Origin of the sequence: Pseudomaricurvus alkylphenolicus (assembly GCF_011683955.1) — a bacterium.
Classification (GTDB): domain Bacteria; phylum Pseudomonadota; class Gammaproteobacteria; order Pseudomonadales; family Cellvibrionaceae; genus Pseudomaricurvus; species Pseudomaricurvus alkylphenolicus.
This window is the reverse complement of record NZ_JAAQPI010000010.1, coordinates 57,672-115,342: the sequence shown is the minus strand read 5'-3', so window position 1 is coordinate 115,342 and position 57,671 is coordinate 57,672. Positions and strand designations below refer to the sequence as shown.

Annotated in this window: 51 protein-coding genes (2 of these 51 cut by a window edge); 15 read left to right on the top strand and 36 right to left on the bottom strand. The window is 54.9% G+C overall.

Annotated features, from left to right (window positions below; all coding sequences use genetic code 11):
• The 5 genes in view from HBA55_RS23060 to purU are tightly spaced (at most 47 nt apart) and all read right to left on the bottom strand, a layout consistent with a single transcriptional unit that may run on beyond the window.
• Positions 1–507, bottom strand: the beginning of a protein-coding gene (locus tag HBA55_RS23060) for a 2Fe-2S iron-sulfur cluster-binding protein (protein ID WP_166996212.1). Its footprint begins 2,430 nt before the window's first position; 507 of the gene's 2,937 nt are visible here — the first part of the coding sequence; it begins with the start codon at positions 505–507; its stop codon lies beyond the left edge, outside the window.
• Positions 504–839, bottom strand: a complete 336-nt coding sequence (locus HBA55_RS23055; RefSeq protein WP_166996210.1) for a sarcosine oxidase subunit delta — start codon at positions 837–839, stop codon at positions 504–506. Before HBA55_RS23055 ends, HBA55_RS23060 begins: the two co-directional genes overlap by 4 nt.
• Before the next feature lie 47 nt (positions 840–886).
• Entirely contained in the window at positions 887–2,134 is a 1,248-nt protein-coding gene (locus HBA55_RS23050; RefSeq protein WP_166996208.1) for an FAD-dependent oxidoreductase, read from the bottom strand.
• A gap of 10 nt (positions 2,135–2,144) precedes the next feature.
• On the bottom strand, positions 2,145–3,014 hold the full coding sequence (gene folD, locus HBA55_RS23045) for a bifunctional methylenetetrahydrofolate dehydrogenase/methenyltetrahydrofolate cyclohydrolase FolD (protein WP_166996206.1): 870 nt from the start codon (positions 3,012–3,014) through the stop codon (positions 2,145–2,147).
• A gap of 10 nt (positions 3,015–3,024) precedes the next feature.
• Positions 3,025–3,897: a formyltetrahydrofolate deformylase gene (gene purU / locus HBA55_RS23040; RefSeq protein ID WP_166996204.1), complete on the bottom strand. Its 873-nt coding sequence runs from the start codon at positions 3,895–3,897 to the stop codon at positions 3,025–3,027.
• Positions 3,898–4,173: 276 nt separating this feature from the next.
• Here purU and HBA55_RS23035 point away from each other — a divergent pair, with 276 nt between their 5' ends.
• A complete protein-coding gene (locus tag HBA55_RS23035; protein WP_166996202.1) occupies positions 4,174–4,947 on the top strand; it encodes an IclR family transcriptional regulator in 774 nt (257 codons plus the stop codon).
• Positions 4,948–4,972: 25 nt separating this feature from the next.
• On the opposite strand, the gene HBA55_RS23030 is transcribed toward HBA55_RS23035, so the two are convergent.
• From HBA55_RS23030 to aceE, 10 genes are read right to left on the bottom strand one after another with little or no spacing between them, the layout of a single operon-like run.
• Positions 4,973–6,121, bottom strand: a complete 1,149-nt coding sequence (locus HBA55_RS23030; protein ID WP_166996200.1) for an acyl-CoA dehydrogenase family protein — start codon at positions 6,119–6,121, stop codon at positions 4,973–4,975.
• 28 nt (positions 6,122–6,149) lie between these two features.
• Positions 6,150–7,196: an SGNH/GDSL hydrolase family protein gene (locus tag HBA55_RS23025; protein ID WP_166996199.1), complete on the bottom strand. Its 1,047-nt coding sequence runs from the start codon at positions 7,194–7,196 to the stop codon at positions 6,150–6,152.
• A 9-nt stretch (positions 7,197–7,205) separates the two neighbouring features.
• Entirely contained in the window at positions 7,206–8,603 is a 1,398-nt protein-coding gene (locus HBA55_RS23020; RefSeq protein ID WP_166996197.1) for an L-serine ammonia-lyase, read from the bottom strand.
• Positions 8,600–9,280, bottom strand: a complete 681-nt coding sequence (locus HBA55_RS23015; protein ID WP_166996195.1) for a type 2 periplasmic-binding domain-containing protein — start codon at positions 9,278–9,280, stop codon at positions 8,600–8,602. The genes HBA55_RS23020 and HBA55_RS23015 overlap by 4 nt, the downstream gene beginning before the upstream one ends.
• 54 nt (positions 9,281–9,334) lie before the next feature.
• The gene (locus HBA55_RS23010) at positions 9,335–10,375 is read right to left on the bottom strand and encodes a CPBP family intramembrane glutamic endopeptidase (RefSeq protein WP_166996193.1); all 1,041 of its coding nucleotides are present in this window, start codon (positions 10,373–10,375) and stop codon (positions 9,335–9,337) included.
• A gap of 17 nt (positions 10,376–10,392) precedes the next feature.
• On the bottom strand, positions 10,393–11,505 hold the full coding sequence (locus HBA55_RS23005; RefSeq protein ID WP_166996191.1) for a C45 family autoproteolytic acyltransferase/hydrolase: 1,113 nt from the start codon (positions 11,503–11,505) through the stop codon (positions 10,393–10,395).
• A gap of 55 nt (positions 11,506–11,560) precedes the next feature.
• Positions 11,561–13,768: a CehA/McbA family metallohydrolase gene (locus tag HBA55_RS23000; protein ID WP_166996189.1), complete on the bottom strand. Its 2,208-nt coding sequence runs from the start codon at positions 13,766–13,768 to the stop codon at positions 11,561–11,563.
• Positions 13,765–15,621, bottom strand: a complete 1,857-nt coding sequence (gene ilvD / locus HBA55_RS22995; RefSeq protein WP_166996187.1) for a dihydroxy-acid dehydratase — start codon at positions 15,619–15,621, stop codon at positions 13,765–13,767. The genes HBA55_RS23000 and ilvD overlap by 4 nt, the downstream gene beginning before the upstream one ends.
• A 38-nt stretch (positions 15,622–15,659) precedes the next feature.
• Complete coding sequence (locus HBA55_RS22990; protein ID WP_166996185.1) at positions 15,660–16,937, bottom strand: dihydrolipoamide acetyltransferase family protein; 1,278 nt, start codon at positions 16,935–16,937, stop codon at positions 15,660–15,662.
• A 15-nt stretch (positions 16,938–16,952) separates the two neighbouring features.
• Complete coding sequence (gene aceE / locus HBA55_RS22985; protein WP_166996183.1) at positions 16,953–19,637, bottom strand: pyruvate dehydrogenase (acetyl-transferring), homodimeric type; 2,685 nt, start codon at positions 19,635–19,637, stop codon at positions 16,953–16,955.
• Between the two features lie 529 nt (positions 19,638–20,166).
• Here aceE and HBA55_RS22980 point away from each other — a divergent pair.
• Positions 20,167–22,551, top strand: coding sequence for a TonB-dependent receptor (locus HBA55_RS22980; protein WP_166996181.1), 2,385 nt, complete (start codon positions 20,167–20,169; stop codon positions 22,549–22,551).
• A 121-nt stretch (positions 22,552–22,672) separates the two neighbouring features.
• A complete protein-coding gene (locus tag HBA55_RS22975) occupies positions 22,673–23,662 on the top strand; it encodes a CPBP family intramembrane glutamic endopeptidase (protein WP_166996179.1) in 990 nt (329 codons plus the stop codon).
• A 942-nt stretch (positions 23,663–24,604) separates the two neighbouring features.
• Here HBA55_RS22975 and HBA55_RS22970 read toward each other — a convergent pair.
• The 10 genes from HBA55_RS22970 to HBA55_RS22925 all read right to left on the bottom strand — a co-directional run bounded on the left by HBA55_RS22970 (position 24,605) and on the right by HBA55_RS22925 (position 34,322).
• Entirely contained in the window at positions 24,605–25,510 is a 906-nt protein-coding gene (locus HBA55_RS22970; protein WP_166996177.1) for a D-2-hydroxyacid dehydrogenase, read from the bottom strand.
• Between the two features lie 54 nt (positions 25,511–25,564).
• Positions 25,565–26,350: an enoyl-CoA hydratase/isomerase family protein gene (locus HBA55_RS22965; protein WP_166996175.1), complete on the bottom strand. Its 786-nt coding sequence runs from the start codon at positions 26,348–26,350 to the stop codon at positions 25,565–25,567.
• A 117-nt stretch (positions 26,351–26,467) separates the two neighbouring features.
• The gene (locus tag HBA55_RS22960; RefSeq protein ID WP_166996173.1) at positions 26,468–26,881 is read right to left on the bottom strand and encodes a nuclear transport factor 2 family protein; all 414 of its coding nucleotides are present in this window, start codon (positions 26,879–26,881) and stop codon (positions 26,468–26,470) included.
• Between the two features lie 28 nt (positions 26,882–26,909).
• Positions 26,910–27,725, bottom strand: coding sequence for an SDR family oxidoreductase (locus HBA55_RS22955; protein WP_166996172.1), 816 nt, complete (start codon positions 27,723–27,725; stop codon positions 26,910–26,912).
• Positions 27,726–27,944: 219 nt separating this feature from the next.
• Positions 27,945–29,051, bottom strand: coding sequence for an aminotransferase class I/II-fold pyridoxal phosphate-dependent enzyme (locus HBA55_RS22950; RefSeq protein ID WP_166996170.1), 1,107 nt, complete (start codon positions 29,049–29,051; stop codon positions 27,945–27,947).
• Positions 29,052–29,070: 19 nt separating this feature from the next.
• Positions 29,071–29,955: an NAD(P)-dependent oxidoreductase gene (locus HBA55_RS22945; protein ID WP_166996168.1), complete on the bottom strand. Its 885-nt coding sequence runs from the start codon at positions 29,953–29,955 to the stop codon at positions 29,071–29,073.
• 8 nt (positions 29,956–29,963) lie between these two features.
• A complete protein-coding gene (locus tag HBA55_RS22940) occupies positions 29,964–31,364 on the bottom strand; it encodes an MFS transporter (RefSeq protein ID WP_166996167.1) in 1,401 nt (466 codons plus the stop codon).
• Between the two features lie 9 nt (positions 31,365–31,373).
• Positions 31,374–32,270: a bile acid:sodium symporter family protein gene (locus HBA55_RS22935; protein ID WP_166996166.1), complete on the bottom strand. Its 897-nt coding sequence runs from the start codon at positions 32,268–32,270 to the stop codon at positions 31,374–31,376.
• Entirely contained in the window at positions 32,260–33,216 is a 957-nt protein-coding gene (pip, locus tag HBA55_RS22930) for a prolyl aminopeptidase (RefSeq protein WP_166996165.1), read from the bottom strand. The genes HBA55_RS22935 and pip overlap by 11 nt, the downstream gene beginning before the upstream one ends.
• Positions 33,217–33,263: 47 nt before the next feature.
• Complete coding sequence (locus HBA55_RS22925) at positions 33,264–34,322, bottom strand: C45 family autoproteolytic acyltransferase/hydrolase (protein WP_166996164.1); 1,059 nt, start codon at positions 34,320–34,322, stop codon at positions 33,264–33,266.
• A 283-nt stretch (positions 34,323–34,605) separates the two neighbouring features.
• Here HBA55_RS22925 and HBA55_RS22920 point away from each other — a divergent pair, with 283 nt between their 5' ends.
• From HBA55_RS22920 to HBA55_RS22870, 11 genes are read left to right on the top strand one after another with little or no spacing between them, the layout of a single operon-like run.
• Entirely contained in the window at positions 34,606–35,907 is a 1,302-nt protein-coding gene (locus HBA55_RS22920) for an aspartate aminotransferase family protein (protein ID WP_166996163.1), read from the top strand.
• Positions 35,908–35,923: 16 nt separating this feature from the next.
• On the top strand, positions 35,924–37,069 hold the full coding sequence (locus HBA55_RS22915) for a mandelate racemase/muconate lactonizing enzyme family protein (protein ID WP_166996162.1): 1,146 nt from the start codon (positions 35,924–35,926) through the stop codon (positions 37,067–37,069).
• Positions 37,070–37,085: 16 nt separating this feature from the next.
• A complete protein-coding gene (locus tag HBA55_RS22910) occupies positions 37,086–37,844 on the top strand; it encodes an SDR family NAD(P)-dependent oxidoreductase (RefSeq protein WP_166996161.1) in 759 nt (252 codons plus the stop codon).
• A gap of 25 nt (positions 37,845–37,869) precedes the next feature.
• Positions 37,870–38,736 (top strand): beta-keto acid cleavage family enzyme, encoded by an 867-nt coding sequence (locus tag HBA55_RS22905; protein WP_166996160.1) that lies wholly within the window; start codon positions 37,870–37,872, stop codon positions 38,734–38,736.
• Between the two features lie 20 nt (positions 38,737–38,756).
• Positions 38,757–39,707, top strand: coding sequence for a threonine ammonia-lyase (locus HBA55_RS22900; protein ID WP_166996159.1), 951 nt, complete (start codon positions 38,757–38,759; stop codon positions 39,705–39,707).
• A gap of 4 nt (positions 39,708–39,711) precedes the next feature.
• A complete protein-coding gene (locus HBA55_RS22895; protein WP_166996158.1) occupies positions 39,712–40,680 on the top strand; it encodes an ornithine cyclodeaminase family protein in 969 nt (322 codons plus the stop codon).
• A 19-nt stretch (positions 40,681–40,699) separates the two neighbouring features.
• The gene (locus tag HBA55_RS22890; protein ID WP_166996157.1) at positions 40,700–41,134 is read left to right on the top strand and encodes a VOC family protein; all 435 of its coding nucleotides are present in this window, start codon (positions 40,700–40,702) and stop codon (positions 41,132–41,134) included.
• A gap of 15 nt (positions 41,135–41,149) precedes the next feature.
• Positions 41,150–42,694 (top strand): M17 family metallopeptidase, encoded by a 1,545-nt coding sequence (locus HBA55_RS22885; RefSeq protein WP_166996156.1) that lies wholly within the window; start codon positions 41,150–41,152, stop codon positions 42,692–42,694.
• 10 nt (positions 42,695–42,704) lie between these two features.
• The gene (locus HBA55_RS22880) at positions 42,705–42,905 is read left to right on the top strand and encodes a TSUP family transporter (protein WP_166996096.1); all 201 of its coding nucleotides are present in this window, start codon (positions 42,705–42,707) and stop codon (positions 42,903–42,905) included.
• Positions 42,906–42,932: 27 nt separating this feature from the next.
• Positions 42,933–43,928: a threonine/serine dehydratase family protein gene (locus HBA55_RS22875; RefSeq protein ID WP_166996155.1), complete on the top strand. Its 996-nt coding sequence runs from the start codon at positions 42,933–42,935 to the stop codon at positions 43,926–43,928.
• Positions 43,929–43,946: 18 nt separating this feature from the next.
• Positions 43,947–44,450 (top strand): RidA family protein, encoded by a 504-nt coding sequence (locus tag HBA55_RS22870; RefSeq protein WP_206019935.1) that lies wholly within the window; start codon positions 43,947–43,949, stop codon positions 44,448–44,450.
• A gap of 170 nt (positions 44,451–44,620) precedes the next feature.
• On the opposite strand, the gene HBA55_RS22865 is transcribed toward HBA55_RS22870, so the two are convergent.
• The 11 genes from HBA55_RS22865 to HBA55_RS22815 all read right to left on the bottom strand — a co-directional run bounded on the left by HBA55_RS22865 (position 44,621) and on the right by HBA55_RS22815 (position 56,593).
• Positions 44,621–45,580 carry an SMP-30/gluconolactonase/LRE family protein gene (locus HBA55_RS22865; protein ID WP_166996154.1) on the bottom strand — a complete coding sequence of 320 codons (960 nt, stop codon included), beginning with the start codon at positions 45,578–45,580 and terminating at the stop codon, positions 44,621–44,623.
• A gap of 2 nt (positions 45,581–45,582) precedes the next feature.
• Positions 45,583–47,745, bottom strand: coding sequence for a 3-hydroxyacyl-CoA dehydrogenase NAD-binding domain-containing protein (locus HBA55_RS22860; protein ID WP_166996153.1), 2,163 nt, complete (start codon positions 47,743–47,745; stop codon positions 45,583–45,585).
• Between the two features lie 40 nt (positions 47,746–47,785).
• On the bottom strand, positions 47,786–48,994 hold the full coding sequence (locus HBA55_RS22855) for an acetyl-CoA C-acetyltransferase (RefSeq protein ID WP_166996152.1): 1,209 nt from the start codon (positions 48,992–48,994) through the stop codon (positions 47,786–47,788).
• A 225-nt stretch (positions 48,995–49,219) separates the two neighbouring features.
• Positions 49,220–49,942: a TetR/AcrR family transcriptional regulator gene (locus HBA55_RS22850; protein ID WP_166996151.1), complete on the bottom strand. Its 723-nt coding sequence runs from the start codon at positions 49,940–49,942 to the stop codon at positions 49,220–49,222.
• Between the two features lie 85 nt (positions 49,943–50,027).
• The gene (locus HBA55_RS22845; RefSeq protein WP_166996150.1) at positions 50,028–51,212 is read right to left on the bottom strand and encodes a serine hydrolase domain-containing protein; all 1,185 of its coding nucleotides are present in this window, start codon (positions 51,210–51,212) and stop codon (positions 50,028–50,030) included.
• Positions 51,213–51,246: 34 nt separating this feature from the next.
• Positions 51,247–52,026 (bottom strand): TIM barrel protein, encoded by a 780-nt coding sequence (locus HBA55_RS22840; RefSeq protein WP_206019934.1) that lies wholly within the window; start codon positions 52,024–52,026, stop codon positions 51,247–51,249.
• Positions 52,027–52,057: 31 nt separating this feature from the next.
• On the bottom strand, positions 52,058–53,386 hold the full coding sequence (locus HBA55_RS22835; protein ID WP_166996149.1) for an aspartate aminotransferase family protein: 1,329 nt from the start codon (positions 53,384–53,386) through the stop codon (positions 52,058–52,060).
• 14 nt (positions 53,387–53,400) lie between these two features.
• Entirely contained in the window at positions 53,401–54,354 is a 954-nt protein-coding gene (locus HBA55_RS22830; protein ID WP_166996148.1) for a beta-keto acid cleavage family enzyme, read from the bottom strand.
• Positions 54,355–54,542: 188 nt separating this feature from the next.
• A complete protein-coding gene (locus tag HBA55_RS38065; protein ID WP_166996147.1) occupies positions 54,543–55,493 on the bottom strand; it encodes a CPBP family glutamic-type intramembrane protease in 951 nt (316 codons plus the stop codon).
• A 26-nt stretch (positions 55,494–55,519) separates the two neighbouring features.
• Positions 55,520–55,939: a nuclear transport factor 2 family protein gene (locus HBA55_RS22820; protein ID WP_166996146.1), complete on the bottom strand. Its 420-nt coding sequence runs from the start codon at positions 55,937–55,939 to the stop codon at positions 55,520–55,522.
• Between the two features lie 27 nt (positions 55,940–55,966).
• The gene (locus HBA55_RS22815) at positions 55,967–56,593 is read right to left on the bottom strand and encodes a TetR/AcrR family transcriptional regulator (RefSeq protein ID WP_166996145.1); all 627 of its coding nucleotides are present in this window, start codon (positions 56,591–56,593) and stop codon (positions 55,967–55,969) included.
• Positions 56,594–56,779: 186 nt separating this feature from the next.
• Here HBA55_RS22815 and HBA55_RS22810 point away from each other — a divergent pair, with 186 nt between their 5' ends.
• On the top strand, positions 56,780–57,671 hold the 5' portion of the coding sequence (locus HBA55_RS22810; RefSeq protein WP_166996144.1) for a phytoene desaturase family protein. 638 nt of this gene lie beyond the right edge of the window; only the first 892 of its 1,530 coding nucleotides appear in the window; its start codon is at positions 56,780–56,782; its stop codon lies beyond the right edge, outside the window.

The following is a 57,671-nucleotide window of genomic DNA, read 5'->3' as shown; positions in this document are numbered from 1 at the left end:
GTATTGCGGTTGAAAGTCCAGATCCAACACCCCTAACCCGGCCTTCTTCCGAATAGTGGGCTCCCACATTGGCCAAGAGTCAGAACGTTTGGAAAACAGCGACGCCAGCGGCAACGGTTTAAAGAAGGAACGATAGTAGAAACCAACCGGCATAAATCGAGAAAAATGCCCCAACACGGCATCGCGGTCATTTTCCAAACTACCGTTATAGTTCTGACCGTTGACCTTGATGTTGTTTTCCACCAGGGCTCTGTCCGCCAACACGTTGGCTTCCTTGTCCAGTTGAACTAACGTATTGGCGTCCTGCCCAGCCATGGTTAAGGGACCACGGGGGCGGTGGTATTTAAACGAGCGTGACAGCAGCCAACGGCCGTTGGCGGCGAGCGCGCTGGCGATGGAATCGCCGCGGAAACCTTGATACTTCTTGCCATCGAAGGAGAAACTGACCTGCGTATTGCGATCAATCATCAGGCCCATCGGGCTCTCTAAACGCGCGTGCTCGCTCATGCCCCTACTCCTTTCAGTTTCATTTGACCGGCCTCGGTTGAGACATCACTTTCTGTGGAGAACTCTACTCGCTGTTTGAAGACTTCCGACGGATCATAGGTGCGAATAATATCGTCGGTCACCGTATGACGTTCAGCAATAAACCAGTAGCTGGAAGGCGCGTGCAGCCACCATTCCACGACGACGCCGGCCTTATTATCTGTGTAGAAAACATAATCTGCCCAATCATGGTCCGTACAATTTGCCGGATCGGGCATGGCTTTGACCTCGCCACCGTGAACGAACTCACTGATATTGCGGGGTCCGTTCAGTGGACAGTGCATGATTTTCATGGGATCTGCTCCTCGCTGATTTGTTCGGGCCATCGGCCGCATTTACATCAATGGCTGGCCGCCGTCGCACCCATCTCATTGACCTGACGGAAGGCGTCGAATCGATCCATAGAAAATGGCGCAATCAGCGCGGGAACCTTGCCGCCACTGGCCACCAACTCGGCCATGGTTTTTCCGCAAATGGGTGTCGATTTGAAGCCCCAGGTTCCCCAGCCCGCGTCCAGATAGTAATTTTCCACCGGGCTCAGCCCCATGATCGGGCTGTAGTCGGAGGTCATATCCGTAATACCGGCCCATTGACGCATCAAGCGAAGATCCGCCATAAACGGAAACATCTCGATTGCATGAGCCAACAAACTTTCTTTAAGCTCCAGAGTTGAACGGGTGTTATAAAGCGGATAAGGATCGGACCCGCCCCCAAACACAATCTCACCTCGGCTTGTCTGCTGTACATAGCAATGCAGCGCGGAGGAGCTGACCAGTGGGTCCAGGAAAGGTTTCACCGGCTGAGTCACCATCGCCTGTAAGGGATAGGTGGTAATGGGCATGCGAAAACCAGCTTTGGCCGCCATCAACGAACTGTGGCCGGCCACGGCTTGAATGGCGCAACCACACTTGACCGTACCGCGGTTGGTCTTGATGGCTGTGACTCGGCCATTGTCCACGACAACATCGGTGACCTCCGTCAACTGATGGAGCTCCACTCCCCGCTGGGTCGCACCTTTGGCATAGCCCCAGGCAACAGCATCGTGACGAGCCGTAGCGCCGTCCTTGTGCCAGAGGCCTGCCAATACCGGCAAATGTGCCGGATTCATATTTAAAGTCGGCACCAGCTCCCGGATCTCATCCGGACCGATAAGCTCGGTGCGGCCACCGAAATGTTTGTTCACTTCCGCACGTTGCCGAAACGCCCGTACCGTGGCATCCGTATGAGCCAGGGTTAATTGACCCCGTTCTGAGTACATGATGTTAAAGTCAAACTCATTGGAGAGATCCTTAAACATCTCCACGGACTGGCTGTAAAATCGAACACCTTCAGGCGTTAAATAGTTAGAACGGATAACAGCCGTGTTGCGCGCAGTATTTCCACCCCCCAAATACCCTTTTTCCAATACTGCAACGTTAGTGATGCCATGATACTTTGCGAGGTAGTAGGCGGTTGCAACACCATGGCCCCCACCACCGATGATCACCACGTCATAGCTGGATTTAAGATCCGTCGGTCGCGGCAAATCGGCGTCGAGTTCAAATGGGTAGTCTTTATTAAGGCCGTATTTCAGTAGTGAAAAAGGCATAGCCCCTCCTTTAATCAGGAATCGACAGCTGCATCCGCGCAGCAGACAGTGTGTTTTTCATCAGACAGGCAATGGTCATCGGGCCGACACCTCCGGGCACGGGAGTGATAGCACCTGCAATGGGCTCGACCGAATTGAAGTCCACATCGCCGACCAGCTTGCGACGACCGTCTAGCTCAATAGCATTTATGCCCACGTCGATCACCGTGGCGCCAGGCATGATCCAATCTTCGGTTACCAGCTGCGCTCGCCCCACCGCGGCGATCACGATATCGGCCTGACGACAAACATCGGCCAGATCTCGGGTGCGGGAATGGGCTATGGTCACTGTACAGTTTGCCTGTAACAACAATGCCGCCATGGGTTTCCCCACGATGTTTGATCGCCCGATCACCACTGCAGTCATGCCACTCAAATCGCCGTGGGTTTGTTGCAGCATGATCATGCAACCCAGAGGCGTACATGGCACCAGACCGCTTTGACCCGCCGCGAGCGCGCCAGAATTGAGCGGGTGAAAACCATCGACATCTTTAAGGGGATCGATGGCGGCAATGACATCATCTTCATTTAAGTGAGCCGGTAGAGGCAATTGAACCAAAATACCGTGTATCTCCGAATCTCGATTGAGTTTGTCGATAAGCTCGTCCAGTGCTGCCTGAGAGGTGTCAGCGCTGAGACGATGCTCTACCGAGCGGATGCCCGCCTCTGCCGCCGAATGAATTTTATTGCGCACATAAACCTGGCTGGCTGGATCCTCCCCCACCAACACAACGGCAAGCCCCGGTGTGACACCGTGATTATCCTTGAGCTGCTGCACTTGCACAGATACCTGCTCCAACAGCTGTGCCGATATTTGTTTACCATTGATCAACTTGGCCACGAGAGTCTCCTTACTTGAAGATCACGGTCTTATTGCCATCGAGAAAGACACGTTGCTCTACGTGTAATTTGACCGCCCTGGCCAAGGCAACCGTTTCGGTATCACGCCCTACCGCCACCAGTGCATCCGGGCCATAGGTATGATCTACAGGCTGTACGGATTGTTCGATGATTGGCCCCTCATCAAGGTCTGACGTTACATAGTGAGCCGTCGCGCCAATAAGTTTGACCCCGCGCTCGTGAGCCTGATGGTAGGGCTTGGCGCCCTTAAAGCCGGGCAAAAAGGAGTGATGGATGTTGATGGCCCGACCGGTGAGTTCTTTACATAGGGAATCCGACAGTATCTGCATGTACCGCGCCAGCACCACTAGCTCTGTACCGGTTTCTCGAATCACATCGAGCAGAGCCAACTCCTGCTCTCGCTTGTTCTCCTTTGTCACCGGCAGATAAATAAAACGGATGCCTTCGCGCTCTGCCATCGGACGCAAGTCGAGGTGATTGGAAACGATGGCAGTAACCTCCATATTCAGCTCCCCTTTGCGCAGGCGATAGAGCAGATCATCCAAACAGTGATCAAACTTACTCACCATTAAGAGAACTTTGGTCGGCGTGGTGGCGGAGTGCAAAGACCACTCCATTTCGAACTGCTCAGCCACCTCTTGAAACTGGCCTTGAATGTCGCTCAATGCATGATCCCCCGACTCGATGTGACAAACAGCGCGCATAAAAAACCGGCCGGTATCCTGATCATCGTATTGAGAAAGTTCACTGATGTAACAGCCACGCTCGGATAGAAAAGTGGTTACCGCGGCCACAATACCGCTGCTGGCCTTACAGGTTGCCTTGAGGACAAATGGGTTTGAATGGGTGTTTTCAGTGGTCATTAGGACGGCCCTTTGAGTCTCCGGTCGTTATAAATCCATTCTGTTTTTCTCAGATCCAAAATATTCAGATATAAAGTTTTCGTTTATATCTGAATATATAAGGATTACCTGATGTGCTCAGAATCAATGCATATTCAAAATAAGACCGCTTGATTTATATATCAAGAGAATATTTACTTCAGAAAAGAGTTTTTTCAGGTTATATTCACAGAGCAATCTAAATTTTTATATCTGAAGATTTTCGGCCTGAAATGACATGAAGAAGGGAGTGCAGCCATGAAGACCAATGACGAGAACGACTATACGGTTCCCGCTCTGGCCAGAGGCTTGAAGATTCTGGAAATATTCAATCAACAACAGCGTGTACTGAGTACCCATGACTTTGCGGAGCACTTGGCCGTGAGCAAGTCTGCTATTTACCGCATTGTGCAAACATTGACGGAAATGCAATACCTGAAGAAGGTCGCTCGCAACACTTACGAGCTTGGCCCGGCCGTTGTATCACTGGGTTATTCTTTTCTGGCCAGCCGTGACATCAGTGACGTCTCCGCACCGCACATGAACCAGTTACGCGATGAGACTTCAGTATCGTGCCACCTGGCCATACTTGATGGCCGCGACACACTCTATATCTATCGTGCACTGGCTTCACAGCGCCTGTCCGTCAACGTTCCCGTGGGCACGCGCCTTCCCAGCCACAGCAATGCAATGGGTCGCATACTGCTGAGCGGGCTCAGCGACGATACCCTGGGACAACTCTACCTTGGTGCCCAGCTGGATGGCGTACCCAAACCCAACCCCCAGAGTCTGCCTGAGCTACGCAGAAGGATTAAGGAAGAGAAGGCTCAGGGGTATGCTATCAGCCAGTCTGATTTTGCCACCGCGATCGCCACACCCATTCGCAATTACGCTAATGAAGTGGTTGCCGCCATTAATCTCTCTGGTCCCGATGTTTTTATGCAGGGGGAAGGTATTCTGGCTGAAATCACGACTCAGCTGCAGAATACCTCAATGGCGATCTCAAAAGAGTTGGGCTATCGCGGATGGTGACAATCAGGAAAACACAAAACTACCATTATTTGCCCAGCAATGAGCGCGCGATCACTTCCTTCATGATCTCGGACGTGCCGCCGTATATAGTCTGGATGCGCGCATCCACATAGAATCTCGATATGGGATACTCCGCGGTATAGCCATAACCGCCAAACAACTGCAGGCACTCATTGACTACCTGGCACTGCATTTCCGTGGCGCTGAGCTTAACGATCGCTGCGTCTTCTGCGCTCATGCTTCCAGCCAGATAACGATCAATGCATTTCTCCACATAGGCACGGCACACTTCAATATCGGTACGGACCTGGGCTAACTTGAAGCGCGTGTTCTGAAAACCCGCTATCGACTGTCCAAAAGCCTTGCGCGCTTGGACATAGTCCAGAGTGATATCCAAGGCTCCTTGGGCCTGCCCCACGGCCTGAACCGCGCAACCAAGCCGCTCGCGACACAGTTCTTGCATCAAGTATACAAATCCCATGCCTTCCTTGCCCAACAGGGCGCTGGCCGGTATGCGCAAATCGTCAAAGAACAATTCAGCGGTATCACTGCTGTGTTGACCAATTTTTTGTATTTGTTTGCCCTTCGAGAAACCCGGCAGAGTGGCATCTACCAGAAACAGCGACACACCCTTGGCACCGGCGGTCGGTTCTGTCTTAGCGGCGACAATTGCAAGGTCTGAGTTGATGCCGTTGGTGATAAAAGTCTTGGAGCCATTGATCACATACTCGTCACCATCGCGTACCGCGCTGGTTTTGAGGGCCGCGAGATCACTGCCACAACCCGGTTCGGTCATACCAATACAGCCAATGGTCTCGCCCCGGATCATGCCTGGCAACCAGGCCGCCCTTTGCTCGTCATTGCCCAGATGAAGAATATAAGGCGCAACTATGTTGGCGTGGATGTTGTATCCGCTAGCGAGACCACCGTAACCCCGCCGGGAGATTTCCTCGCAGATCATTTGCGCCACGTCAAACCCGGCCGCCGCTGAGCCGTACTGTTCCGGCATATCAACACAAAGTACGCCGGCGGCTCCCAGTGTCGCCCACAACTCGCGGGGCACCAGGCCCGTTTTTTCCCAGGTTTCAAAATACGGCGCAACTTCCTTATCCAGTATGCGCAACAGGGTATCGCGAAAGATATCCATTTCCTCGGGCGCAGTTCGGGTGGTCATTGACATGGTGTGTCCTCTATTCTTTCACTTATGGTCTATTGATGGAATGCACTTGTAGCGGTTGCCGGAGAATCTCCGCAATAACCCTGTGTCCGCCGGTAGTCGGGTGACTGGCGTCCCAGAAAAAATGCTGGTCCGGGTTGCGACAAACCTTCCCTTGAACCAGACAGGCGACGGGTATACTCCCCCGGTTTGAGCCCGACAAGAGGCTCAAGTGTGATGTCAATTGCGCGGCAGTGTCGACAAAAACGATTTCGTTGGAACCTTTTGATCGGATTGCCTGAATCCGACTGGCCAACAAGCTGTTGAATTGCCTGACTGCATCGCCATAGGCACTGGGGTTAGACTGATGCATGGGCGCCGTTCCTCCCTCTGCCAGGCCTATGACGACGACCCGACCAAAGCCGGCATCACGAGCCCAGCGAACGGTGTCCATGATGTTGTCCACCGTGTGTGCAACCATGGCATCAATAGGCTCCAATGCAATGGGCGTGAACCAATTTAGAAAATATTTTAGCCATGTCGGAATGCTCTGGGATTCAACAGCTAAGGCGAGGTCATTAAAGCCAACATACACGACAAGCTGGTCGTCTTCGCCAATGTCGCTCCAATGGCTTGCCAACTCAGAGCGCTGCCTCATGACTCCCCAAGGCGTAAAGTCCACCGGCAGAATTACATGTTTCGCACTGGGGAAAAGCGCGTAATCACCACTGGCGGCTCCTGCGACCGCGTAGTTGAAGACGTGAATGTTAGTAGTTGCCTGCTGCCGGGGTTTCTCCATAAGAGCGGCGCTGACACTTTCCTCACCGTACAGATGGTCGATCCAGTTGGGGCCGTTGCTGGAGCGATGTTTGTAATAAAACTGGTGTCTGTCGAATTCAGGTTCATTATTAGCTTGGCGAATCGTTTCGCGGTTTCCGGTATCCGAGTAACTGTCTCCCAATATGAAGACCCTGCCACCTACAGAGTCAGCGGCTACACGTGTGAAGAAACCCAGTAGTAAAACTGTCAAACCCAAAAGATAGATATGATAACGATTGGGTATCCTGGTCGGACTCACTCTTCTTACGCTCATTGAATACTCTCAACACTCAATAATGTTAACGGGAGTGGGTACAACGTTGACCGCCAGACCACCACGGGAGGTTTCTTTGTATTTATCTTGCATATCTCTCCCAGTCTCCCTCATGGTTCTGATCACGTCGTCGAGCGAAACCAAGTGCGAGCCATCACCTCGCATCGATATCCTGGCGGCGTTGATCGCTTTGATCGCCGCCATGGCGTTGCGTTCAATACAGGGAATTTGAACCAACCCCCCAATGGGATCACAGGTTAATCCCAAATTGTGTTCCATAGCGATTTCTGCTGCGTTTTCCACCTGCTTGGGTGTCCCTCCCATAGTGGCAGTCAACCCGGCCGCTGCCATTGAACAGGCCGAACCCACCTCCCCCTGACAACCGACTTCGGCACCACTGATGGAGGCGTTTTGTTTGAATAGAATTCCGACGGCACCAGCGGTAAGCAAGAAATCAACAATACCCTCGTCATTGGCACCGGGAACGAATTGGTGGTAATAGTGTAAGACTGCAGGAATAATGCCGGCAGCGCCATTTGTCGGGGCGGTCACAACCCGCCCTCCCGCTGCATTTTCTTCATTGACCGCAAGCGCGTAGAGACTCACCCAATCCATGGCTGACAAAGGATCGCAGTAGGACGCCTGGGGGCGAGCCAGTAACTGTTGATGCATTCGATGGGCTCGGCGCTGTACCCGCAGTCCGCCAGGTAACTCACCCTCATTTTCCAAGCCCGCAACAACACAATCCCGCATCACTTGCCAAATAGCCAACAGCTCTCTACAGATTTCCACCTGCGTTTTCTTTGCCTGTTCATTGGCCATCATTATCTCAGCGATGGACAATGCGTTCTTCGTACATTGCTCAAGCAGCTCGGTGGCCGAGCCAAAAGGATAAGGGGATATGACGTTAACCGATGTATCCACGGTGTGATGGAAAGCCCCCTCTTCCACAACAAAACCCCCTCCCACGGAATAGTAACTGCGGGAGAGAAGTGGCGCTGACTCCTGCCCGATTGCCTCAAATGTCATGCCATTGGGATGCAGATCCAGCTCACGGTCAGCAATCAGTTTCAGGTCACTGTCGGCAAAGGGAATCGGCCATTCCCCGTTTAGATGAATGATGCCTTGATCACGAATCTTTCTGAGTCTCTCTGGAATCGCTTTGACATCCACGGTGTCTTCTTTCAGCCCCTCCAGCCCCAGCAGTATCGCGGTGTCTGTTCCGTGCCCCGTGCCTGTGGCGCCAAGGGAACCATACATCCTGGCCTGCACTTGGCGCGTCTGACTTAGATAACCCAAGTCCCGCAATTTCTGGACAAACAGACGTGCGGCCTTCATTGGACCGACGGTATGGCTACTGGAAGGTCCGATACCCACACTGAAAAGATCAAACACACTGATGTTCACGGTTTTATGTCCTGGTATTGTAGACGAATCAGTTTGTCCAGTTGTCCTTTAAGACGTTGGGTTGTCGGCGTAATCCGCATGCGGAAACCAAGCCCCAAATCAATAAAGGGTTTTTCTCTGTGGTATTGAAAAGGAAATTCACGGACACCCGGACCATAGGCGACCTCGTCGAGCTCGAACAACAAAGCTGCGTCAACACGACGAGTCAGCAGCATTTTTTTCACCTGTTCCTGATTGGCACTGCGAATCAGCCGCAGGTTTCGAATCTCCGCCACGTCCTCCTGGCGATATAAAGTCCCCCTGACGAGCCCCAATCGCAGCCCCTTTAAATATCCCAGATCACGAATAACCAGATCCTGTTTTCGGGTGTAGATATACATCCTGGCTCTAACCACCGGTAAACTGCTAATGGTAGGAAAGGGGTAAGGGGTCGTCACATTGTCTTCGGGAAAAATGACATCCGCTTCGCCTGTATAAAACTGGTGCACGGCTCTTTTAACGGGTAAAAAGGTTACCGATACGGGAATATCCACATTCTTTAACAGCCGGTCCTTTCTGTTAATGATTTTTTGCGCGGTTTTTGTCCAACCATAGGTTTCGAGATCATAAGTGACAAGCTTGACGGTCGCCTTGTGCGAAACCTCGTTTGCGTGCAACAGGTTGAAGACCAATTGCATAGAAAGCGCCAGCAGCAGCTTTGGCACGAGGCTTGCGCACATTGCCTTCATAGATCAGATACGAGCCGGCTGGTCAATCCATGTATCGGCAGGATCCTCCAACCCCAGCAGCTCCTGTCGACGGCGCCAACCCAGGTCGCGACCTGCCAACACCAGGATAACCAGTGCGGCTGTCATCCACATCAGTGGGGCTTCGGTGGTAATCTCGCTGCGCATGCCGACAAAGTCGGTATTGAACATACCATTGATCAGATTCAGACAACCGTGAATAATGATGGCTGGCAACACGCTACCGCCAGTGATATTCACGAAGTATGTCGCGACAACACTCATGCTGACGCATCCGAGAATGAACCAGCCTTGCGAAAACAACAATTCTGTAAATGCCTGTGAACCTTGCAGCAGTGGCGGAATTTCGCGAGGAAAGTGCCACAACGCCCAAAGTACTCCGAGCACCATTGTCGCCCCAAGCGGGCTGCCCATTTTACGAATCAGAAGAGGAAGCGCATAGCCGCGCCAACCCAGTTCCTCCAGCGCTGCACCTTGGTTGAATAACATGGCCATAAACCAAGTGCCGAAAAAGATGTCCCATTGAATCACCCCCAGGTGACGTAAGTAGCCACTGACGCGGTCGGGATCCCCCCAAAAATATTCGCGCAGGCAGGTCGCCACCACCATAAAGGTAATACCGGCAATCAGTGCGGCATAGATTCTGATACCCTCTCTGGCTGTCAGTGTCCCCTGTATCGGCAGATAGAGTTTTAGCAATGCCAATACGGCCTGCTTGCCACGGGCCAGGCTCGTCACCAGCAAAGCCGAAACTGTGGGAGCACCGGGAAAGAGCAACATCGGCAACCCCAGCGGAACAATCGTGGTAATGGCAACGGAAAGCACCCAGCTGTCCTGGTGATGAAACAACACTGGAAAGCGCTGATGAAGTTCTTGCTTCAGGGTCTGGTAGTGCCCGAAGAAGGAATACCCTTCTTGCCCCAGTGTTTCAAGCACACCGACGTACACCATCAGCAAGGAGGGAAATGCCACCGCAATGCAGTAAAAAGACCAAAATGGATGTTTAAGGATAAATCGCTTGAGCATGTTGTTCTCCTTTGCCGTTACACGAAACGGTAGGTCTGAAATGGTGTTTCACAAGGTGGGCCCGGTGCAATATGCAGTGCCGGTGGTTGCGTCAACTCCATAATCAAACAGCCGAGGGTAGTCGTACCGCCACCATCTTGCGGGTGTCGACAGATAGTGCCATCGTGGCTCGAAAACGCCGCCTTCATGGTTTCCAGGGTAACCGGCGAGCCTTCATTGCCAAAGCGTTTGTGCAGATCTTCAAAGCGGGGCAAGGTGCTGGTACTGCCGGGTATTTCCAGGCCGGCATCCAACTGCGCGCGCCGGATGCCTTGATCATCATTCACCAGCGGATGATTGGTATGGTAGACACGGTCGGCCTCGGGCCATGGACGATACTCCGCAATCTTATTGGCGGAAATCTCCAGATTAATCGCACGACTGCCAGGCTCGGCCACGGTGTAGTTCTGTCCCGACGCATGCTTGATGTCGCGCAGGAAAGCCAGCCCGCGTTCAAGGCTGGTTTGATGCAGAAATCCCCGCACCACGAAATCCTCCGGCAGCCCCTCATGGGAGTAATCCAGCTGACTGAGTGTGTTACAGCATATGGACAAGCCCTTGCTGTTCATCCCGCACAGGTTAATTTTGCCGGCCAGCGACAGGTTAAACACTTCTGCGGGCAAATCGGGTCCCTTGTGATGAAAAAGTACATGATGGCCGTAGTACCAGGTCGGGCAATCCATATTCTGGCCAATGATCGCCGCCGACCCGGCCCGGGCATCCACACCGATAGAGGTACACCCGCGGCCTCCGGTCATGGCCAGTTTTTTTTCGCGGCGATACCAGGGCTCTTCATCGCTCAGCTGCCGCGCCAGAATGTAGCGCAGATCCACGCCGGAGCCCTCGGCGATACCCTCCACTTCTTCCAACAACTGCGGAGTCCAGCGTTCAATGGCAGGCATAAAGTTGGTCTCGCTGTAAAGCTGCTCCAGGTAACGACTGGGGTCCATGCCCGTGCTGGCTTCAAGGTCGTCCTGCCAACGCTGCTGGTGCTCGATAATCATCTCTCGCAGTGTCTCGCCATGGATTCGACCACGCTCGCGGAAGCTCTTGCCTTCCAGCACCACGACTTTCAGATTTGATGACTGCATACCACTCTCCTGTTGGCCGATACCAACGTTCTGTTTGTTTCTATCACCAGGCCGTTCAAACTTCGGCACGACAAAGTCCTGCCCTGGCCTGACGGATGATGTGATCATACTGCCTCTCGCTCTCGGCAATACGTTGATGGATCTTGGGCAATACCTTCTCGTAGGCCGGCGCCATACTTCCGGCCACAACCCAGGGCCGTACGTCCGGGATATTAACCACCCGTTGTTTGCGCAACTGGGCGAGCCTTTGTTTCATACTGAGGGCAATCGCCTCGGCCTGTGAGGGATCGCAGGTGCCGCCGCGCTTGGTTTCATAATAAACGGGCGCGGTTACCGCGGCGGCGCTGTGGGCCCAGCGATTAGTGCCCGCCCCGTAGGCCACCGCCACCAGCCACCCGCCCTCTGTCGCGGTAAACGAACGCTGTAATTCGATCATGGCCCCTGGGCTTTGCGGCCGTTCACTCACCATCAACCGGCCGTTGTGGTAGACATCAAGGCGTTGCAACAGATCAACCTGGTCGTTGACTGCGGCGGAAACCTTGATCTGCAGTGATTGATTCGGTCTGACCGACAAGGTATCGCCAATGGCTTGGCCGTCGATTTTCATGTCTATGACCGGTCCGCTGGTGACAAAAACCCGGCCTTGCTTAAACGCCGACAGCCACTCTTGCGAACCTGATTGCTCACGATTGTGCGTTTCGCCAACGTAAGCGTAAGTCCGCACGGCGCCCGGATGATTGGCATTGTCCATATAGTCGGAGCCCCCTGCCGGTGTGAGCCTGAATCCCAGGTTGAGAAAATCAAACCAGGTTTTACTGGGCCACTGCGCTTTTTCCGCAGCAACCAGCGGAGAACTGAGCAATTCAACGAAGTCTATGTTGTGCGTGGGAACATCCAGGGCCAGACCGTATAGAGGGTTGATTCTCCCACCAGGGACACCCCTCAAGTGCGCGTAACCCACGAGACCACCGGCGTCCCTGATGCCCCTGATCACAGGCAAATAGTGGTAGTAGGACTCCGGTTTCCTGATCCACGCCCTTCCTCCCAACCCCATAAGGTGTCCCAAGAGCGCGGTTCGCGGATCTTCCTGACCATTGACCAGGGTAACGCCCAGTTCTTTTTCATGGTGATCGGAACCCCAGCGATAGTGATGGAAAAAGGTATCCTTGAGATCACCCATCTGCAGCAGATGGCCGACCGCTATCCCTTCAGCCGCAAGATGCCTGCTGATCGATTGATCGCTTCGAGGGCCGTTTCTGGCAATGTGCAAATGGGTGTCACCCGGCAGCCATCCCGCCAGCTTATTTGCCGTCCAGTCTTGAGGTTCGACGGTGAAGTGAGTGGATTCATCGTCTTTGATCGTTATGGACGCCTCTTCGACTCTGTATTGCGGCCCACGACTCACCAGCAGACGGTAATCACCAACGGGTAGATTCGCGCCATAGTCCCCGTCGATATAGAACACGCGAATATTGTCGGACGGCCAATAGTCCACATAGCCCGGCGTCACTTCCACCAGTGAACGGATATCGCGATTCCACTGGATGGGCACGGCTTCACTGGATGGCAGCGGCGTACGCCCCGTACTGTCATAAAGACCGATGCGGGCGGGTACCGGGGCGCCAGATTGATCTACAACCCTGAGTTCAAGCTTGCCGGTCTCACGGTGCTGTGGGGTGCTATAGGATCGAATTATACGTAAATCGCAAAGCGTGATGACAGGCGGCCCATTACCAGCGTCTGGCCCAGGCGCTGCTGCCAGAACAATATCGCTGCTCCCTGGTCCCAGGCCGGCAAACCTGGCACGCTTGAGTGCAACGGTCTGCGTGAACCACTGGTTTTGCGGTTCAAATCCGAGACCAACTCCAACCATGCCCACGCCATTCCCCACCAACTGGGTGTGCATAGCACGGGGGGCGTTAACGTCGTAAATGACGGCGGCGGCCGCTGCGCTGTTGGCACGGTGAAACAACAGCTGCAGTTCCACCTTCTCGTCGATATCAAAGGCAATATCGTCATGAACATCCAACGCCAGCGTACTGGCGCGAACACATTGCATGCCGTCTATTTCCAGGCTTTCTGCCAATGACGTAGACTGCCCGACCAGAACAGACGTGACGCTTTTGATCTGGGGGTTATTCCAGGGCAGAACCTGTTTGCCCCTCAGCGTCCAATTATGGGCGACGCTGTTGCAGGCCCCCAATGCACAGCTGAACAGCGTCAGCCACGCGGCGATTCGCTTAAAGCTCCGAATCGGAGTCATCGGCCTGCTCCCTTGACCGAGGACACATCCCTGACCGCGCCGGTATCGGCGGAGGTGGTCATCAGCGCGTAAGCCTGCAACGCTTCTGAAACCTGACGCTGACGCCCGTGAGGTTGCCAGGGCCGCTGACTTTGTTGCATCGCCTCGCGTCGCTGCTCAAGCTGCTGCTGCTCGATGCACAGATCAATGCGACGCTCGACGATATCGATATCAATCACATCACCTTCTTCGACCAGCGCAATCGCGCCGCCCTCCGCCGCTTCCGGCGACACATGCCCAATGGAAAGCCCCGAGGTGGCGCCGGAGAAGCGACCGTCAGTAATCAAGGCACAGCTTTTGCCCAGTCCCTTGGCTTTAAGATAAGAGGTGGGATACAGCATTTCCTGCATACCCGGACCACCGCGCGGCCCTTCATAGCGAATGACAACCACGTCTCCTGCTTCGATTTGATCCCCCAATATGGCTTCGATCGCGTCTTCCTGGCTGTCGAAAACTCGCGCGCGACCACGAAACTGCCAGACAGACTCATCAACACCCGCGGTTTTAACAATGCAGCCATTAACCGCCAGGTTACCGTGCAACACCGCCAGGCCACCATCGCTGCTATAGGCGTGATCGGTGTCACGAATACAGCCTTCGCTTCGATCCACATCAAGATCCTCGAAACGGCGCTCCTGGCTGAAGGGGTGGATCGTACGGCGGTTACCCGGCCCGGCACGATAGAATCTGTTTACCTCTTCCCCCGGATTGGCAGTGATGTCCCAGGTAACCAGGGCTTGATCCAGAGAATCACTGTGCACGGTAGGCACCTGAGTGTCGATCAGATTGGCGCGAGCCAGCTCCGCCATCACCGCCATCACGCCGCCGGCCCTGTGCAGGTCCTCCATATGGTAACGACTCGATGCCGGCGACAATTTGCAGATATTGGGTACCCGGCGCGACAGTTGATCAATGTCGCTCATGGTGAAATCCACCGCCGCCGAGCGGGCGGCGGCCAGCATATGCAGCACTGTATTGGTGGAGCCGCCCATGGCGATTTCCACGCTCATGGCGTTGCAGAAAGCCTGCCGGGTGGCGATGTTTCTGGGCAGGACGCGCGCATCATCATTGAGGTAAAAACGTTGGGCCAGCTCCACGATGCGGCGACCGGCGCGTCGAAACAGTTGCTCGCGATCGGCGTGGGTGGCCAGCAGGGTACCGTTGCCGGGGAGTGCCAGACCCAGTGCTTCCGTCAGGCAATTCATGGAATTGGCCGTGTACATCCCCGAACAGGAACCGCAGGTCGGGCACATGGAACGCTCGATACGGTCGGCTTCCTGTTCACTCAAACTGTCGTCTCCAGAGGCCACCATGCCACTGACCAGATCGATACGCTGGACGTCGCCGTCGACCGTTACCTTGCCCGATTCCATCGGCCCGCCTGAGACAAATATCACTGGGATATTCAGCCGCAGTGCCGCCAGCAACATCCCCGGGGTAATCTTGTCGCAATTGGAAATACAGACCAGGGCATCGGCGCAATGGGCGTTGACCATATACTCCACCGAATCGGCAATCAGTTCCCGCGAAGGCAGGCTGTAAAGCATACCGCCGTGTCCCATGGCAATGCCGTCGTCGACCGCGATGGTATTGAATTCCTTGGAAACTCCACCGGCGCTTGCTATTTCCTCGGCCACCAGTTTGCCGAGCTCACGCAGATGGATATGACCGGGCACGAACTCGGTAAAGGAGTTGGCGATGGCGATAATGGGTTTATCGAAGTCTTCGTCCTTCATGCCCGTGGCGCGCCAGAGTCCGCGGGCAGCCAGCATATTGCGGCCGTGTGTGGTCTGTTTGGATCGATAGTCCGGCATAAATAACACTCTTGGAAATAGTGGGGTACGGCGCGCAGTTACAGCGCCAGCGAAAACGGTGCCTGCAGCGTCTGTTTAATCGCTGCGAGAAAGCGTGCACCGTCAGCGCCGTTGATAACGCGGTGGTCAAAGCCGAGGGTCACCGGCATCATCAGTCGGTTCTGCCATTGCCCCGCCACCAGGCGTGGCTCCTCGCTGCTGGCCGCCACCCCGAGAATGGCCACCTGGGGCCAGTTGACGATGGGAAAAATCCCGCACACGCCCATGCCGCCCAGATTGGAAATGGTGAATCCGGCGCCCTGCAGATCCCTCGCGCTCAGTTTTCTCTCCCGAGCCTTGCGCGCGATATCGGTGGTATCGATGCTGATCTGCGTCAGAGATTTGCCGTCGGCACCACGCACACAGGGAACCACCAGCCCCCTGTCTGTATCGACGGCAACGCCGACATCCACATACTGGCGATACAACAGCTGCTGGTTTTCACGATCGTAGCAGCTGTTGAACACCGGAAACTCAAGCAGCGCCTGAGCCACGGCTTTAACCAGCAAGGCGGTCAGCGTCAGACCACCGCCCTGCTCCCTGACCGACTGTTTGTGCTGCTGGCGAAGTTGTTCGAGTTCAGTAATGTCGATCTTTTGCTGCAGCCAGGCGTGGGGGATCTCGCTGGCGGCGTGTACCATGTTCTCCGCCGTGGCCTTTTGAATGCCACTGAACGGCTGGGCCTTATGATCACCGAAATCGGTGAAATCCGGCAGTGCCCGGGGAGCGGGGGCAACAGCCGGGCAGTCAGGGCGGCTGATGCGCTCGCGCACGCTGCGCTTAACGTCGTCGCGGCTGATTCTGCCTCTCGGACCGCTGCCCTTGACGCAGCCGATATCCAGGCCAAGTTCCCGGGCCAGGCGCCGGACGCCCGGGCCGGCAGCAATATCTTCAGCCTTATTCTGGAATCCATCCCCAATGTCCATGTTCCGGACTGGGCTTTCGTGGGGTTCGACTGACCGCGTCGCGTCCGCAGTCTTCTCCAGACCTGCATCGACGGGCAGCTGAGGCTCAGCGGGAGACGACTCAGGTTGCGAAGCGACTGCGGAAAGCCGGGCAAATTCGCTGCCTGCCCTGACCTGATCGCCCACCGCGATCAGCAATTGTTCCAACGTACCCACGCTGGTAGCCGGTACTTCGACCACGACCTTGTCGGTTTCCACTTCCAGCAGTGTCTGCCCTGCCTCCAGCACATCGCCTTCCCGTACCGGGATATTGACCACCGTGCCTTCAATATCACTTTCGCCCAGTTCCGGAACCGTTAACATCACACTCATTGATTCAACCTCTATCTAACGTTCCAGGGGATCGAGTTTGCCGGGGTCTATGCCCAGCAGTTGCGCCTGTTGCCGAACCTGCTCGGCGTCCACACCGCCCTGTCGATACAAGGCCACCACCGCCGCATAGGCGATATGGTTGGCGCTGATCTCGAAAAAATCCCGCAACGGCTCCCGCGCTTCGCTCAACCCGTATCCATCGGTACCCAAGACGTCATATGGCCCTGGTACCCAGCGGGCGATGCCATTGGCCAGGGCCTTCATATAGTCACTGGCGGCGATGTACACACCACTTTCATTGGCGAACAACGTCTGCAAATGACTTTGCCTTGGTGTTTGCAGAGGATTTAGCCGGTTGAAGCGCTCGCAGGCGAGCGCGTCCCGCTCCAGCTCAACGAAACTGGTAATGCTCCACACATTGACCCGGTAACCCTGTGCCTCCAGCAGATCGGCGGCGACCAGTGCCTGTTGCATGATCGAGCCGCTGGCCAACAGCTGTACCCACTCGCCCCGCTGCTTATCGCTGCGGCGATAACAGTAGCCCCCCTTGAGAATACCCTGCTCCACGTCCTCACGATCGGGCAATGCCGGCATGGGGTAGTTTTCGTTGTAAACCGTCAAGTAGTAAAAAATGTTCTCCTGCTGCTGGTACATGCGACGAATACCGTCCTGGACGATCACGGCGACCTCGTAACCAAAGGCCGGGTCGTAGCTGATCAGGTTGGGCACGGTGCTGGCGATCATATGAGAATGACCGTCCTGGTGCTGCAGACCCTCGCCGTTGAGTGTGGTGCGACCGGCCGTCCCGCCGACCAGAAATCCACGACTCATCATGTCACCACCGGCCCAGATCATGTCGCCGACACGCTGGAAGCCAAACATGGAATAGAACACATAGAAGGGAATGGTGGGCACACCGTGCACGGCGTATGCGGTACCCGCCGCCAGAAACGAGGCCATGGCCCCGGTTTCGCAGATGCCCTCCTGCAGAATTTGCCCGTCCACCGCCTCGCGGTATGGCAACAGTGAGTCGGCATCCACCGGTCGATATTGTTGCCCCGCCGGGGAATAGATACCGGCGGCCTTGAACAGGCTGTCCATGCCAAAGGTACGGGCCTCATCGGGCACGATTGGCACGATATAACGCCCCAGCTCCCGATCCTTGCATAAACGCGCCAGCAACCTGACCAACACCGCAGTGGTGGAAACCGCCCGTTCACCGGTGCCGGCGGCAAACTCTCCTATCAGCTCCGCGCTTGGCTCCGGCAGTGTCTGGCAGTGCACGTCGCGCCGCGGCAAATAGCCCCCGAGCGCCTGACGCCTGGCCTGCAGATAACGGACTTCTTCACTGTCTTCGCCAGGACGATAAAAACAGGCCTTTTTGGCCGCCTCCTCAGACAGGGGGATCCCGTATTCACGCGCCAGCTCCACCCGCTCCTGGGCGGAAAGGTTTTTCTTCTGGTGTGCCGTATTGCGCCCCTGGGCCGAGGCGCCCATGCCCTCGCCCTTGACCGTTTTGGCGAGAATAACCGTGGGTTTGCCATCGCTGGACCGGGCTTTCTCGAATGCGGCAAATATCTTCTTGGGGTCGTGACCGCCACGACGGATTTGCTTGAGTTCTTCGTCGGTCAGTGACTGCATCAAGCGTTCCAGTTGCGGATTGCCCTCTACCCAATGCTCGCGCTGCTGTCCGCCGGACAGCACGGAGTACATCTGATAATCGCCGTCCAGACACTGGTCCATGCGCTGGCGCAACACGCCGTTTTCATCCCTGGCAAGCAGAGCGTCCCAGCCGCTGCCCCAGATCACCTTGATGACATTCCAGCCGGCGCCGCGAAAACTGCGTTCCAGCTCCTGAATAATCTTGCCATTACCCCGCACCGGCCCGTCGAGTCGCTGCAGATTACAGTTGACCACCATTACCAGGTTGTCGAGCTTCTCTCGGGCTGCAATATTGATGGAGCCAAGCACCTCCGGCTCATCCGACTCTCCATCGCCGATAAAGCACCAGACCTTGCCGCCGTTGGCGGGTTTCAGGCCACGACTTTCGAGATACTTGGCAAAACGCGCCTGATAAATGGCCGTCGGTGTGGAGAGTCCCATGGAGGCATTGGGCACCTGCCAGAATTCCGGCATGGAGCGAGGATGCGGATAGGAGCAAAGGCCTCCTCCGTCTCCCAGTTCTCGCCGGAAGTTACGCAGTTGCTGCTCCGTCAGCCGGCCCTCAAGAAAGGCCCGGGCATAAACACCCGGCGCCGCGTGGGGCTGCGGCAATACGGTATCGCCGCCGTAGTTCTCGTCCGGACTGCGGAAGACATGATGAAACCCCACCTCCAGCAGGGTCGCCGCCGAGGCGTAGGTCGCGATATGCCCGCCTACCCCCGTGCCCCGGTCCTGCGCCTGCAACACCATCGCCATGGCATTCCAGCGGATAATGTTCTCTATGCGCTTCTCCAGCGCGAGGTCACCCGGGTAGCGGGGTTCACTGACCACATCAATGGTATTGATATAGGGCGTATTCAGGGTGGCATCATCAATGGCCACATCGCGGCTCAGCAGGTAATCCTGCAGCGAACGCAGTAGTCCCTTGGCCCGCTCTCCCCCCTGATGACGCAGTACATAGGCCAGGGAATCCAGCCATTCCCGGGTTTCCGCGATTTCTTCAGCCTGATCAGTGACCGTTTCTGCAACATTGGACATATTGACTATTACCTGAATCAACTCTTTAATGACCTCGGGGTCATGTTATGTAATATAACGGGACCCGTCAAGTCGCCAGATCAGGCTGTCACAGGGATTTTAATGGCCCTTCTTTTTTAGTGGTCATGGCAACGCGATCACCTCTACGTCGCTGGAATCTCGGGGCGGAGCAGGTCTGTACCGATATTGACCCAGGCAGAGCGGCCGGCGCTTCTTTATCTCTCCGGACAGCCTTGCTGACTGCACTGCCGGCGCTAGCCCGCTCTCACTTCTGTTGCCGGAATTTTCCATAAATTCAATGAGTTAACCGATAAAATCTGGGTTCCATAGCATTTTTTTCCCGAACCTCGTCTCCACTTCGGCCATTTCATGGATGTGTTTTTATGCCCTCAAAACTGTTGACAGAGAAAATATTTAATTCATATACTGACCTCAAGGTCATATAAGAGAGTGAGCCCGCAGCTGTAAGGGTAAGACCTGAGAGAACAATACCAACAGACAAAAGCCATCCAGATTAGAGAAGAGAGCTATGAAGCCAAACCCGACTTTCTCCGTTCGCCCCGCTGTCCTGGCCACCGCCATTGCCACCACCATTCTGGGTCAACCTGCTATGGCCCAGGAAGATGATGGGTTCTTCCTCGAAGAAATAGTGGTCACGGCCCAGAGAAAAGAGCAAAGCCTGCAAGAGGTTCCCTTAAGCCTGACCGCCGTTACCGGTGATATGCTCGCCGAGCAGGGAATCGACGGTTTTGAGGATTATGCCGCCCGGGTCCCGGGATTTAACCTGCGGGGTCAATCCTCTGTGGAAAACAGTGTCACCCTGCGCGGTATCTCCCCCATGGGCGGTTCAGCGGCTCCGGTTGCCGTTTATATCGATGAAATGCCAATTTCCGGCATTCAGGGCAATGGCCAGCCTTCGATCAAGAGTTTCGATGTTAACCGCGTCGAGATTTTGCGCGGGCCTCAGGGCACCCTCTACGGCGAGGGCTCTCTGGGAGGAACTATCAAGGTCATAATGAACAAGCCGGACGTATCGGAATTCTCTGCGCGCATTGATGGCACCGCCTCCAATACCAGTGATGGCGGCACCAATACCGCGGCCAATGTCATGGTCAACCTGCCTTTGATCGAAGATACCCTGGCTGCACGGGCTATCTTCCAGTACCGCGACAGCGACGGGTTTCTGGATGCACCCAATCTGGGCAAGGACGACGTCAACGGTGAAGAACTTGGCAGTGGCCGCGTCAGCCTGCGCTGGATCGCCAGTGATAACCTGACCATCGACGCCACCGCCATCTACCAGGACGTGGATCTGGATGGTCGCGGCACCGGTTTCAGCGAAGATGTGGTCATCACCGATCCAACAGTCACCATACCGGGCAGTTACCGCGAGCGGGACACCTCGATCTCAATGGATCAAACGGGTACCGACCGCTACGAGCAATACAATCTGACGGTCACTTACGACAGCGACAACTATCAGTTTGTCTCTGCGACTTCCTACTATGATCGCGATACCCGTATCCTCCGCGACCTGGCGAACCTTGTGCCGGTGGTTAACTCCATCGCCCTGGCTGGCAGCGGCAGCGGCTATAACCCCTTCCTGACCGAAGACGTCGCCGTTACCGGCGTGGGCAACCAGCGTGTCGCCAGCGAAGAGATCTTTACCCAGGAATTACGGGTGTCCTACGTCGGGGGAGACAAACTGGAGTGGCAAGCGGGTCTGTTTTACAAGGATCGCAGCAATTCAATCTCTGACATAGGCACTTCGGACCCTGATCTCAACCAATACGTGCGTGAGTCTGTCGACCTGGGCGCCGGCGGCTTTTTTGGCAGCTACGAACAGAACCGCGACGGCCTGCAGATCGTCGAAGAACAGGACTTTGAACAAATCGCTGGTTTTGGTGAAGTCACCTACAAATTCACAGACAAGTTGACCGGCAACATCGGTGTTCGTTACTTCGAGGAAGAGCGCGAGTCGGTATCGGCCAGCGGCGGCTACTTTATACAGGCCAATGTGTTTGGCACTGTTATGGGCATGACCGGTAATCCCGCCGCCGCCATCGGAGCGGTGAATGCCATGGGACTGCCAATTATCGCGCAGGACGACGCCACTATCAGCGAAACCACCTGGAAACTCAATCTCAGCTATCAGCTCAGCAACGATCACATGGTCTACGGTACCATATCCAAGGGCTTTCGCGCCGGAGGGGTGAACTCCTTCTCCCTGGCCAACGAGGGTCTGACCGGACTGCCCATCGGTTCCCTGCCCCGCAGCTATGATCCGGATACCCTGATCAACTACGAAATCGGCGCCAAGACCCAGTGGTACAATGGACGTTTGACCCTGAACGGCGCACTCTTCCTGATGGACTGGGAGGATGTTCAGGTCAACTGGGATCCGACCGGGCTCGGCTTCCCCACCGTCATTAATGCGGAAACGGCTCACAGCCAGGGTATTGAAATCGAAGGTGTGGCACACCTGTCCCAGTCTTTGGAAATCAATTTTGGCGCAACCTATATCGATGCCAAACTGGATGACGATGTGGTCTTTCCCGATGGCACCGTGGCCTTTGAAGAAGGCGGCAACCTCGGGGTGATTCCAAACTACACCTACACCATCGGCGGCTCCTACCGTTTTGACATCCTTGAAGGTCTTGAGGGCGTTGCGCGCCTGAATTACAACTATACGGCTGAAACCTCCAAGGACCCGGCCGAAATTGAAACTCAGAAGACTGACGCCTATGGGTTGGCCAGCGCCAGCCTCAGCGCCATCTCCGAAGAGGGTTGGGAAGTCAAACTGTTCGTTAACAATTTGACCGACGAAGTGGCAGAAGTTTACTACGAGACCCGCGGAGAATTTAACACGATTCGCCCACGCACCATCGGCGTCAACGCCAGCATGAACTTCTGAACATCCGCGTTTATTGAGGTTTCTCTCCGTTGCTTTCCGGGCCACGTCAATGGCCCATTTTTTTCAGGTATCCAAATCTCTCGAATATTGACGAATCTGCAGTCCACTGGAGAACTCACCCATGAAGATCATCCGCCAATATCCCTTCACCGCCTTCTACCTGGTCGCGCTCACAATCTCCACGATTGTCTGCCTGGCGTTGTTTCCCTATATCATGCCGACTTTTCCCGCCCATGTAGCTGCCGCCAGTGAATACTTCAATCTCAACAGTTTCAGCGTTTTGATTGGCGTCTATAACTTTGGCACCAGCTGGTCCTCGCTGGGCATGCTGTTTCCCCTGGCGCCAACCATTGCAGCAATTGCACTGGTTCTGCTGCTTGGCGGCAAAGCCGGACTGCTGAATCTGCTTTCGCGATTCAAACCCTGGCGCGGAGGCGTCACAGCCACGAAGGCAGCCCGGGTGTATCTGGCCATGTTTGTCTGCGGGCTGGGTTTCTTCTTTACCACCATTGGTTTGAGCAGTGTCACCGGTGGTGCAGCTTCCGCCAACGAAGCCCTTGAATTTGCCCGCTTCCATCTGCCGACGCTGGGCCTGGCCACCTTCCTGTTTGCCACCTTTTCCGATATGGGCGCCGTCTGTGAAGAACTGGGCTGGCGCGGTGCCGGTTACCCCCTGTTGCTGGAACGCTTCAATAACCCCTTGACCATTGCCATTGTGCTGGGCTTGCTCTGGGGAGCTTGGCATTTTCCCAGGGAAGTCGGTCCTCTGATGGGAGGACAGGTCAGTCCAGGAGACCTGTTCCTGCATCAGATCAGCTTCCATATCAACACCGTGGCCCAGACCATTGTAATGTTCTATGTCATGAACAAACTCGGCGGCAGCATTATTCCAGCCGTCTTTATCCATGGCGTATCCAACTATACCGGAGAGATTATCAGGCTTGGAGGTACGAGCGGTCTGGAATGGGGCATGATTACCCCCTTTCTCAGCACCAACAACTTCCTGCAGTTGATGGTTGCCCTGGTCATCGTGGCCGTTGCCGGACCGCAGCTTGGCCTGAGCCAGGAGACACGAGAGAAGATCCGGTTTCCTTTTATCAAGCGGTCTTAGAACTGTGTAGGAACAACAATTGTAGAACAACGTAGAGTCAGAGCCCGTCGTCAACGAAGGGCTACCAACAGGTAGGCTTCCATTAGGCTCCCCTGAGGAATTTGTGGGTAAGATCTGGCTGATGAAATTGTTAACTATTGAAATTCAGTCCTTTGCCATTGAGAGCATAGTTTTTTTATTTGAATCTGATTAGCAACAACGTTTGGGTGGGCTCGCATGGGCAGCAAAGTGCCACAACCGGAAGTTCGAAACGCAGGATTTTTTCTCACGTAGGTCGGATTAGCTCCGCTTCGCGGAGCGTAATCCGACGGTTCCGCTGGAGCTGTTCGTTGGCTGCGGCCCGGTTTTTAACACTTTGGAGTGTTGCTGCAACAGGTGGTTTATACACGGCCGCCGCCAATTTAAACCTTCGGCGGAACGGAGGATTACGGCTTCGCCTAATCCGCCCTACATTCGTGCGGCCGTTGCAGACAGTTGCGGCACCCCATTATCAACGCTTTGAAGTTGCGATGATAGAACGATGAAGTCAGGGTACCTCGGTCTAAAGGGTGGCTGGGTGTTCGTTGGAGGGGCATTTCAAGCGAACGCCGAAGGAGTCAATGAGACAAGCGTTTTTTGCTTGGCTCATTGGGGACTGAGGGAAGCCGGGAGGGCCGGTAGCGTGCCCCTCCAACGGACACCCAGCCGCCCGTTGTGGCACAAAATCACCAGCCCCTTTCCTCCTATCCGCAAAGAAAAGACCTGGGAAAAACACCTAATTCCAATGGTCGGTTATGGCGCAAAGAGGCGGTGCCGACCCGGTCGCGCTCGGAGCGCGCTGCTACACACGAAGACAAACTGTGCCACGCCGAAGTTCAGCTTTTGGCACATTTCTGTCAAAATCTGCCCCCAAACAACTCACAAATTATCCTATGGAGCCATCTATTAATTTAGCATGAATCGTTAGTATCCCCGTTCAAAATCGAAGCGATACTTCAAAGGTTCTCCTGTCCTCCAACGCTCATAATTTTCGCTGAAGATAGAAAACACCTGCTCAGGGAAGCTGAACGCGGAAATATGAGGGGTAACCGTAACTTTCGAATGATGCCAAAAAACATGATGTTGAGGGAGTGGTTCAGTATCAAAGACATCAAGGTAAGCGTGACAGATGTATCCCTTGTTTAACGCCTTCAGCAACGCGCGTTCGCAAACTACTCCACCCCGCCCCACATTGAAAAAAATGGCGTTCCGGCAATATCGAAGAGTCTGTTCGTCGAGTAACATCCTCGTTTCTTCGGTATCAGGCAGAGTGGAAACAATCACATCCGCCTTGGCCAGCGCAACCGTCAACTCACGAACCGAATAGACGGTATCAAAGTGTATGTTTGAGGCACCACTGCGATTCACACCAATGGTTTTCATACCAAATAGTCCGGCCGCCGTGGCAATATGCTCCCCAATGGATCCAGTACCGAGCACCAACATGGTTTTACCGCCCAGTCTCTGGTGAGGCTGAGACTGCCAGAGCATTTGCTGTTGCTGAACTTCATACCGGGAGAAGCTACGAATATAGGGAATCAAGAAGCCAAACACATATTCCGACATGAGTGGACCGAATACGCCTCTGACATTAGTCAACAGATAATGACGCTCAGATTTTTTACTCAGTGCGTCGCAACCAGCGAAGGTCGATTGTACCCATTGCAATTTTGACGCCTGAGACAGTAGCGGCGCTAACGTATTTGGATTGGCCAATACAATTTCGGCATCAGATATGCTTTGCGTCAGAGTGAGGTCAGGTAAATCCGAAGCTTTCGCCAGTTTTATGTAGTCGTTGGCATCGGGAGCACATATATAGAGTTTGTTCATACTTTACTCTTGATAATAGGCCAAAGCGTAATCCCTGCGTTGGCCGAGGACAACTCAGCGCTCTGGCCTATTGAGAAACCGCTGAACCTGCTGCCCGAAGTGGTCCTGATCACAAAGTTCCTCCTGCACCAGGCGTTCCTGCTCAAGCATATCATTGAATGTGGACTGAGCTGCGGAGTCGATCAATCGCCGGGTTTGGGTGATGGTGTTGGCGGGCACACTGGCCAGCTTTACTGCCCGCTCTCGCGCCTTATGCAGGAGTTCATCATCATCAACACACTCCCAAACCAACCCCCATTGTTCAAGGGTTTGCGCATCCAGCGTATCCCCCAGCAGGCAGGCCCCCAGCGCCCGACCTCTGCCCGACAAACGCGGCAACAGCCAGTTGGCACCCAGGTCGGCGACAATCCCTAACTGCGGTACCTGTACCACTTTGATCGCGGCGGATCGTGCCGCGATCACCAGGTCCGCACACAGGGCCAGGCCGGCACCGCCTCCGGCGGCAATACCGTTGATCGCACTGATCACCGGTTTGGGAAATTCATAGATCTGGATCATCATCGGATTGAAGTGATGCAACATGGAATCACTGACCCACTTACCAAGCCTACCCCGCTCCAATGTCTCGGGATCAACCGCGGTTAAATCCGCGCCGGCACAGAATCCCTTACCTTTGCCTGTGATCACCAGAGCTCTGACTTCGGGGTTTTCCGCTAAATCCGACAGTAGCAGTTTCATTTCAGTCATCAGCTCTGGATTGAGCACATTCAGCACATCAGAACGGTTAAGGTACACTGTGGCGATGCCATCAGCGTCCAGGGAATAATCAACTAACGGCATGGCGGCAAATGACTCCTGTTTAAATGGTCACGATAAATACAAAAATGCCGGCCTGAGATGCGCACTATCTGCAGGCCGGCAATAAAAAAGGCGAGCTTCAGGTCTGTAGGATAAAGGTTACGACTGATTCTTACTCAGAAGATCCATAATAAATTGATCCTCCACTTTGCCCAACTCCTCCAGCGCACGGGGAGGCCGGATAATGGCGCTTAACTCTTTGATTTTTCCATCTTCGTCCAGGCTGATAAGATCGACACCTTGAAGTTCAAACTTCCCTACCCGGCCCTTGAACTCAAACACCAGTTCGTTACCGTCGACCCAGTGGCGTTGATCACTGTAATTCAGATCTTCTACCAGACCGACAAACCCTGTTATCGCCGCCTTGGCATGTTCTCTATCGGTAATCGGCTTGTGAAAGCGAGGAGTGTGAAACACCACCTCGTCGGCCATCCAATCCTCAAGCGCAGTCATATCCTTGCTTGCCGCCATGGAAAAAAATGCATCTACAAACTCGCCAACTTTATCACTCATTATTTGATCTCCTATTTTTCCGGGTTAGTCAGGAAGGTTGCTTCTGGAGCTGTTCCATAAACGCGTGCTGAGCACCGCCGCCCGACAATACCTGCCCTCCATCACAGTACATAATGGTTCCCGTGACATAGTTGGCCGCATTGGTGGCGAGAAAGGTGGCCATGTCAGCGATATCCTGGGTGCTGCCATAGCGTCGCAATGCGATGCTGGTGGTAATCATCTTTTCCATCTCAGGCGTGGGAGTGAGTCTTGCCATGCCCTCGGTGCCCTCAATAGGCCCCGGTACAATGGCATTGACTCGAATATTCCTCGGTCCCCACTCCGCGGCCAGGGAGCGAGTCAACATGTCGATACCGGCCTTGGCGGCTGCCACATGGGACTGCCCCCAGAAAGACTCCGTTGACTGGGGAGCGGAGATATTAATCATGCTGCAGCCGCTGTTGGCATGATCAAAGGCGGCTCGCAAAACATGAAAGGTACCATTAAGATCGATATCCACCACCGTCTTGAAACCCTTGGCGGTCAACTGTTCTGCGGGGCAAACGAAGTTTCCTGCCGCTCCTGAAACCACTATGTCGAGCTTACCGAAGGTCTTTACCACTGACTCAATCGCCGCAGAAACCGCCTCGTAGTCGCGTACATCGGCGGCAATACCCATCACTTGCGCGCCCTGCGCTCCAATCAGCTCAATGGCCCGGTCAACCCTTTCCTGGGAGCGACTCATCACGGCCACCCTGGCACCCAGGCGCGCGTAGTTTCTGGCGATCTCAAGATTGATACCGCTGGTACCGCCGGCGACGAATGCCACCTTGCCCTGCAAAACATCTGATTGGAATGTACTCATAAATATGCCTCTGTTGATGACTGACTTTCGACTTCGACATTCGGATACAAAGTCCTCAGATTTTTGTTGAACGTCAAAGTGGAAATGATTAATACAGCCAATATATGACCTGAAGGTCATGTAAACAAGAAAATTGTTCAAATTCCGCTATCAATCTGTGACTGCCCAGTCGACAACTCTTGAATTGAGCAGCAAAGATACCGGGTCCCCAAGAACCCATTACAGCTGTGCGGACACTATCGCCAGTGCCTTCAACAACGCCTCTATCTGGCTTTCACTGTGAGCACTGGAGAGCATAAACTTGAATACGCCCCTGTCGGGCAAACCGGGGTAGTTGATCGCGGCGGGATAAATATCGTGTGCCAGCAGCTGCTCCCTTGCCAACGCTTGCTGGCGGGGCTCGAAGCTGAGTGCAAACACCGGCATGGCGTTAACCTCCACGGCGAACCCCATGTCACTGACCAGCTTCTTTACCGTATAGGCTCGCTCCTGCAACCGCCGTACCGGGCTCGGGTCTGCTCCCAAACCACGCAAGACTTCCTTGGCCACCGCCACATAGGGCAAGGGCGGCGTCGCGGTACCGAATAGCATTGGCACTTTTTGCAGTTGCTCAGCCAGTGCGTCACCGCCGAGTATCACCCCGCCGTGGGCACCAATGGCCTTGCCCAGGGAACTGGTACGCATCACAGTGCCGTTATTACACAGCTGGCTGTCAATACCGGCGGCTTCGGCGCCTCCGCGCCCCGCACTGCCCAGCACCCCCAAGCCGTGGGATTCATCTATCAGGGCCCGGGCATCGTATTGAAGGGCCAGTTCCACCAGCTCTGTCAGCGGCGCCATATCTCCCAACATGCCACCGACACTGTCGCTAACAATAAGACTCCGCCCCTGCCTGGTCTTGAGCAACTCTTCGAGGTGAGTCATATCATAGTGCCGGTACATTGAGACAGGAAGCTTGATCAATCTGGCGGCATCCCTGAGAGAAACGTGGCAACGCTCATCCACCAACAGATGGTCGAACTCCTGCTGCAGTGCCTGGGCAAATATCAGATTGGCGGCATAGCCCTGACCACACAGGGTGGCCGATTCGACGTCCATAAACCGACACAGTTCAAACTCCAACTCACCGTACAAGGGGTGGTTGCCCGTGGTGCTGCGCGATGCTGAAGCGCTCAATCCAAATTTATCAATGGTGTCCCTGGCCAACGCCTTTAGTCGTGGATCGGCGTTATATCCGTGGTAATCGCCACCTGCGAAATAGGATAGCTTACGCCCTTGGAACAGCACATGGGTGGCCCCGATGCGCTGCAATGGCTCGGTCTTCATGGAGGCTTTCCTCGACAATTCAGGGGCAATCAGAAACTTCGTAACGACAGATCAGGGACGACAGATCCTTATCCGCAAATCCGCTGTGCGCATGAGACTGCAGCAATTGCACGCCACATTGACTCATGGGAATCTGGCCACTGGTCTTGTTCGCCAGCTCCACCGCACCATTGAGGTCTTTCAGCAGGGTGGCCACCTTCCACTTGAGGGTAAAGTCATGGGCCGCCATCTGCGGCGCCAGGATCTGAAAGGGAATGGAGTCGGCAAAGCCTCCCGCCAGCGCCTCTGGCAATTTGGCAACATCGACACCCGCCGAGCGCCCCAGGGCCATCATCTCGGCAATCACCAACGCATTATTGGCCACCACCATCTGGTTGCACAGTTTGGTCATCTGCCCCGAGCCAGGCCCTCCCATATGGGTGACTCTCTGGCTCAAGGGTGCCAGTACCGGTTGCACGCGCTCAAGCACACTGGCATCGCCACCCGCCATGATAATAAGACTGCCCGCCTCCGCGCCTGCCGTGCCGCCGGAAACCGGCGCATCGATCCAATCCATTCCACAGAGGTCCTTCAACCTTTTGGCGAAGCTCTTGCTGGCCAGGGGATCGATACTGGAAAAATCAACCAGAACCTTATTGTTGGCGCCGTGTTCTGCGATACCGCCTTCGCCAAACACCATGGATTCCACGGCAGCGGTATCGCTCATGCAAAGCATCACGATGTCGCTGCGCTGCACCAATTGCTGCAGATCCTTCGCCAGCGTCGCTCCCCTGGCAACCAGTGCATCCGCTTTTGACACTGTGCGATTCCAGACATTGACATTGTAGTCGGCGGACAATAAACGTCCGACCATGGGGCCGCCCATCAGTCCGATGCCGGCAAATCCAATTTCGGGTTGAGTCATAGTGCTTTCTATACTTCTTGGGGTTGAAAATCCGCGTGGCTGCTTTGAGGTGCGCGAGCTTTTTCACGCCGGGCCCTCTGCTCAATACGACGACGAATGATGCTGTGCCTGTGCCGATTGATGGGGAACTTGAACAGCACCAGCGCCGACAGCAGGAACATGACGGCGGGCACGCCCAAAATGGCAAACTTCAGACCGAACACCGCCAGGTCCGTATTCACCTCCGCCTTGGCGTCGTATCCAAACAGCGCGATGATGTAGTAGCCGATACCAAAGCCAATGGCATGCAGCACCTTGTCCACAAAGGTGTAAACCGCAAAGAAATTGCCTGAACGACTGGTGCGGTGTTTGAGGGTATCGTAGTCGACAATGTCACTGATGATGGTCACCGGGAACAGCATGTGGGGAGCCTGCATAATGCTGATCACTCCGGCACAGGCAACAAACGCCCAGAAGTATTCACTATTGGCACCAAACAGCCACAACACCGGCATAAAGCAGGCGCAAATTACCCAGGCCCGGGCCCAGGTCTCGTGTTTGGAGCTGCGTTCGGCGATGCGCTCCCAAACGGGAATGGAAGCAACCTGGATCAGAATCATGGCCAGCATGAAGATCGGTAACCGGTCGGCAAAACCATAGTATGACGTCAGACCAACGATCATGACGGCATAAGAAATACCGTATCCCAGCGCGCTCAGCCCATATCCCAGCATAAAGTGCTGAAATGGTTTCGAGACTAACAGAATATTAAAAAACTGTTTAACATCCGAACTCTCCCCCGGGTTGCGCTCGCCACCGGGTACGACCCATAGCGACACCAGCAGCGTCGCCACAATGCCGACGCCACCAACCCAACCGATAAAACTCATCACCTCCGGAGTGAACTCGGGCGAGTCAAACCAGGGCAACAGCGGACTGGAAAATACGATCGGCAGCAGCATGATCAGCAGACCACCCAACAGCAGACAGATCGTCATCCAGGACCATATCTTTGAACGCTCACTGTAGTCGGGACTGAGTTCACCCAGCCAGGCGCGCATCGGGATCTTGATTAAGGTGTAGCACAGGTAATAGAGCACCAAACCAAGGGCAAAATACAGATTGCCGGCGTCCTCCGGCGGCGAAAAAAAGAAATGAAATGATGGAATCACCATCAACAACCCGACGAAAATCCAGGGCTTGCGGGCGCCCCAGCGACTCTCGGTCTTATCCGACAGGTATCCCACGGGAGGATCGGTGATGGCGTCGACGATTTTCGACATCATCATCGCAGTGCCAATACCCGCCGCCGTTGCCTCGGTGTAACGCAGATAAAAATCACCGAGAATGGCGTACATGGGTGGAATCAGCCAGGCCAAGGCCAGACCCGGGATGGCATAGGCCAGCTTTTGACCCGTTGTAAGACTCATACCGGACACTCAGTTTTCTCCTGTGCTTGAATTCAGAATAGTGTATCGAGCGTCACTTCGACGCTGTAAGACAAAAACGGGCACCAGTACCAGGAACATCAATACACCGTAACAGCCGGGTATCACCGAGAACCTGGGCTCGTTGAGCAGTGTCATCGCCACCATCAGCGCTAGTGTGGTGTTCTGCAGGCCCACCTCCACCAGGATGGTCTTGCAGTCCCTGCTCCCCAGGTGAAACGCCCTCGATAACAGCATGGCCACAGTTGCCATCAATCCGAGAAACAGCAGCAGAGGAACCGCCGTCTGCCCCAGGTGCCGCAGCAGGAATTCAAACTGCGAAACGACCACCAGCACCATGACCAGACAGAGAAACGGCAGTGACAGTGCCCGCGACACCCGCTCCACGCGCTCCGCCAGTTTCGGCTTGCAAAGCCCCAACAGCATCCCCGCAGCCACCGGCACCAGTGTCAGGGAAATCAGACTCAAGAGAGTTCGCCAGAATGGCAAACTGATGCTTCCCTCCTCGGCGGCGAACCAGCCCAGCGCCAGACTCACCCACAGGGGAATGGTAAACACGCACGCCATGGAGCTGATCGCCGTGAGACCAATGGAGAGGGCCATATTGCCACCGACTGCAAAACTCACCACGTTGGAGGCAATACCGCCGGGTGAAGCGGCAATAATCACCAGCCCAACCGCAAACCAGGCAGCCGCGTCAAAGGCAAGCGCCGTCGACACCGCCGCCAGGGGCAGCAGTATCAGCTGCCCGATCAGCCCCGCCAGCAACGCCCGCCGCTGGCGCAACAGGTGGCTGAAGTCGCTGGGTTGCAAGCCGGCGCCCATACCGACCATCATCAACACCAGTGAGATGGGCAGAAACGCCTGGGTGAGCAGTTCAACGGACATCAATTTTCTCAAGCATTCGCACACAGGCTTTCACGCCTTCGCGCGAGAGCGCCAGTTCGGTTGGGTTGTGCCCCGCGCCTGGCACGATGGTCAACTCGGCGTTATGGAGGCGCTTATAGAGGGCATAGGCGTTATTTGGTGTCGTGCACATGTCGTAGCGGCCGGTGATTAACACAACCGGCAAATTCTCAATCCTGTGACTGTCCCTGAGGAGTTGACCCTCTTCTAGAAAGAAATTGTTAGCGGCGTAGTGGGAGAATATTCGGCCGTAATTGACAGCATTGTCCATGGGGGGAGGCGCGAGGGGAGCATCGAAGCGCATAAAACCCTCTTCATAAAGGTAAAGCTGTTTCGCCAGCTTCTCCGCAAGTTCGGTATCTTTGCCGTGCAAAATCCGCTGACTGAAGGCGGTACGCAAGTCCTGGCGTTCTTCCGCGGGCACCAGCGAAGCAAACGTTTCCCAAAGCTCCGGGAAAACCGTTTCCACTCCCTGGTACCACCAATCCATATCCTGTTTGCGGCATAACCACAGGGACACCAGCAGCAGTCCCAGGCAATGTTGAGGATAGGCCTCTCCGTAGGCCAGGGTCACGGTGCTGCCCCAGGAGCCTCCGGCCACCACCCAGTGGTCAACGCCAAAGTGCTGACGCAAGGCCTCCATATCAGCCAGGGTATGCTGCAATGTGTTGTTGTCGAGGCAACCCAATGGCTCGGACTTGCCGCAGCCACGCTGGTCAAACTGAATGATGCGAAAGCGCTCCGGGTCCATAAACACGCGGTAATTGGGCGCGTTGCGCCCGCCGGGGCCGCCGTGAACAAACAGCAGCGGCACACCCTGCGGATTGCCCGATTCCTCCCAATAGATCTTGTGGCCATCCCCCCTGTCCAGATGCCCGCTGTCCAGGGCCGGGGTGAGTCGGTAGTAGGGATCGTCCAGTCTTCTCATGCTTACTCCAGAAAGCGGTCAATGTTGAATTCACGGCAAAAATGGTGTCACAGGCTGAAACGCTGCAGCTCCCTACCTCGCCCGGGTTGCGGAGTCGACAGGCTCATGGACACCGGTCGGCTCAGGTCGATGTGTGCCACCCCTTGAAAAATGGCCCTACTGGCGGGATTGAAATGAAGACTCCGGCGCAGCGGCTGATAGCCGTTCTGGGCCGCCAGCCAGTTGTCTTTATCCAGACAGTCTCCGGCCTGGCTTATATCGGCCCAGTCCGTGTACTCCCGACGCCGGCTGTCGGCGTCCGCAGCCCTGACCTTCACCCCCTGGGCGGAGCATTCCAGACTCAGTGCACGCCGACCGTCCGCGCACAGATAACGCTTGCCACTGGCATGGGGCACCGCTCGGAGATAGCGTTCGGCGCTCTCCAGGCTGGCATGATTTAACAGGCTTCTCGCCACCAGCACCGCCGCCAGACCACGCGTACTGTAATCCAGATCCGGCAGGGTATTGGTGCACACCGCCAAACCATGGGCATTAACGCCAACAAGACTGAGTTTACCCGCGGTGGTCAGCAGCAGCTGGCGCGGGTAATGCAGACGTTCAGCAATATCCAGCACCAGGGCCTGTTCACGGCGCCCCATGGGCTGATCAAACACTTCACAACAGAATTCGAAACCCAGACTGATTTGGCCACATGAATCGCGCTCAACAAAGCTCTTGCCACGAGCACGGCTGGTTTGGGGAAACGCTCTCCCCCGGCTGCGTACCAGCCACTCCAGCTCCGTCTCCAGGTTGTATAGCAGAATGGCCTTTTCACTGACAGCGGATGCCTCGGCCATGCCGCGGATCTCCTCCAGCAAGTCCGCCGCAATGGCACGGGCGGTGTAGAGCAGGTGACTGTGACGCTCGACCAGTGTCCACAGGCCCTCCAGATCGCAACCGGTACGCTCACCCATGCGCTCGAGCCAGAGATTGACATTATTGGCGATAAGGTCAGCGGCAGCGGCGCCAATGCCGCGTCCCCTTTCCCGCCCGGTGCCCTCGATGTGGATGCGTGGCAGCGGCTCACTGTCAAATGCGGAGGCGATGTCGCATGGCAGGTCTTTCAAACTGCAACTCCTTTGTTTCAGAGCGATGATCGGATACCAAAATCGTATGACCTACAGGTCAGTTTAGTCAACAAAAATTGTCGCCCTACAATGTAAAGATTAATCATTTCCGGCTTAAATCCTCAAATTTCGACATTAACACACAGTGTCCCATAGGCATTTTTAATGACCTATGGGTCATTTAAGTGTTGAAATACAACCCTGCGCCCGATAAGATTTACCTGGCTTCGCGCCAACACCCCACACCCCCCACATTGTCGCCAGCAAATGCCAGAGGAGCGTTATGAGCAGCTTTATTGACCAGGAAATCGAACGACTGAAGGAAATCTACCTCGAAAGAACCCCCAACAGTCGTCGAGTGTTTGAACAGGCCAATGCCTCGCTGCCGGCGGGCAACACCCGTAACAACCTCTTTTTTCCTCCCTACCCCCCGTATTTCGAACGAGGCGAAGGTTGCCGACTGATCGATGTCGACGGCAACAGCTACCTGGATTTTCTCAGCGACTTTACGGTCGCCATTTATGGCCACTCACACCCGCGCCTGCAACAGGAAACCCGCGAGGTCCTGGAGCGCGGCTGCAGTTATGGCGGTTGCATTCCCGCCGAGCATCGCCTGGCCGACGCCATCAAGGCCAGGTTTACCGGCATTGAACAACTGCGTTTCACCAACTCCGGCACCGAGGCCAACCTCTATGCCCTGTTGACGGTGCTGGCACACAGCGGCAAGTCCAAAGTCATTGTGTTTGAGGGCAACTATCACGGCGGCGTGATGAACTACTGCCACCCCAATATCCCCATTAATGCGCCCTTTGAAACCATTGTGCTGCCTTACAACGATGCCGAGGCATTTGAGCAGACCATGAGCGCTCACGGGCAGGAAGTTGGCGCCGTCATTCTTGAACTGATGATCAACTCCGGCGGCTGCATACCCGCCACCGAGGAATTCGCAGCAAAAGTTCGTCAGCTGACCCGCCAGGCCGGCATCGCCATGATCGTCGATGAAGTGATGACCGCCCGCCTCGGCTATCACGGCCTGCAAGGTAAATACGGCATCGAAGCGGACATGACCACGCTGGGCAAAATTATCGGCGGCGGCTTCTCCATCGGCGCCTTCGGCGGCAAGCGCGAATATATGGAAATCTACGATGCCCAGCGCCCGGGTTACACGGCCCACGGGGGCTCGTTCAACAATAATGTTTTTTCCATGCACGCCGGAGCGGTCGCGCTGACCGAAATCCTGACGGCCGAGGTGATGGACTCGCTGAACCAGCGCGGCGACTTGCTACGCGCACAGCTCAATAAAATTTTTGAGGAAGCGGAAGTTCCCCTGCTGTTTACCGGCGGAGGTTCCGTGATGAACCTGCAATTAACCCGGACTCCCTTGCTGCAAAAAAACCGCAATCCACTCTCGGCGGAGGTGGCAAAGCTCTACCACCGTTTTCTGCTCGATCGCGGTATCTGGCTGGCGGTTCGCGGGATGATTGCGTTGAACATTGCCATGGACGCCGAAGCCTACCAGGCACTGTTACACGCCACCTCCGCGTTTGCCAACCACTACCAGAAACAGTTGCAGGCATTGGCCTGATTCCCGGGAGAAAACTATGTTACAACCGACTCGCATCGAATCCATTCGGACCCATATCTGCGGACACTGGATTTTTGTCACCGTGACTACGGAATCGGGCCTTACCGGTATCGGTGAGTCCACCTACTTTTTACACCCGCCTGCGATCGCCGCGATTGTCGAAGACCTGCAGGAAACCTATCTTGGTCAGGATCCCTACCGGCCGGAGTTTCTCTACCAGCGGGTTCTTAAAAAACACTGCATGATCGACGCCGCCTCAGCCAGCGCCATGGCCGCGATAGATCAGGCGTTATGGGATATCAAGGGCAAGGCACTGGAGGTTCCCGTGTGGCAATTGCTGGGCGGGCGCGTCAGGGATAGGGTGCGGGCCATCGTTCTGGTGCAGGCGCCGACTGAAGAAGAGCTGCTGGCCAAGGCCATTGCCGCCAAAGAGGATGGCTTTACCGCCATCAAGATCAAACCCTTTATCGGCGACTGGAGTTTGCACAGCAGCGCCCGGATCCTGCAGCGCACCTCCGAGACGGTCAAAGCCGCCCGAGACGCCATTGGTTGGGATGTGGACCTGGCGGTGGAGGTGCACCGCAACCTGGCGCCGGACCAGGCCATTCAGTTCGCGGAGCTGGTGCGCGACCAGCGCCTGTATTTTATCGAAGATCCGGTGCAGCCGTTCAGTGTCTCAGTCAACAAGTTTGTCTCCGAGGGCATGCCCTCCCCCGTGGCTCTGGCCGAGCGCAATATCAACATCTGGGAGTTCCGCGAATATTCCGATTGCTCACACGTTTCCATTTTACGCCCGGATGTGGGGCTGGCGGGCGGGTTTACTCAAATGAAAAAAATTGCCGCCATTGCGGAATCACGCCATCAGCGCATCCTGCCCCACAACTTTACCAGCCCACTGGTCACCGCCTGTCACGTACAGCTGGCCGCCTGTACCCAAAATTGGGACGTTCAAGGCTATGTGCGTGAGACCGATTCCCCCTGGTGCGATGTGGTGAAGGACATCAACCGCGTCAGCGACGGATTTATCGAGATTCCGGAAACGCCGGGCATTGGCATGGAGCTGGACTTCGAGTACATCGATAACCACGGTTATGTGCCCTTTGGCAGCAAGTTTGGCCATGTGGCCTTCCCCGCTGTTGATGGCGGCATCAAACAACAGTAACCCCCGGGAGAATGTCATGACGATAAACAGCAGTATTGTGGCTCAACTCCAACAGGGGTTTGAGGGCGCCATTGTGGTGGTGATTGGCGGCAGCGGCGGCATCGGGGCGCAGGTGGTTCGACAAGCCTCTGAACTCGGGGCGCAGGTCATTGTCGGATCGCGCTCGGTGGATCGAGACAAGCTCCCCGAGGGCGCCAGTGACGCCCTTGCCATCGATATCGCCGACGCGGCTTCCATCAAGCAGTTCGCTGCTGTGATTGGCGAGAAATACGGTCGCGTGGACGTGCTGGTCAATACCGCCGGGTATTCCTATCAACTTCCTCCCAATCGACTTGATCTGTTGAGCGACCAAATCATCGACGAGGTGATGCAGGTCAACGCCCGCGGGCCACTGATTGTGATACGGGAGATGGCAGAGTTGTTACAACAAGGCAACAATCCCGTGTTGATCAACCTGTCTTCCATTACCGCGCAAACCGGTGGCGGCAGCAATATCGCCTACGCGGCCTCCAAGGCGGGTATCGACACGGCCTCCAAAGCCGTGGCCCGCGCCCTCGCCCCCAAGGTCAGGGTAGTCAATATCTCTCCCAGTGCGCTGGACACCGGCTTTGCCCGCAATCGCGGCGAAAACTTTATCGACAACACCATCAAGGCCAGTGCTCTCAAACGCCTGGCCAGCCTGGAAGAAGTGGCCACCGCAGTGATCTGCGCGGCACGACTCCTGACCGCCACCACCGGCACCACCCTCTATGTCGACGCGGGGCGTCACCTTTAACCGGCCTATTACAAGAGAATTCGCTATGAGAAACGTTATCCTGACCTGTGCGGTTACCGGCAACCTCACCCGACCGGATCAAACACCCTACCTGCCCATCAGCCCCAAACAGATTGCCGAGGCGTGTCTCGGCGCCGCCGAGGCCGGCGCCGCCGTTGTTCATATTCATGTGCGTTACCCCGATGGCAGCCCCTCCATGGAGGTGGCACACTACGGCGAGGTGGTTGAACGCATCCGCGAGCAGAACCGATCGCTGATCATTAACCTGACCACCGGCCAGGGGGGTCGCTTTGTACCCGATGCCGAGGATCCCAAAATTGCGGCACCGGAAACACAGCTGCTGCCACCCCTGGAGCGTATTCAGCACGTCCTGGAGCTCAAGCCGGAGATCTGCACGCTCGATCTCAACACCATGAACTCGGGCGACATGATCGTTATGAATACCCGCCCCAACACACGCATTATGGCCGAAGCCATGTTGGCGGCCGGCGTCAAACCCGAAATCGAGATCTTTAACGGCGGCGATATGGTGCTGGCCAATGAGCACGTTGCAAACCTGGGTATCGCGAGCCCGGTGATGTACTCCTTTGTGATGGGAGTCAAGTACAGCTGGCCGGCCATGCTCGAAACCATCCAGCTGGGCAAGAGCATGTTGCCGGAGAACGCACTGTGGACCGCCTTTGGTATCGGTCGTCACGAGTTCCCGGTGGTGGCGCAGTCGGTGTTAATGGGCGGCCACATTCGCGTGGGTATGGAAGATAACCTGTTTATCGAAAAAGGTGTGCTGGCCAAGAGCAATGCCGAGCTGTGCGAAAAGGCCTGCCGCATTGTCAGGGACCTGGGCTATGAGATCGCCTCGGCGGAAACCGCTCGGGATATGCTCAAACTCTGAGCCGGGAGAGGCCATCAATAATGAGTATTCAATTGATCGACGCCCTGCACGCCCATCGCCGAATCCGACCGTTTGTGCACCAGACGCCTTGCCTGACCAGCGGGGCGTTAGACCAGATGACCCGAGCCACTCTGCACTTTAAGTGCGAGAATTTTCAGAAGTCAGGGTCCTTCAAAATGCGCGGTGCACTCAACAGCACGCTGAGTCTCAACGAAGAACAGGCGCGACATGGCATTGTCGCCCACTCAGCCGGCAATCACGGTGGCGCACTGGCATTGGCGGGCCAGCTGCAGGGCATCAAAACAACCATTGTGGTTCCCGAGGACGCCTCCCGAACCAAACTGGAGGCCATCGCTGACTACGGTGCGAGAATTATCAGTTGCGCGCCGACATGGGAAGCGCGAGAAGCAACGGTGGAAGAAATCGTTTCCGCTCAGGGAGCGACCTATATACACCCTGTTAATCAAGCCACAGTAATGGCAGGCCAGGGAACCGTTGCATTGGAGATTCTGCATCAGTGTTCACAACTGGATGCTGTGGTGATCCCCGTTGGTGGCGGCGGATTGATCAGCGGAATGGCCACGGTGCTCAAGGAAATCGCCCCGGAAATTGAGGTTATCGGTGTTGAGCCTACCGGCGCCAGTTCGGGTGCCCGTTCATTTGAAACAGGCCGCTATGGCGCCGATCCGTCAGCACAGATCTCAACCATCGCCGACGGCCTCGCCGCGCCCATCACTCCTGAGACCTTCTCGGTAATCAGGGACAAGGTGGATCGTTTCCTGACTGTTTCTGACAGGCAAATTGAAGAGGCGATGATACTGATCTGGACACGCATGAAGATGATCGTGGAGCCCGCCGCTGCGGCGGCCCTGGCTGCGGTGATGTCAGAGCAATCACTTTTCGCCGGGCAAAATATCGCACTGGTGATGACCGGGGGCAATGTGGACCTGAAGAACCTGCCCTGGAGTTAGCTTAATGACGGCACCTAACATCGTTGGTTCTGCCGACATAATGCAGAACATCAGGCTTGATCAGCCGCTGATCGACGCTGTGGAAATGGCTTTTGTCAGACATTCCTCAGGGCGTGCGCAGGCGCCGCCTGTGGCCCAGATCGCTGTCGCAGAGTCTGGCGGTCAGACCTGCGTCAAAGGCGGGTACTTTCCCGGGGATTCCCATTTTGTATTTAAGCTGGCCAGCAATTTCCCTGGCAATAGTGACTCTGGGCGTAGTGTCACAGGAGGCTTTATGGCGGTGATCCAAGCGGACTCGGGCCAGGTGGAAACCCTGCTGCTGGACAACGGGTATCTAACCGCTTTGCGAACCGCCGCAGCTGGAGCAGTGGCCAGCAAACACCTAGCACGCACTGACGCGACCACTGTCTCGATTATTGGTGCCGGTTTACAGGCTCGTCTACAATTGGAGGCCCTGCTGTTCGTCAGACCTGTTAAGAAGGTTAAGGTATGGGCACGTTCGGTGGACGCCGCCCGGGAATTCGCCCGTGAAATGAGCGAACAGCACGATATACGGGTAACCGCCACCAATTGCCTGGAAGACGCGGTTCGCGATACCCATATCATCATCACTACAACCCCATCCCGCAGGCCATTGATCGAGGCCAGGTGGTTGCATCCGGGCGTTCACATTACCGCGATGGGTTCCGACTCGCCCGGCAAAGGTGAACTTTTTCCAGAGGTATTTGAAATGGCGGACTATTTGTTCTGCGACTCTCTATCCCAAAGTCAGACGCTGGGAGAATACCAGCGGGCAACGGCGCTAGACACCCCAGAACCTGTCGAACTGGGTAAGATAATCCCTACTACCAGCGCGTTTGCGCGTCGGAGCAATGATATTACCGTTTGTGACCTGAGTGGTATCGGGCTGCAAGACACAGCAATTGCATTGCACGCCAGAAACAGATTCGCCAAAACATCCATCCAAAACTGAATACCCAAGGACTGAACAAATGAAGATTAATCCATTTCACGTCGCGGTTCCCGTGCGCGACATTACCGAAGCACGACGTTTCTATGGCGAAATACTTGGCTGCAGTGAGGGTCGCAGCGACACTCATTGGGTCGACTTTAATATGTACGGTCACCAGTTTGTCTGCCATCAGGACACCAGCCTTGCGCCTGATGCCGAAAACCAAAAGATTTACAACCCCGTCGATGGACACGGCGTGCCCGTCCCACACTGCGGCGTAGTGTTGGATATGCAAGACTGGGAAATCTTGGCGAACAGACTGAAGCAACATCACATCGAATTTGTGATTGAACCCTACGTACGCTTCAAGGGCCAGCAGGGTGAACAGGCAACCATGTTCTTCTGTGATCCCTCCGGCAACGCCTTGGAATTCAAGGCATTCCGCTCCATGGACCAACTGTTCGCTGTCGAATAACCAGGCCCCAAATCCATGTCAATCCCAGAACTGATACTCGAACGCAACCCCGACGCCTTGATCCAGTGCAACTACGACGCGGCCATTATCCTGTCGACGAAGCTGGGTTGCAGCGTTAGCGACGCACTCAATGCAGAACTGCTGAGCTTTGCCGACGTGGATGCCCGCCTCGGACAGGAGCTGGTGCTGATGCACTCAAACCTTGCCTGTGGCGGCCGCCTGCTTCATGTCCCCCTGTCAGGGCTGGAGCGGGATTGGTCGGATGTGCGCGACATAGGCGTGATCGCCGCCCGAGCTGTGCGCTTGGCGATCCGCTCCGGTGCCACAAGACCACTGCTGGTGCTGGAAGGTGTTTCGGATCAAAGGCGTTTTCGAAGAGCGCTGGAAGTGTGTTATCTAGGCATTTGCCACGCGCTCTGGCAACCCTCGCCAGTGGGACCCACCGCTACCGATATGACCCGGGGACCTTTGCAGGCGCTCGCTGTTTTCAGCAACGACGAGCAATTGGACACTGAGTTTCTACAGCAACTGGAAAGTGGCCGACAACTCACCCGAGACTTGACCGCAGGCGACCCGGAAAACTTTGCACCGGCCGGCTTTGTCGAACACTGCCGCGCTTCTATCAATCAGATTGATATCGAGGTGATCGAGAACCAACAGACCATTGCCCGTCAATACCCCCTTCTCGCTGCCGTCGCCAGGGCGTCGCAGGCAGTGAAAAGACACCAGCCTCGAGTGGTCCGAATGGAATACCGGCCCAAGGGGCCGGCAGACACCACCCTGTTCCTGGTGGGCAAGGGCGTCACCTATGACACCGGCGGTGCCGACCTGAAAGTAAGCGGTGCCATGGCCGGCATGAGTTGCGACAAGGGTGGCGCGGCTGCGGTCGCCGGACTGATGCAAACCATCGCCCTGCGACAACCGACCGGGCTTCGGGTGGTGGCATTGCTGGGCCTGGTCCGCAACAGTATCGGCGCTGATGCCTTTGTCACCGACGAGGTGATTACTGCCCGCTCGGGTAAGAGAGTGCTGATTGGCAATACCGACGCTGAAGGCCGCCTGGTGATGGCCGATTTGCTGGCTGAAGCCCGGGAGATGGCGAACGAAGCGGTCAACCCTCAGATCCTGACACTGGCAACCCTGACCGGGCACGCCGCTCGCACCTACGGCCCCTATTCCGCCCTGATACAGAATGAAACCGCCAGGCGCCAGTCTCTGGGGCAAGACCTGGGTGAGATTGCTGACCTCTGGGGTGAAGGCATTGAACTGAGCCGGCCGCGCAAGGAGGATTGGGCGTTTGTACAGTCAGATAGCCCCGCCTATGATCTGTGCTCTTCCAACAACGCCCCCTCTGTCAACACTGAGCGCGGCCATCAATACCCCATGGCGTTTCTGTCCCAGGTATCGGGACTGGATCAGCACGGCGTGAATTCTGAAAAACCCATTTCCTATATTCATCTGGATTTATCCGGCAGTGTGGTGGAAGGAGGAATCAGCGGCCGACTGGGAACACCAACCGCCAATCCCCTGGTTACGCTCGCGGCGAAGTACCTGCTGTAGACTCCATACCATGTCAATCACTTACGAGCTTATCACGCTGCTGTTTCTGGTGGCAGTATTCGCTGGCACGATTGACACCCTTGCCGGTGGCGGAGGCCTGATTACCATACCGGCACTAATGTTATCGGGCCTGCCTACCGTGCGGGCTCTGGGCACGAATAAACTGCAGCCAAGCCGCTCAATTTCGCCACCAATTTCTCCTCGCCATTGATGTTTACTTTACTTAAAAGGTTAAAAAATGGACAGCGCGCGCAATCAAATCCCAGGGTTTTCAGCCATTGAGCAAGCAGCAAATAATCTTGAAGGTCATATAATTAAAACACCCCTGCTGGAGTCTGAACTTCTAAATGAAGAAATTGGAGGCCGCTTGTTGATTAAGCCGGAAGTATTACAAAAAACGGCTTCTTTCAAAATTCGGGGAGCTTTCAACAAAATACTATCTATTCCTTCCCGAATCAGATCTCGGGGAGTGGTCGCATTCTCATCCGGGAATCATGCGCAGGCTGTTGCGACTTCGGCAAGATATTTGGGAATCCCTGCAACTATTATCATGCCAGAAAATGCACCCGAGCTAAAAATCAACAATACTTTGGGTTACGGAGCAAGTGTCCTACTATATAATCCAGATACTCAAGACAGAGAGCTTATAGCTGAAGAGTTAGCAGAAAAAAAAGGCCTGTCTCTTATTCGGCCTTACGACGACTATCATATAATCGCCGGACAAGGGACTGTTGGTTACGAAATATTTAGTCAAGCAAAGAACTTAAATTTGGATCCATCAGCGGTGGTTGTTCCCTGTGGGGGCGGAGGCCTAATTGCAGGAACAGCTATTGCTTTGAAACATTTTTCGCCCGAAATAGAAGTTTGGTCTGCAGAACCGGAAAATTTTAATGACACCAAAAGATCATTAGAACAAGGGACGCGCTTAAAGAACAACAATACAATTAAATCAATATGCGATTCTATTCTCACACCAACCCCAGGGAAATTAACTTTTGAGATAAACTCCAATCTATTGACTGGAGGAGTGGATGTAACCGATGCTGAGGTTAAATCTGCGATGCTTTCTGCATTCAGGCATTTTAAACTTGTTGTTGAGCCGGGAGGCGCTGTAGCATTGTCCGCTATACTTTCAGGGAAAATTCCTATAAAAGGCCGCACAATAATTGCTATTCTGTCGGGAGGCAATGTAGATATGGCGCTTTATTCAAAAATTATGAATGAATCTTTCTGATTTAAAATAGTTAAATTCTTGATCACTATTTATGAGAGTTATGTTAATAAAATGACATCCAGTATAGAGAAAAAACTGATGGGTCTTGGGCTTTCATTACCGCAAAGCAATGATCCTGTTGCGAACTACACTCCTTTTTCAAAAGATGCAGATGTCGTATATATATCCGGTCAAACATGCAAGTGGAATGGAGTATTGAAGTACACTGGTTATGTTGGAGAAGATATCACTGTTGATCAAGGAAAAAAAGCAGCGGAGCTATGTATGCTTAACCTTTTGTTGCAATTGAAAACAGCCTGCAATGGAAATCTGGATGACGTCATATCCTGTCTTAAGCTAACCGTATATGTAAATGCTAAAGAAAGTTTCGCAAGTCATCCAAATGTTGCAGATGGCGCATCAAATCTTCTTCTAAATGTCATGGGGGATAAAGGAATTCATGCTCGTGCGGCAGTTGGAAGTAGTTCTTTGCCTGGCAATGCAAGTGTTGAGATTGACGGAATATTTAAAATAGAAGGTTAGGCGCGGGGGTCTTGTCGATCCAGCGCCCCGGGTCACCCACAGCAGTTACGCAACCCGGAATACCTGACAGTGATCACCCCCAACCGTTCTGACTCTGATAGCCACCAATTTCTCCGCGCTATTGGTGTTTGCAGCGTTTGAAGGTCAATAGGTTGCCAATAACGATCCATTCATAGGAAATTGATCGATGCTCCAGGACGGGGCCATTTAAAGGAAACCAGGCGCCCGCTGCCGGAACAGGTTACATACGCCGCATCTCTGTCTCGAGCACCGAAACAGATATTTGTGCAGAAAGGATCGTCCATGGAAAAAAAAGTACGGCAACGTCCATCAGGACTGATGTCCCAGACCCCACCGTGGCCTTTGCCAATGGAACCTACGCAGATATGCCCGGCACTGTCGACCGCCAGGGAATCGAGAAGAAATCCATCTGGCAATCCAGCCACCAGACGACCACCATTGACTGATGCTGGTCGCGGAACAGGCTCAATTTCTCCGGTCCCCGCCAGCTCAAACGCCCAGAGCCTGCGCGAGTGCGTTTCGGCGACATAAAGTATGTTTTCATCCGGCGACAGGCCAATACCATTTGGCGTCAGCAGTGGGCGAATAACCTCGCGAATGCCTGATCCGTCAGCCGCCGCATAGTAAACGGCGGTGACGTCTCGCTTGAATGAATCCGCCTTGCCGTGATCGGTGAAATAAAATCCACCCGCTCGATCAAAAACAATATCGTTGGGTGCCCTCAGGGGCTGGCCATCACAGCTGTCATAGAGTGTTTGAATTTCACCGGTTTGCAGATTAACCTTTTCAATCCAACCATTGTCCGGCGATTGACCTACCGTGTAGTAGAAACCATCGTCAAATTTCTGGTGCAGCCAGCCGCCACTGTTGCAAATGTAACACCAACCATCGGGCCCCAGAGCAGCCCCGTTGGGGCCACCCTCCAGCTCTGCGATGACACTCAGCGTGCCATCGGCCGCAACGCGGGTCAGAGCCTTACCGGCAATTTCAACCACCAGCAGCGAACCGTCCGCGAGTGCGATTGGCCCCTCGGGAAAACGTAGCCCCTCGGCAACGACTTCAATCTCCGGCTTGATTACTTGGTAGGCTACCTCAAGCAGGTCGGTCATGGTTATGCGGACTCCGCCAGCTCAAAAGTGCCGTCGCCGTAGACTTCACCCCTCTCGGCTTTTTCCACCAGACTGGCGGGCGGCTCGAAACGATCTCCGTACTTAATCGCCAAGTCCCTTGCGCGCGTCACGAACGCTTTGAGGCCATAGCTATTGATAAATTGCAGCGTGCCTCCCGTCCACGGTGGAAATCCGATTCCCATAATTGAGCCGATGTTGGCGTCGCGGGTACTGATCAATACGCTCTCGTCCAGGCATCGAACGGTTTCGATGGACTGGGCAAACAACAGACGGTCTTTAATGTCCTGCAGGGGAATCTGTGCATCTTCTTGGTAAAAGTGGTCGACGAGGCCCTGCCAGACCTGTTTTTTCTTGCCCTCGGGATAGTCAAAGAAGCCACCACCGCTGGCCTTGCCGTGGCGGTTATTGGCCAGCATCCAGTCTACGGTTGAATCGGCGGGATGTGGTGTATAGGTCTTACCCTCGGCATCCAGATCCTTAATGGTTTGGGTTCTGACTTTTTCAGCCAAAGTGATCGTCACTTCGTCGACCACGCTCAGAGGCCCAACCGGGCATCCGCTAAGATACGCGGCGTTTTCGATGGAGGCCACACTGATGCCCTCACCTACCATGGCCACGCTTTCCATGGTGTAGGTACTGAAAATACGTGTGGTGTAGAAACCTCGACTGTCGTTCACCACGATCGGCACCTTGCCTATCTGCTGCACAAAGTCGTAGGCCTGAGCCAGACATTGGTCGCTGGTTTTCTCGCCACAGATGATTTCCACCAATGGCATCTTATCCACCGGCGAAAAGAAATGCAGGCCAATATAGTTGTCGGGTCTTTGCGCCGCTTGCGCCAAACCCGTAATCGGCAGTGATGAGGTGTTGCTGGCAAAGATGGTGGTACTGCTTGTATTCGTCTCTGTCTCGCGAGTGACCGAGGCTTTGAGGTTCCGGTCTTCAAACACCGCTTCCACCACCATGTCGCACCCCTGCAGATCAGAGGCATCGGCGCTGGGTGTTATCAAGGCCAGTGTCGTGTCCATTTTTTCCGAACTGATGCGACCGCGATCGACCTGTTTCTGCAATTGTTTGCGCGCGTAGTCTTTACCCTTTTCGGCGTTTTCCAGACTGATGTCTTTGAGAATGGTGGGAATGCCGCTCTTGGCACAAGTAAACGCGATGCCTGCGCCCATCATGCCCGCCCCCAGTACCGCCACTTTGTCGAAACGACGAGGCTCCACGCCCTGGGGTCGACAGGCACCGGACTTGATCTCGTTCAATTGGAAGAAGAAGGTACCGATCATATTTTTTGCCACCTGTCCTGAGGCAAGCTCGGCAAAGTATCGGCTTTCAATACGACAGGCGCTCTCAAAATCCACCTGGGCCCCCTCGACGATGGTAGACAAAATCGTCTCCGGTGCCGGCTGCACGCCTCGGGTTTTCTGTCGCATCATGGCAGGCGCGATAGGCAGTAATTGAGCCATTGCCGGACTCGATGGTTTACCGCCTGGCATTTTGTAACCCTTTTTATCCCAAGGCTGAACGGCCTCGGGGTTATTACCGATCCAGGCCACGGCGGCCTGCAGCATTTCCTCTTCGGTATCCACAATTTGGTCCACCAGACCCGCGTCCATTCCGGCTTGGGGCTTAAACTGCTTGCCTTCCACCAGATAAGGCATGGCCCCCTGAATGCCCAACATTCGTACCGTGCGGGTAATACCGCCGGCGCCGGGCAATAGCCCCAGGGACACTTCCGGCAGGCCCAGCATCACACCCCTGCTCAGACAAACGCGATGGTGACAGGACAGAGCCAGTTCCCAACCGCCGCCCAATGCGGCGCCATTGATACAGGCCACCACGGGCTTGCCACTGGTCTCCCAGACCCGCACCGCTTTTTTGATGCGAGTGCAGTTGTCGTAGGCACTATGGGCGGTATCCTCGTTAATCTGGTACACCTGATTGAGGTTGGCACCGGCAAAAAACGTTTTCTTTGCCGAGCGGATAATCACACCATTGAATTCGTCCTGTTGCAGCCGCTCCACCACAGCATCCAGTGAATCCATAAAGGCATCGTCCATGATATTGGCGGAACCCTGGGGGTTGTCCAGTACCAAGTGCACGATATTGTGCTCGTCTTTTTCGTAGCGAATTGAAGTCATAGGTTTTGTTCTCACAATCTTGTCTTTCGGTGCCGTGCGTTCAAACACGCTCGATAATGGTGGCTATGCCCATGCCACCACCTACACACAGAGTGGCCAGCCCGCGCTGCAGATCGCGGGCTTCCAGTTCGTCCACCAAGGTGCCAATAATGATGGCGCCAGTTGCGCCAAGGGGATGGCCCATGGCAATAGAGCCGCCGTTGATATTGACCTTGGCTTCGTCGATATTCATGTCATTGATAAAGCGCATCACTACCGCGGCGAACGCCTCGTTGACTTCGAACAAATCGATGTCTTCAGCACTCAGCCCCGCGATGTCTAATGCCTTGCGCGCAGCAGGTGCAGGTCCGGCCAGCATCAATGTCGGGTCCGTGCCAACCAGCGCCGTAGATACCACTCTTGCTCGTGGCTTCAACTCAAATCGATCCGCCATGGCCTGATTACCCATGAGCACCAGCGCCGCGCCATCCACAATGCCTGAGGAATTGCCTGCGTGGTGAATGTGTCGGATGGATTCCACCCAGTGATATTTTTCTCTCGCCACATCGTCATAACCCATGTCACCCATAGATTGAAACGACGGCTTGAGCCCGGACAATGACTCAACGCTGGCATCGGGGCGTACCAACTCATCATGATCCAAAATAAGCTGGCCGACTCGATCATTGACCGGCACCACCGAACGTGCAAAGCGGCCCTCTTGCCAGGCCTTAGCGGCTTTTTGATGAGAACGGACGGCGAAGCGGTCCACCTCATCACGCGTAAACCCGTCGAGAGTCGCCATCAAATCGGCACCCACACCTTGTGGCATAAAACCGGTGCGGAAGTTAGTCTCGGGGTCATGCAACCAAGGGCCACCGTCAGAGCCCATCGGCACACGGGACATGGATTCGACACCACCGGCAACCACCAGTTGCTCCCAGCCCGAACGAATCTTCATGGCTGCCGTATTGACGGCTTCCAGGCCCGATGCGCAGTAGCGATTCAGAGTCATGCCGGCAACGTCTTGGTTCCAGCCCGCGGCCAGCGCGGCGGTTTTAGCAATGTCGCAGCCCTGGTCACCTACAGCGGTCACGCATCCCAAAACAATGTCATCCACGGCGGCGGTATCAAATGCATTGCGCTCGACAAGTGCGTTGAGCAAGCTGCTAACAAGAGAGATCGGTTTCACCTCGTGCAAAGCACCCGTGGCCTTGCCTCGGCCTCTTGGCGTCCTGATAGCATCAAAAATAAGGGCGTCTGTAGTCATGCTGTTGTCTCTGTAGCAATTGAAAGGAATACAAAAACATTACATGACCTTTGGGTCAGTTACAAGGCAAAATTTGTTCGCTTCCTCAATCCGGCGGGGCAATCACTCGACTTTGGACGGTAGCGATCAAGGTGATCGCGGTAACACGGCGAAATGCGTCCAGAGGGGATAAAACCCACACTGATCAGCGGGTATATAAGGCCAAGGGTGAAATTGTATGCAGGTTCAGGTGACGACTTGCAGATCAGGTTTTCGTTCCACCAAGGGTTTCATGATCTTCAGTTTGGAGGGTTCAGGGTCCTGGCCGTAGACCGCCCGATACATCAGTACCGCGTGCATCTCAATCAATGAATCGGTATCCAGATCATATTCCTCGCCCTTTGCCGCCAGTCCATAGCGTTCAAACAGACTTTGGTCCATGATCGCGCCGGCGGCGTGCAGCACGTGGCGAACCAGGGGATCATTCTCTTCGCCAAGATCCAGCGTCGCGCTGGCCTGCCCGACCCACTCGTTCAGCAGCTCGGAGTTTCGCTTCAACCACAGCTTGCGGTAGCGGGTATCGCCGCCGCTGAGTTGCACCAGACAGCCCAACACCCCGTGATTCGTGGCAAAGGTTTTTTCGTACCAGTTGACGATTTCAAGTATGCCATCAAAGGGATCAGCATGGCGACTGGCGACTGGAAGCATATTGCGCTCGAAGCTGACGTATTGTTGCAACAGCTCTTCCACAATATCGTCTTTGGTCTTGAAATGGATGAAAAAAGTGCCTTTGGCCAGACCCGCCTTTTTTGTGATATCAATCACTTTGATATCAGCAAACTCCGCGCTCTCTAACAAATTCGCCAAGGCCGCCATCAATCGCAGCTGTGATTTTTTGGCGCTGCGGGCAGACTGGATTTCCTGTGCCTGGACTTCCATATAGGTGGCAAATTTGATGGGTGCAATCATAGAGCTGACTTACCTGAATGAAAGACCGCTAGTGTATCACAGGAAAAGCCTGGCGCCAGCTCCAAACCGGCCCTCAGGTCAGGTTTCAGGAATCGCCGAAACAACGGCGCACCCGCTCAATAAACTCCCAGTGCCAATTGCCGGTCCCCACGGCCTGATTGACGGTACCGGAAAAGTAGATATCCCCCTGAGGGTGATAAAACATTTTGGCCCCCCAAGCGCCGGAGTGCCCCCAAAGCTCCCCCTGCTGGCACTGAGTACGGAACATGCCCAGTCCTACGCCGGTTCTCGGTTGTTTCAGGGCCGCAGGTTGACACCACTGACACATCAGTTGTGCCTTTTCCGGGGACAGCAATTCTCCCTGTATCACAGCCTGTAGAATACGGTTCATACTGACCGCCGATGACACGATGCCGCCACCGCCCCAGTCGAAGGAAAGATTGAATCCGGAGCTGAGTAACGGCTGGGATTCGGCGTAGACCTCGGCTTCCTCCATCAGTTTTTGCCGGTCAGGCAGCGGTTCACGGTAGGCGAGGTAGGTATCGGTAAGACCCAGAGGTTCAAAAACCCACTGCTTTAGTAACCTCTGCAGGGGTTGTCCAGTCACATGCTCCGCCACCAGACCGAGAATGACGTACCCGGTATCGGAATAGTAAAAACGTGCCCCTGGCGGCGCCACCGGAACTTCGCCCAACCCCCCATGGAGGTAGTAATTCAATGTGCCGGCCGTATCGACATCGAGCTCGTTCGCGTCCCACGGTATCCAGTGGCGATTCAGCGCCTGGTTACCGCCTTGCAACATGGCACCCAACAACGAACGCGGGGCCAGACCACCCACGTCTTGGCCCAGTGACCCGGCGTCGTCCGTCATACCGTCACGCAGGCCCGCGGTGTGGGTCAGTAGTTGCCTCATCGTAATCAGTCGCCCTGCATTGTGATGCAAGCGATCGAGCACCGCATCACCGAACAGACCAATCTCCGCCAGTGCGGTATCGAGTCCCTTGTCCCCAAATAGCCCCCTGTCATCGGCTTGAACGATAATCAAGGCTGTTAGCGTCTTGCCCACGCTCGCCCAGTGAAAGGGTTGATCGGGATGCATTTTAAGACGCTCAGCGGCTAAACCGGCCGCGCCGCTGAACCGATACCGCTGTGAGGGGACTTGGATATCAATGACGGCATTGAAGACCTGATAGTCCTGGTTAGACAACAGCGCCTCCAGAGATTGCTGAAGTTGCTGGTCCAGATTCCGGGGCTCTGGAAATTTGTTCATGGCTTGGTGTAATGTGCCGTCTCTTGTGACTGTTTTACTTGGCATGGCTTAGCCAGCCCAGCGTCTGCTCACTGGGACGTGACGGAAAATATTCCGCCCCCACCCATCCAGTGTAGTCGCTCTCGGCAATGGTTTTGAATATCGCCTCGAAGTCCACTTCACCGGTACCCGGTTCCTGGCGATTTGGGGTATCGCTGAACTGCACGTGTCGAATCTGGTCATAGTGGTTGTGCCAAGCCTGGACGGCATTTTTACCAGACTTCTCCACATGATAAATATCAAATTGCAGACCCACCGCACCTCCGAATTCCCGTCGTAATAGAGAGGCCGCCTCATCAATATCACTAAAGAGAGCGTCCGGCATATCAACGGGGTTCATCGGTTCCAGCAAAGGTACCGATCTGCCACTGGCAAAAATATCCAGCTTCAGTGACGCTTCCACATTGCTGAGATAGGTCGCTAGACATTGCTCGCGGTTTGTCCCATCGGGAACTTTTGACGGGCCGAGATGAACAAAACTCGATCCGGTGATGTCGGCATTTTCAGCCGCCTGCTCAACCGCTGCGGCAAATTCCTGTTCCCGCCCGGGCACCCCGGACAAGCCAGGACCACCTTGCAAGAGATCTCCCATATCAACATTGATCAGTACCACCTCAACCCCAGCCTCGCGGGATGCGTTGGCGATGTCCGCTGCAGGCGCTTCCATTAATTGCACCTCAACGCCTTCGATGCCAGCCTGACGCGCGGCAGCAAAGCGTTGCAGAAACGGTTTTTCGCTGAAAAGAAAATTAACACTGGTGCTGAATTTTATCACTGGGATTCCCCGATGCGTTGGCTGATATCACTTAAAACATGGATTTCATTTTAGCGAGTGCATTGCGTACACCCTGCAGGGTAAAATCGATAACCTCGTCATCCATTGCCGTGGACAAAATAAATCCGCCTCGCATGGTCGACAGGCCCTCTTCCATCAGCAAACTCTGGAAAACCGCAATACGCTCCAGCAAGCCGTTTCTGGCCGCCAGCGCCAGCTCACGGTAGTTGCCGATATGGTTTTCGCTCATGATCAGGGCACCGACAGATCCCACCCCCTCAACGTATCCGGGAATCCCGAAGTGCGCACGAATCTCCTCCAACTCCCCACGCAGACGCTGCCCCAGGCGGTCAAGTTCATCAAACGCGGCTGGCGTCATCAGTTCCATGGCCACATGACCAATGTGCATGGACATGGGGTTGGCGGTAAAGGTTCCGCTGTGTTTGACCTTGGGGTCACCCTCGTCGATGGAAAACACCGACATAAATTCACGTTTGCCACCCAGCGCACCAATAGGAAAGCCACCCCCAATGATTTTGCCCATGGTGGTCAGATCCGGAGTGATGCCTTTGAGCCCCTGAGTGCCACTGTAACTGCTGCGCAGGGACATCACCTCATCAAAGATCAAAACGATACCCAACCTTTCTGTTTCCTCTCTCAGCATGGTCAAGTAGTCGAGTTCCGGCTCCACCAGCCCCATTTGCATGCGCAAAGGATCAATGATCACCAGAGACAATTCATCGGCGTGGCGCCGGAGCAGTGCACGACTGGACTCAATATCGTTGAGCGGCAATACCACCACCTCGTCGAGCACACTTTGAGGGGTTCCCACTTGATTGCTGACGGCATTAGGGGCTTTTGGATCACCCCAGAGTTCAGGTGATGGCTGAAAGCTGGTTTCCGTCAGGTCAAACTGCCCGTGGTAACCACCCTCCACCTTCGCGATTTTACTTTTGCCGGTGAACGCGCGAGCGGCCTTAACGGCGATCATCACCGCTTCGGTACCGGAATTCATAAAACGCACTTCTTCGCAGCTCGGTATGCGCTCACACAGCAGCTCAGCCAGCTGCACCTCGGGCTCGGTGGGCATGATGCTGGATATCAGGTTGCCCGATTGCTGGGTGATGGCCTCAAGAATTTCCCGACGGCCGTGGCCGTGAATGAGTGCCGTAAAGTTGTTGGTATAGTCAACACGGCGCCCCCCTTCCACATCCGTGATCCAGCAACCCTCAGCATGATGGGCATAAAGTGGATGCGGCTTCTGCACAGTCATTTGCCGGGTATAACCCGATGGCATCACCTGGCGGGAGCGCTCAAACAGAGCGGCGGATTTGGGCGCGTTGGGTATAACAGGTTGCATGAAAAATCCTCGAATCAGTAATTGGTGTTGGCGCGGCCTTTGGTACCGAGAATCTCACGGGCTTCATCTGGCGTGGCAATCTCCAGCGACAACTCCTTGAGAATGGAGACTATGCGTTTGACCTGCTCGCCACTGTTCTTGGCCAGCTGTCCTTTTCCGTACCAGAGGCTGTCTTCGAGACCCACGCGAACGTTGCCCCCCATAATGGCTGACATGGTGGTGCACTTCATCTGGTCCTTGCCGGCCGCCAACACCGACCAGATATAGTCATCGCCAAACAGTCTATCGGCGGTTTCACGCATGTGGACAATGTGGCTGGCATCGGTGCCCAGCCCACCCGGAAAGCCAAAAATCGACTGGATGAAAAACGGCGGCTCAATCCAACCCAGGTTGGCCAAAGTATCGAGCATGTATAAATGGCCGATATCGAAACACTCGTATTCAAAACGAATACCCCGCTCCTGCCCGAGCTCCTTGGCAAAGCGCTCCATCGAGGCTCCGGTGTTCATGATGGTGGCGTCCTTGGAGCCCTCAGTCATCATGCGCTCCCAGTCATGCTGATAGTTGAGCTTATCCTTGAGCATCCAGATCCCCGGATTCATAGGCCCCATGTTGAAGGAGCAGATCTCCGGGGACAGCGCTTTGGGGGCGTCGAGTCGGGCCTCCAGGGTTGCGGGCCAATTGCCCAGCGCCTCGATATTGGGCTGGCCGGTGGTGATATTGATGATGGCATCAGACTCATCCACAATCCGCTCGATATACATTTTATAGACCGACGGGTCAGTTACTGGAAAGCCGTGTTCCGGATCGCGGGCGTGCAGGTGGATAATCGAGGCCCCTTCACGGGCTGCGGACAGGGAATCGGCCACGATTTCGTCCGGTGTGACAGGGAGATATGGGGACATACAGGGCAGGTGCATGGCACCTGTGGTTGCACTGGTAACAATAACTTTATTCGTCTTTTTCATGATGATCCTCTAGCCTTACGTTGCGACTTAACTGACCTATGGGTCATATAAAACCTCAAATACGTCAACTTGTCAACGGCTGGAGAGAACTCGATTCAGTCAGATTTGGCCAGAGTTAATGAGTGGGGATCTGCGAAAACCCGGTGTAGACCGGGTTATTCAGTAGAAAGCGGTAGCGATGAACCGCGTTAAGCTTGGCGGTGCTCCTGTCCGCGATAGCCGAGATTAGCGCCATAGCGGACGACCAGTAACACGCCAACCAGCATCTGAATCAGCCACAGGACATCGAGAGAGGCGGAATCCGGTGTGGCTCGAAGCGTCTCTGCAATGTAGTTGGAAACTCCGTGAATCATGATTGCCGGCAACACGCTGCCACCGGTGATATTGACGAAAAAAACGATCACTACCGTCATGCCAACGGATTTGGCCATAAACAACAACTGACTCATTAAAAATTCGCTAACATCCGCGCCCATCAACAGCGGAGCCACCTCGCGAGGAAGATGCCAAAGCGCCCAGAATACCCCCAGAAAGACAGCAGCAGTCAATGGTGAATTCATTTTTCGCAGCAGCAGCGGCAACGCATATCCCCGCCAACCGAGTTCTTCCAATAGGCCGCCGGTATCGAGAAAATTGGTCATCACAAAGAACAATATCATCAACAACGGAGCGTGCAGACGTAAATTATGTTCCAGCACATGTTGGTCTTCCGCCGAACCCGCAACGACAACAACAAGGTACGAAAGCGTCAGAAAACCGAGGTTCAATGCCAACACCATGGCGTAAATTCTGAGCCCTTCCGTTTTTTCCACACCATCGCGCCACGGTCTCAGCCGCGAACACAGATGCCGAACCTGACGCATACCCCCTTTGGCGAAACTCCCCAGAAATGCTGCCAGTGTCGGGGCAAGGGGAAACAATATGGAGGGTAACGCCAACGGGTACGACACGGTAAGCGCCAGAGGCACCAGGATACTGAAGTGATTGAGCCCAATGGAATCGCGCACTTCCATAAACATCGACGGTGAATACCCCGCCGGCAGAGAAAACGCCATCCAGTAAATTCCGAAGCAGGCAAATGCCAGGGCCAAGGCATAGAATGACCAAAAGGAGGTGTAGTTGGCCTCTGACGATTTCACGGTGCGATCCTCCGGTTTAAGGAGAGTTATGTTTTGGCAGTAAGAGCCTGGCGAATAAACGCATCTTCCCGTTTGGCCATTTGCGTAAAGCCTTCCGTGAGTTTGACGAAGACTTCGATCCCAATCAACTGTCCGTTATTGTCCAGAGTAAAGACGTCCACCCCCTGAACCGGTTGTTCATCCAAAGTGCCCTTGAATTCAACCACAGCCTCGTTGCCCTGAAACCAGCTACGGTGGTAACCAAAGTCGGGCATTACGTGGCACAACGCGCGTAGAATCGTCTGCGCGTGGCGTTTGCCTGTAAAGGGGCGTTCGTGACGAGGTGATTTAACCACGATATCTTCGGCCACCAGGGCATCTACGGCATCGAGGTTGCCATTATCGACACTGGCTTTCAGAATATCGACAAAGGTTTTCAGATGTTGATGTTGGGTATTTTCGCTCATTGACTCACCTGTGTGTTGAGTGTGGGTTTAGATTTCGTAGAGGCTCTGGAGTACCCGCCGAATCAGGCGATCTCGCTCGACATTTCCGCTCGCGGCTTTTTCCAGAATGCCTTCTATGGCCAGTGACGCGGCGCCGTGTACAACCACCCAGGCCGCCACTCCAGCCAACCCTTGTTGCTCGGCGCCGGCGCCCCGGGCTTCAGCATCCTGACGTCCCAACTGCTCGCAGCGCCGAAAGGTTTCGTTCATGGCGTTATTCAACGCCTCTTCGCCGTCCTTATCCTTCAGGAAGGAACTGAACATCAGCTTGTACAGGTTTGGGTTGGCACAGGCAAAACGGCAGTAGGCAACGGCGGTTTCCAATCGTTGCTCCTGAAGCGTCGCAGCGGTGCCGTAAGCCTCTTCAATCTCCGCCGCGAGATCCAGAAAACCCGCCGTGGCAACGGCCGTCAACAAGCCATCTTTATTGGCAAAGTGACGATAGGTCGAGGTATGACTGACACCAACGGCCTTGGCCACTGAGCGCAGGCTGATGTTGTCCACGCCGTCACTCGCCAGAATTTCCAGTGCCTTGTCCACCAGGGCTTCGCGCAAAGCACCGTGGTGATAGGAGCCGCCCTTAGTTGTCGATTTATCGGGTCCCGCCTTTGCCATGTTTATCCTCTTCTTCCGGATGAAATCAATGTTGGTCCAATACCGCGTCACATTGTAGCAAAAGAACCTCTCCGATTTGGGCCAGTTATGGTGCCTCATCTTTCAATGTTGCCAATGGTAACATTGTGTGTTTAAAATAATCAACACCAAGCACTTCTACCTGCCAACACCCAAGGAGTCTCTCCTATGCCGAACCAAAACCCATTGACCACGGCGGGCGTCGACTACGACGTAATCGTTGTCGGCGCCGGTAATGCCGGTCTGACCGCAGCCGCCAGTTTCGCGCGCAGCGGCGTCAAAACCCTGCTACTCGAACGCCACAACATTCCCGGTGGTTGCGCCACTTCCTTTGCTCGTGGACGATATGAGTTCGAAGTCTCCCTGCACCAATTAAGCGGCGTGGGCACTGAGGATCAACCGGGGCCTCTGCGCCAGATGTTTGGGCAGTTGGGCATTCTCGACAAGATTTCACTGCACGGAGAATCCAGTATCTATCGCGCCGTGATCGACGGAGCTCTGGATGTCAGCATCCCCGCCGATTGGGAGGAAGCACAAAATGTGCTTTGTGTAGAGTTCCCTGAAGAGCGCGAGGGCATACGACGCTTTTTCAAATTGATGGACACCATGACCATTGAATCGTTCGGTGTCAGCAAACTTCTGCACAGCGAGGAAGGAATCCGAGCGGCTTACCAGCAATTCCCCACTTTTATGAAGTATGGATTGACCAGCGCCGAGAAAGTACTGAATGAACACTTTCGCTCCCCGGAACTCAAATACGCTTTGACGGTGTACTGGGGCTACTTGGGTGTGCCACTGCACGACACCAGCTTCCAGGATTTGGCCATGACCCTGTGGGCCTATATCAAAACCAAACCCTATTACATCGAAGGTGGAAGCCAGGCGCTCTCTAATGCCATCACCGATTCCTTTACCGAAGCCGGCGGTGAAATCCGGTTTAACTGCCAGGTAGAACAAATCCTGGTTAAGGACGGCCAGGCCTACGGGGTGCGCACTGAACACGGAGAAGAAATTACGGCAAAGGTCGTGTTCTGTAACTTCAGTCCGATCACCAGCTACT

Coding starts and splice junctions, on each gene's coding strand:
- HBA55_RS22835 (WP_166996149.1), bottom strand. CDS start 53,386: ATGCAACCTGTTATACCCAACGCGCCCAAATCCGCCGCTCTGTTTGAG.
- HBA55_RS23035 (WP_166996202.1), top strand. CDS start 4,174: ATGAAGACCAATGACGAGAACGACTATACGGTTCCCGCTCTGGCCAGA.
- HBA55_RS22955 (WP_166996172.1), bottom strand. CDS start 27,725: ATGAGTACATTCCAATCAGATGTTTTGCAGGGCAAGGTGGCATTCGTC.
- HBA55_RS23050 (WP_166996208.1), bottom strand. CDS start 2,134: ATGCCTTTTTCACTACTGAAATACGGCCTTAATAAAGACTACCCATTT.
- HBA55_RS22895 (WP_166996158.1), top strand. CDS start 39,712: ATGACGGCACCTAACATCGTTGGTTCTGCCGACATAATGCAGAACATC.
- ilvD (WP_166996187.1), bottom strand. CDS start 15,621: ATGCCGGACTATCGATCCAAACAGACCACACACGGCCGCAATATGCTG.
- HBA55_RS22875 (WP_166996155.1), top strand. CDS start 42,933: ATGGACAGCGCGCGCAATCAAATCCCAGGGTTTTCAGCCATTGAGCAA.
- HBA55_RS23000 (WP_166996189.1), bottom strand. CDS start 13,768: ATGACTCCGATTCGGAGCTTTAAGCGAATCGCCGCGTGGCTGACGCTG.
- HBA55_RS22975 (WP_166996179.1), top strand. CDS start 22,673: ATGAAGATCATCCGCCAATATCCCTTCACCGCCTTCTACCTGGTCGCG.
- HBA55_RS23015 (WP_166996195.1), bottom strand. CDS start 9,280: ATGCAATTGGTCTTCAACCTGTTGCACGCAAACGAGGTTTCGCACAAG.
- HBA55_RS22935 (WP_166996166.1), bottom strand. CDS start 32,270: ATGTCCGTTGAACTGCTCACCCAGGCGTTTCTGCCCATCTCACTGGTG.
- HBA55_RS22820 (WP_166996146.1), bottom strand. CDS start 55,939: ATGAGCGAAAATACCCAACATCAACATCTGAAAACCTTTGTCGATATT.
- HBA55_RS22855 (WP_166996152.1), bottom strand. CDS start 48,994: ATGACTACAGACGCCCTTATTTTTGATGCTATCAGGACGCCAAGAGGC.
- HBA55_RS22905 (WP_166996160.1), top strand. CDS start 37,870: ATGAGAAACGTTATCCTGACCTGTGCGGTTACCGGCAACCTCACCCGA.
- HBA55_RS22815 (WP_166996145.1), bottom strand. CDS start 56,593: ATGGCAAAGGCGGGACCCGATAAATCGACAACTAAGGGCGGCTCCTAT.
- HBA55_RS22860 (WP_166996153.1), bottom strand. CDS start 47,745: ATGACTTCAATTCGCTACGAAAAAGACGAGCACAATATCGTGCACTTG.
- HBA55_RS22845 (WP_166996150.1), bottom strand. CDS start 51,212: ATGAACAAATTTCCAGAGCCCCGGAATCTGGACCAGCAACTTCAGCAA.
- HBA55_RS22990 (WP_166996185.1), bottom strand. CDS start 16,937: ATGAGTGTGATGTTAACGGTTCCGGAACTGGGCGAAAGTGATATTGAA.
- pip (WP_166996165.1), bottom strand. CDS start 33,216: ATGAGAAGACTGGACGATCCCTACTACCGACTCACCCCGGCCCTGGAC.
- HBA55_RS22910 (WP_166996161.1), top strand. CDS start 37,086: ATGACGATAAACAGCAGTATTGTGGCTCAACTCCAACAGGGGTTTGAG.
- HBA55_RS22880 (WP_166996096.1), top strand. CDS start 42,705: ATGTCAATCACTTACGAGCTTATCACGCTGCTGTTTCTGGTGGCAGTA.
- HBA55_RS22940 (WP_166996167.1), bottom strand. CDS start 31,364: ATGAGTCTTACAACGGGTCAAAAGCTGGCCTATGCCATCCCGGGTCTG.
- aceE (WP_166996183.1), bottom strand. CDS start 19,637: ATGTCCAATGTTGCAGAAACGGTCACTGATCAGGCTGAAGAAATCGCG.
- HBA55_RS22850 (WP_166996151.1), bottom strand. CDS start 49,942: ATGATTGCACCCATCAAATTTGCCACCTATATGGAAGTCCAGGCACAG.
- HBA55_RS23030 (WP_166996200.1), bottom strand. CDS start 6,121: ATGACCACCCGAACTGCGCCCGAGGAAATGGATATCTTTCGCGATACC.
- HBA55_RS23025 (WP_166996199.1), bottom strand. CDS start 7,196: ATGAGCGTAAGAAGAGTGAGTCCGACCAGGATACCCAATCGTTATCAT.
- HBA55_RS22885 (WP_166996156.1), top strand. CDS start 41,150: ATGTCAATCCCAGAACTGATACTCGAACGCAACCCCGACGCCTTGATC.
- HBA55_RS22965 (WP_166996175.1), bottom strand. CDS start 26,350: ATGCCGTTAGTTGATTATTCCCTGGACGCTGATGGCATCGCCACAGTG.
- HBA55_RS22945 (WP_166996168.1), bottom strand. CDS start 29,955: ATGACTCAACCCGAAATTGGATTTGCCGGCATCGGACTGATGGGCGGC.
- HBA55_RS22950 (WP_166996170.1), bottom strand. CDS start 29,051: ATGAAGACCGAGCCATTGCAGCGCATCGGGGCCACCCATGTGCTGTTC.
- HBA55_RS23005 (WP_166996191.1), bottom strand. CDS start 11,505: ATGCAGTCATCAAATCTGAAAGTCGTGGTGCTGGAAGGCAAGAGCTTC.
- HBA55_RS23055 (WP_166996210.1), bottom strand. CDS start 839: ATGAAAATCATGCACTGTCCACTGAACGGACCCCGCAATATCAGTGAG.
- HBA55_RS22920 (WP_166996163.1), top strand. CDS start 34,606: ATGAGCAGCTTTATTGACCAGGAAATCGAACGACTGAAGGAAATCTAC.
- HBA55_RS22900 (WP_166996159.1), top strand. CDS start 38,757: ATGAGTATTCAATTGATCGACGCCCTGCACGCCCATCGCCGAATCCGA.
- HBA55_RS22830 (WP_166996148.1), bottom strand. CDS start 54,354: ATGAAAAAGACGAATAAAGTTATTGTTACCAGTGCAACCACAGGTGCC.
- HBA55_RS22960 (WP_166996173.1), bottom strand. CDS start 26,881: ATGAGTGATAAAGTTGGCGAGTTTGTAGATGCATTTTTTTCCATGGCG.
- HBA55_RS22890 (WP_166996157.1), top strand. CDS start 40,700: ATGAAGATTAATCCATTTCACGTCGCGGTTCCCGTGCGCGACATTACC.
- HBA55_RS23010 (WP_166996193.1), bottom strand. CDS start 10,375: ATGCTCAAGCGATTTATCCTTAAACATCCATTTTGGTCTTTTTACTGC.
- purU (WP_166996204.1), bottom strand. CDS start 3,897: ATGACCACTGAAAACACCCATTCAAACCCATTTGTCCTCAAGGCAACC.
- HBA55_RS22915 (WP_166996162.1), top strand. CDS start 35,924: ATGTTACAACCGACTCGCATCGAATCCATTCGGACCCATATCTGCGGA.
- HBA55_RS22980 (WP_166996181.1), top strand. CDS start 20,167: ATGAAGCCAAACCCGACTTTCTCCGTTCGCCCCGCTGTCCTGGCCACC.
- HBA55_RS22865 (WP_166996154.1), bottom strand. CDS start 45,580: ATGACCGACCTGCTTGAGGTAGCCTACCAAGTAATCAAGCCGGAGATT.
- HBA55_RS22970 (WP_166996177.1), bottom strand. CDS start 25,510: ATGAACAAACTCTATATATGTGCTCCCGATGCCAACGACTACATAAAA.